Origin of the sequence: Streptomyces sp. NPDC002476 (genome assembly GCF_042889785.1) — a bacterium.
In the GTDB taxonomy this organism is placed as follows: domain Bacteria; phylum Actinomycetota; class Actinomycetes; order Streptomycetales; family Streptomycetaceae; genus Streptomyces.
In genome coordinates this window covers 1-57,671 of the sequence record NZ_JBIARH010000027.1, presented here as the reverse complement: position 1 = coordinate 57,671, position 57,671 = coordinate 1, and the positions used below count along the sequence as shown (strand labels likewise).

Annotated in this window: 46 protein-coding genes, 4 tRNA genes, 1 other RNA gene and 2 pseudogenes (1 of these 53 running past the window's edge); 21 read left to right on the top strand and 32 right to left on the bottom strand. The window is 71.6% G+C overall.

Annotated elements, in window-relative coordinates:
- The 3 genes from purL to purS all read right to left on the bottom strand — a co-directional run.
- Positions 1-2,199, bottom strand: partial view of a phosphoribosylformylglycinamidine synthase subunit PurL gene (gene purL, locus ACFYXM_RS26275; RefSeq protein WP_389292882.1) — the 5' portion only. It extends 51 nt beyond the left edge of the window; only the first 2,199 of its 2,250 coding nucleotides appear in the window; the start codon lies at positions 2,197-2,199; its stop codon lies off the left edge, out of view.
- A complete protein-coding gene (gene purQ / locus ACFYXM_RS26270) occupies positions 2,196-2,864 on the bottom strand; it encodes a phosphoribosylformylglycinamidine synthase subunit PurQ (protein ID WP_389292931.1) in 669 nt (222 codons plus the stop codon). The genes purL and purQ overlap by 4 nt, the downstream gene beginning before the upstream one ends.
- Before the next feature lie 62 nt (positions 2,865-2,926).
- Positions 2,927-3,187, bottom strand: coding sequence for a phosphoribosylformylglycinamidine synthase subunit PurS (purS, locus tag ACFYXM_RS26265; protein ID WP_037695153.1), 261 nt, complete (start codon positions 3,185-3,187; stop codon positions 2,927-2,929).
- A 431-nt stretch (positions 3,188-3,618) separates the two neighbouring features.
- On the opposite strand from purS, the gene ACFYXM_RS26260 reads away from it, so the two are divergent.
- From ACFYXM_RS26260 to ACFYXM_RS26225, 8 genes are all read left to right on the top strand, one after another.
- Positions 3,619-3,954 (top strand): Lsr2 family protein, encoded by a 336-nt coding sequence (locus tag ACFYXM_RS26260; protein ID WP_389292881.1) that lies wholly within the window; start codon positions 3,619-3,621, stop codon positions 3,952-3,954.
- A gap of 267 nt (positions 3,955-4,221) precedes the next feature.
- Positions 4,222-4,293: transfer RNA gene (locus ACFYXM_RS26255), tRNA-Gly, on the top strand.
- Between the two features lie 97 nt (positions 4,294-4,390).
- Positions 4,391-4,463 (top strand) — tRNA-Gly (locus tag ACFYXM_RS26250).
- A gap of 373 nt (positions 4,464-4,836) precedes the next feature.
- Complete coding sequence (locus ACFYXM_RS26245) at positions 4,837-5,820, top strand: ABC transporter ATP-binding protein (protein ID WP_389292930.1); 984 nt, start codon at positions 4,837-4,839, stop codon at positions 5,818-5,820.
- Positions 5,817-6,692, top strand: coding sequence for an ABC transporter permease (locus ACFYXM_RS26240; protein ID WP_389292879.1), 876 nt, complete (start codon positions 5,817-5,819; stop codon positions 6,690-6,692). Before ACFYXM_RS26245 ends, ACFYXM_RS26240 begins: the two co-directional genes overlap by 4 nt.
- Before the next feature lie 39 nt (positions 6,693-6,731).
- On the top strand, positions 6,732-8,123 hold the full coding sequence (locus tag ACFYXM_RS26235) for a sensor histidine kinase (RefSeq protein WP_389292929.1): 1,392 nt from the start codon (positions 6,732-6,734) through the stop codon (positions 8,121-8,123).
- Positions 8,120-8,731 (top strand): response regulator, encoded by a 612-nt coding sequence (locus tag ACFYXM_RS26230; protein WP_389292877.1) that lies wholly within the window; start codon positions 8,120-8,122, stop codon positions 8,729-8,731. Before ACFYXM_RS26235 ends, ACFYXM_RS26230 begins: the two co-directional genes overlap by 4 nt.
- A 22-nt stretch (positions 8,732-8,753) precedes the next feature.
- A tRNA-Gly gene (locus ACFYXM_RS26225) sits at positions 8,754-8,826 on the top strand.
- A 132-nt stretch (positions 8,827-8,958) separates the two neighbouring features.
- Here the strand turns inward: ACFYXM_RS26225 and ACFYXM_RS26220 are convergent.
- The 6 genes from ACFYXM_RS26220 to ffs form a co-directional block, all read right to left on the bottom strand.
- Complete coding sequence (locus tag ACFYXM_RS26220; protein ID WP_389292876.1) at positions 8,959-9,873, bottom strand: phosphoribosylaminoimidazolesuccinocarboxamide synthase; 915 nt, start codon at positions 9,871-9,873, stop codon at positions 8,959-8,961.
- 167 nt (positions 9,874-10,040) lie between these two features.
- Positions 10,041-11,501 (bottom strand): N,N-dimethylformamidase beta subunit family domain-containing protein, encoded by a 1,461-nt coding sequence (locus ACFYXM_RS26215; RefSeq protein WP_389292874.1) that lies wholly within the window; start codon positions 11,499-11,501, stop codon positions 10,041-10,043.
- Between the two features lie 616 nt (positions 11,502-12,117).
- The gene (locus tag ACFYXM_RS26210; protein WP_389292872.1) at positions 12,118-14,013 is read right to left on the bottom strand and encodes a hypothetical protein; all 1,896 of its coding nucleotides are present in this window, start codon (positions 14,011-14,013) and stop codon (positions 12,118-12,120) included.
- Positions 14,014-14,666: 653 nt separating this feature from the next.
- Positions 14,667-15,917, bottom strand: coding sequence for a phosphoribosylamine--glycine ligase (purD, locus tag ACFYXM_RS26205; RefSeq protein ID WP_389292871.1), 1,251 nt, complete (start codon positions 15,915-15,917; stop codon positions 14,667-14,669).
- 247 nt (positions 15,918-16,164) lie between these two features.
- Positions 16,165-18,384: a DNA polymerase III subunit gamma and tau gene (locus ACFYXM_RS26200; protein WP_389292870.1), complete on the bottom strand. Its 2,220-nt coding sequence runs from the start codon at positions 18,382-18,384 to the stop codon at positions 16,165-16,167.
- A 109-nt stretch (positions 18,385-18,493) separates the two neighbouring features.
- Positions 18,494-18,590, bottom strand: an RNA gene (ffs, locus tag ACFYXM_RS26195) — signal recognition particle sRNA small type.
- A 287-nt stretch (positions 18,591-18,877) separates the two neighbouring features.
- Between ffs and ACFYXM_RS26190 the strand changes: the two genes are divergently transcribed.
- Together ACFYXM_RS26190 and ACFYXM_RS26185 are read left to right on the top strand one after the other, a co-directional pair.
- Positions 18,878-18,965 (top strand) — tRNA-Ser (locus ACFYXM_RS26190).
- Positions 18,966-19,260: 295 nt separating this feature from the next.
- A pseudogene (locus ACFYXM_RS26185) lies at positions 19,261-20,187 on the top strand (IS110 family transposase); the annotation flags it as partial.
- Between the two features lie 50 nt (positions 20,188-20,237).
- Here the strand turns inward: ACFYXM_RS26185 and ACFYXM_RS26180 are convergent.
- The 3 genes from ACFYXM_RS26180 to ACFYXM_RS26170 all read right to left on the bottom strand — a co-directional run bounded on the left by ACFYXM_RS26180 (position 20,238) and on the right by ACFYXM_RS26170 (position 22,304).
- The gene (locus ACFYXM_RS26180) at positions 20,238-20,942 is read right to left on the bottom strand and encodes a restriction endonuclease (RefSeq protein ID WP_389292869.1); all 705 of its coding nucleotides are present in this window, start codon (positions 20,940-20,942) and stop codon (positions 20,238-20,240) included.
- A 63-nt stretch (positions 20,943-21,005) separates the two neighbouring features.
- Positions 21,006-21,203, bottom strand: a complete 198-nt coding sequence (locus ACFYXM_RS26175) for a hypothetical protein (protein WP_389292868.1) — start codon at positions 21,201-21,203, stop codon at positions 21,006-21,008.
- 378 nt (positions 21,204-21,581) lie between these two features.
- The gene (locus ACFYXM_RS26170) at positions 21,582-22,304 is read right to left on the bottom strand and encodes a hypothetical protein (RefSeq protein WP_389292866.1); all 723 of its coding nucleotides are present in this window, start codon (positions 22,302-22,304) and stop codon (positions 21,582-21,584) included.
- A gap of 332 nt (positions 22,305-22,636) precedes the next feature.
- On the opposite strand from ACFYXM_RS26170, the gene ACFYXM_RS26165 reads away from it, so the two are divergent.
- Together ACFYXM_RS26165 and ACFYXM_RS26160 are read left to right on the top strand one after the other, a co-directional pair.
- Positions 22,637-22,801: a hypothetical protein gene (locus tag ACFYXM_RS26165; protein ID WP_389292865.1), complete on the top strand. Its 165-nt coding sequence runs from the start codon at positions 22,637-22,639 to the stop codon at positions 22,799-22,801.
- Positions 22,762-23,466, top strand: a complete 705-nt coding sequence (locus ACFYXM_RS26160; protein ID WP_389292864.1) for a plasmid pRiA4b ORF-3 family protein — start codon at positions 22,762-22,764, stop codon at positions 23,464-23,466. The genes ACFYXM_RS26165 and ACFYXM_RS26160 overlap by 40 nt, the downstream gene beginning before the upstream one ends.
- On the opposite strand, the gene ACFYXM_RS26155 is transcribed toward ACFYXM_RS26160, so the two are convergent.
- From ACFYXM_RS26155 to ACFYXM_RS26145, 3 genes and pseudogenes are all read right to left on the bottom strand, one after another.
- Positions 23,379-23,792, bottom strand: coding sequence for a DNA-binding protein (locus ACFYXM_RS26155; protein WP_389292862.1), 414 nt, complete (start codon positions 23,790-23,792; stop codon positions 23,379-23,381). The two genes, ACFYXM_RS26160 and ACFYXM_RS26155, sit on opposite strands and share 88 nt — an antisense overlap.
- On the bottom strand, positions 23,774-24,058 hold the full coding sequence (locus tag ACFYXM_RS26150; protein ID WP_389292861.1) for a hypothetical protein: 285 nt from the start codon (positions 24,056-24,058) through the stop codon (positions 23,774-23,776). The genes ACFYXM_RS26155 and ACFYXM_RS26150 overlap by 19 nt, the downstream gene beginning before the upstream one ends.
- Positions 24,059-24,495: 437 nt before the next feature.
- Positions 24,496-24,740, bottom strand: a pseudogene (locus tag ACFYXM_RS26145) (calcium-binding protein); the annotation flags it as partial.
- Positions 24,741-24,814: 74 nt separating this feature from the next.
- On the opposite strand from ACFYXM_RS26145, the gene ACFYXM_RS26140 reads away from it, so the two are divergent.
- The gene (locus tag ACFYXM_RS26140; RefSeq protein WP_389292859.1) at positions 24,815-25,030 is read left to right on the top strand and encodes an antitoxin; all 216 of its coding nucleotides are present in this window, start codon (positions 24,815-24,817) and stop codon (positions 25,028-25,030) included.
- 130 nt (positions 25,031-25,160) lie between these two features.
- Here the strand turns inward: ACFYXM_RS26140 and ACFYXM_RS26135 are convergent, their stop codons facing one another.
- Genes ACFYXM_RS26135 through ACFYXM_RS26120 form a run of 4 tightly spaced genes read right to left on the bottom strand, consistent with a single transcriptional unit; the run spans position 25,161 to position 29,651 of the window.
- Positions 25,161-25,292, bottom strand: coding sequence for a hypothetical protein (locus tag ACFYXM_RS26135; protein WP_389292857.1), 132 nt, complete (start codon positions 25,290-25,292; stop codon positions 25,161-25,163).
- Positions 25,283-26,782 (bottom strand): hypothetical protein, encoded by a 1,500-nt coding sequence (locus ACFYXM_RS26130; RefSeq protein WP_389292855.1) that lies wholly within the window; start codon positions 26,780-26,782, stop codon positions 25,283-25,285. The genes ACFYXM_RS26135 and ACFYXM_RS26130 overlap by 10 nt, the downstream gene beginning before the upstream one ends.
- A complete protein-coding gene (locus ACFYXM_RS26125) occupies positions 26,779-28,842 on the bottom strand; it encodes a hypothetical protein (RefSeq protein ID WP_389292854.1) in 2,064 nt (687 codons plus the stop codon). Before ACFYXM_RS26125 ends, ACFYXM_RS26130 begins: the two co-directional genes overlap by 4 nt.
- A complete protein-coding gene (locus tag ACFYXM_RS26120) occupies positions 28,839-29,651 on the bottom strand; it encodes a toll/interleukin-1 receptor domain-containing protein (RefSeq protein ID WP_389292852.1) in 813 nt (270 codons plus the stop codon). The genes ACFYXM_RS26125 and ACFYXM_RS26120 overlap by 4 nt, the downstream gene beginning before the upstream one ends.
- A gap of 1,263 nt (positions 29,652-30,914) precedes the next feature.
- On the opposite strand from ACFYXM_RS26120, the gene ACFYXM_RS26115 reads away from it, so the two are divergent.
- The 7 genes from ACFYXM_RS26115 (at position 30,915) to ACFYXM_RS26085 (ending at position 40,642) form a co-directional block, all read left to right on the top strand.
- Complete coding sequence (locus tag ACFYXM_RS26115) at positions 30,915-31,172, top strand: ferredoxin (protein ID WP_389292850.1); 258 nt, start codon at positions 30,915-30,917, stop codon at positions 31,170-31,172.
- Position 31,173: 1 nt separating this feature from the next.
- Positions 31,174-32,556 carry an NAD(P)/FAD-dependent oxidoreductase gene (locus ACFYXM_RS26110; RefSeq protein ID WP_389292928.1) on the top strand — a complete coding sequence of 461 codons (1,383 nt, stop codon included), beginning with the start codon at positions 31,174-31,176 and terminating at the stop codon, positions 32,554-32,556.
- A gap of 155 nt (positions 32,557-32,711) precedes the next feature.
- Positions 32,712-33,956 carry a cytochrome P450 gene (locus ACFYXM_RS26105; protein ID WP_389292848.1) on the top strand — a complete coding sequence of 415 codons (1,245 nt, stop codon included), beginning with the start codon at positions 32,712-32,714 and terminating at the stop codon, positions 33,954-33,956.
- A 277-nt stretch (positions 33,957-34,233) separates the two neighbouring features.
- Positions 34,234-35,976 carry a PucR family transcriptional regulator gene (locus ACFYXM_RS26100; RefSeq protein WP_389292846.1) on the top strand — a complete coding sequence of 581 codons (1,743 nt, stop codon included), beginning with the start codon at positions 34,234-34,236 and terminating at the stop codon, positions 35,974-35,976.
- A gap of 520 nt (positions 35,977-36,496) precedes the next feature.
- Positions 36,497-37,873 carry a diaminopimelate decarboxylase gene (locus ACFYXM_RS26095; protein ID WP_389292844.1) on the top strand — a complete coding sequence of 459 codons (1,377 nt, stop codon included), beginning with the start codon at positions 36,497-36,499 and terminating at the stop codon, positions 37,871-37,873.
- Positions 37,870-38,703, top strand: a complete 834-nt coding sequence (locus tag ACFYXM_RS26090) for a M55 family metallopeptidase (protein ID WP_389292842.1) — start codon at positions 37,870-37,872, stop codon at positions 38,701-38,703. Before ACFYXM_RS26095 ends, ACFYXM_RS26090 begins: the two co-directional genes overlap by 4 nt.
- A gap of 481 nt (positions 38,704-39,184) precedes the next feature.
- Positions 39,185-40,642, top strand: coding sequence for an amino acid permease (locus ACFYXM_RS26085; RefSeq protein WP_389292841.1), 1,458 nt, complete (start codon positions 39,185-39,187; stop codon positions 40,640-40,642).
- Positions 40,643-40,769: 127 nt separating this feature from the next.
- On the opposite strand, the gene ACFYXM_RS26080 is transcribed toward ACFYXM_RS26085, so the two are convergent.
- The 13 genes from ACFYXM_RS26080 to ACFYXM_RS26020 all read right to left on the bottom strand — a co-directional run bounded on the left by ACFYXM_RS26080 (position 40,770) and on the right by ACFYXM_RS26020 (position 53,761).
- A complete protein-coding gene (locus ACFYXM_RS26080) occupies positions 40,770-41,558 on the bottom strand; it encodes a discoidin domain-containing protein (RefSeq protein WP_389292839.1) in 789 nt (262 codons plus the stop codon).
- 626 nt (positions 41,559-42,184) lie between these two features.
- On the bottom strand, positions 42,185-42,718 hold the full coding sequence (locus tag ACFYXM_RS26075; protein ID WP_389292837.1) for a phage tail protein: 534 nt from the start codon (positions 42,716-42,718) through the stop codon (positions 42,185-42,187).
- A gap of 5 nt (positions 42,719-42,723) precedes the next feature.
- On the bottom strand, positions 42,724-44,682 hold the full coding sequence (locus ACFYXM_RS26070) for a putative baseplate assembly protein (protein WP_389292835.1): 1,959 nt from the start codon (positions 44,680-44,682) through the stop codon (positions 42,724-42,726).
- Positions 44,683-44,719: 37 nt separating this feature from the next.
- Complete coding sequence (locus ACFYXM_RS26065; RefSeq protein WP_389292834.1) at positions 44,720-45,133, bottom strand: GPW/gp25 family protein; 414 nt, start codon at positions 45,131-45,133, stop codon at positions 44,720-44,722.
- A gap of 6 nt (positions 45,134-45,139) precedes the next feature.
- Entirely contained in the window at positions 45,140-45,433 is a 294-nt protein-coding gene (locus ACFYXM_RS26060) for a PAAR domain-containing protein (protein WP_073786583.1), read from the bottom strand.
- A 165-nt stretch (positions 45,434-45,598) separates the two neighbouring features.
- A complete protein-coding gene (locus tag ACFYXM_RS26055) occupies positions 45,599-47,638 on the bottom strand; it encodes a VgrG-related protein (RefSeq protein ID WP_389292832.1) in 2,040 nt (679 codons plus the stop codon).
- Positions 47,638-48,468: a peptidase M23 gene (locus ACFYXM_RS26050; protein WP_389292830.1), complete on the bottom strand. Its 831-nt coding sequence runs from the start codon at positions 48,466-48,468 to the stop codon at positions 47,638-47,640. The genes ACFYXM_RS26055 and ACFYXM_RS26050 overlap by 1 nt, the downstream gene beginning before the upstream one ends.
- Positions 48,469-48,473: 5 nt before the next feature.
- Positions 48,474-48,911 (bottom strand): phage tail protein, encoded by a 438-nt coding sequence (locus ACFYXM_RS26045; RefSeq protein WP_073786578.1) that lies wholly within the window; start codon positions 48,909-48,911, stop codon positions 48,474-48,476.
- Between the two features lie 76 nt (positions 48,912-48,987).
- Positions 48,988-50,958: a hypothetical protein gene (locus ACFYXM_RS26040; RefSeq protein WP_389292828.1), complete on the bottom strand. Its 1,971-nt coding sequence runs from the start codon at positions 50,956-50,958 to the stop codon at positions 48,988-48,990.
- Positions 50,959-51,007: 49 nt separating this feature from the next.
- Positions 51,008-51,151, bottom strand: a complete 144-nt coding sequence (locus ACFYXM_RS26035) for a DUF6760 family protein (RefSeq protein WP_093549683.1) — start codon at positions 51,149-51,151, stop codon at positions 51,008-51,010.
- Positions 51,148-51,651, bottom strand: a complete 504-nt coding sequence (locus ACFYXM_RS26030) for a hypothetical protein (protein WP_389292826.1) — start codon at positions 51,649-51,651, stop codon at positions 51,148-51,150. Before ACFYXM_RS26030 ends, ACFYXM_RS26035 begins: the two co-directional genes overlap by 4 nt.
- Positions 51,651-52,094 (bottom strand): phage tail protein, encoded by a 444-nt coding sequence (locus ACFYXM_RS26025; RefSeq protein WP_351517909.1) that lies wholly within the window; start codon positions 52,092-52,094, stop codon positions 51,651-51,653. The genes ACFYXM_RS26030 and ACFYXM_RS26025 overlap by 1 nt, the downstream gene beginning before the upstream one ends.
- A gap of 113 nt (positions 52,095-52,207) precedes the next feature.
- Entirely contained in the window at positions 52,208-53,761 is a 1,554-nt protein-coding gene (locus ACFYXM_RS26020) for a phage tail sheath family protein (protein WP_389292824.1), read from the bottom strand.
- A 263-nt stretch (positions 53,762-54,024) separates the two neighbouring features.
- Here ACFYXM_RS26020 and ACFYXM_RS26015 point away from each other — a divergent pair, with 263 nt between their 5' ends.
- Positions 54,025-57,498, top strand: coding sequence for a hypothetical protein (locus ACFYXM_RS26015; protein ID WP_389292822.1), 3,474 nt, complete (start codon positions 54,025-54,027; stop codon positions 57,496-57,498).
- Positions 57,499-57,671 lie beyond the last annotated feature (173 nt).

The following is a 57,671-nucleotide window of genomic DNA, read 5'->3' as shown; positions in this document are numbered from 1 at the left end:
CAGCGGGATGCCGAACTCGCCCTGGACCTCGATCTCGTCGCCGTCCACGACACCGATCCGGGCGACGGGCAGACCGCGCGCCCCGCACATGTCGTTGAAGCGGAGCTCCTCGCTGCGCGGCACGGAGACGATCGCGCGCCCCGCCGACTCGGAGAAGAGGAACGTGAACGCGTCCAGACCGTCCGGCACGACCAGTCGGGCGCCGTTCCCGCCGCGCAGGCAGGACTCCGTGACCGCCTGGATCAGACCGCCGTCGGAGAGGTCGTGCGCAGCGTCGATCATGCCGTCGCGGGAGGCCGAGATCAGGATCTCGGCGAGCAGCTTCTCGCGCTCCAGGTCGACCTGGGGCGGCAGGCCGCCCAGGTGGCCGTGGACGACCTCGGACCACGCCGAGCCGCCGAACTCCTCGCGCGTCTCGCCCAGCAGGTAGAGGAGCTGGCCCTCCTGCGCGAACGCGACCGGCGTGCGCCGGGAGACGTCGTCGATCACACCGAGCACCGCGACGACCGGCGTCGGGTGGATCGCCGTCTCGCCGGTCTGGTTGTACAGCGACACGTTGCCGCCGGTGACCGGCGTGCCCAGCGCCAGGCAGCCGTCCGCGAGACCGCGGGTGGCCTCGGCGAACTGCCACATGACACCCGGGTCCTCGGGCGAGCCGAAGTTCAGGCAGTCCGAGACGGCGAGCGGCTTGGCACCGGTGGCGGCGACGTTGCGGTACGCCTCCGCCAGCGCGAGCTGCGCGCCGGCGTACGGGTCGAGCTTGGCGTACCGGCCGTTGCCGTCGGTCGCCATGGCCACGCCCAGGTTCGACTTCTCGTCGATCCGGACGATGCCGGCGTCCTCGGGCATCGCGAGCACGGTGTTGCCCTGCACGAACCGGTCGTACTGGTCGGTGATCCAGGACTTCGACGCCTGGTTCGGGTGCGCGACCAGCTTGAGGACCTGCTCGCGCAGCTGGGCGCCGTCCGCCGGACGGGCCAGCTCGCCCGCGTCGTCCGCCTGGAGCGCGTCCTGCCAGGACGGGCGGGCGTACGGGCGGTGGTACGTCGGGCCCTCGTGGGCCACCGAACGCGGCGGCACGTCCACGATCTGCTCGCCGTGCCAGAAGATCTCCAGGCGCTCGCCCTCGGTCACCTCACCGATGACGGTGGCGATGACGTCCCACTTCTCGCAGATCTCCAGGAAGCGGTCGACGTGCTGCGGCTCGACGATCGCGCACATGCGCTCCTGCGACTCGCTCATGAGGATCTCCTCGGGCGAGAGCGAGGAGTCGCGCAGCGGCACGGTGTCCAGCTCGACGCGCATGCCGCCGGAACCGGCGGAGGCCAGCTCGGACGTGGCGCAGGAGAGACCGGCGCCGCCGAGGTCCTGGATGCCCGCGACGAGCTTCTCCTGGAAGACCTCCAGGGTGCACTCGATGAGGAGCTTCTCCTGGAACGGGTCGCCGACCTGGACGGCGGGGCGCTTGGCGGGCTTCGTGTCGTCGAAGGTCTCGGAGGCCAGCACCGAGACGCCGCCGATGCCGTCGCCACCGGTGCGGGCGCCGTAGAGGATCACCTTGTTGCCGGGGCCGGACGCCTTGGCCAGGTGGATGTCCTCGTGCTTCATCACGCCGATGCAGCCGGCGTTGACCAGCGGGTTGCCCTGGTAGCAGGCGTCGAAGACGACCTCGCCGCCGATGTTCGGCAGGCCGAGGCAGTTGCCGTAGCCGCCGATGCCCGCGACGACGCCCGGCAGGACGCGCCTGGTGTCGGGGTGGTCCGCGGCGCCGAAGCGCAGCGGGTCGACGACCGCGATGGGGCGGGCACCCATGGCGAGGATGTCGCGGACGATGCCGCCGACGCCGGTCGCCGCGCCCTGGTAGGGCTCGATGTACGAGGGGTGGTTGTGCGACTCGACCTTGAAGGTGACCGCGTAGCCCTGGCCGACGTCGACCACGCCGGCGTTCTCGCCGATGCCGACGAGCATCGCGTCGTTGGCGGGGGCCTTCTCGCCGAACTGCTTGAGGTGGACCTTGCTGCTCTTGTACGAGCAGTGCTCGGACCACATCACGGAGTACATGGCGAGCTCGGCGCCGGTGGGACGGCGGCCCAGGATCTCGCGGATCCGGGCGTACTCGTCCTCCTTGAGGCCGAGCTCCTTCCAGGGCTGCTCGACGTCCGGGGTCCCGGCCGCGTGCTTGACCGTATCCAGGCTCATGCGTTGACCAGCTTCTTGATGATCGAGGTGAAGAAACCGAGACCGTCGGTGCGGCCGGTTCCGATCAGCGGCTCGACGGCGTGCTCCGGGTGCGGCATCAGGCCGACGACGTTGCCCTCGGCGTTGGTGATGCCCGCGATGTCGCGCAGCGAGCCGTTCGGGTTCATGTCCAGGTAGCGGAAGGCGACCCGGCCCTCCGCCTCCAGCTCGTCGAGCACGCGCTCGTCGGCGACGTACCGACCGTCCATGTTCTTGAGCGGTACGGAGATCTCCTGGCCCGCCTCGTAGTCCGAGGTCCAGGCGGTCTCCGCGTTCTCGACGCGGAGCTTCTGGTCGCGGCAGATGAAATGCAGGTGGTTGTTCCGCAGCATCGCGCCGGGCAGCAGGTGCGCCTCGGTCAGGATCTGGAAACCGTTGCAGATGCCGAGCACCGGCATCCCCGCACGGGCCTGCTCGATGATCGTCTCCATGACGGGCGAGAAGCGCGAGATCGCACCGGCCCGCAGATAGTCGCCGTAGGAGAAACCTCCGGCCAGGATGACCGCGTCGACCTGGTGCAGGTCCTTGTCGCGGTGCCACAGCGACACGGGTTCGGCGCCCGCGACGCGTACGGCCCTCAGGCTGTCCTGGTCGTCGAGCGTGCCGGGAAAGGTGACGACTCCGATTCGGGTGTTACTGCGGCCCGAAGGGCCTCCCTCACGGGTGGTGGTGGGAGACGGGCGGGAGGTCACTTGGACTCCTCGGCCTTCTCCACCTTCACGGTGAAGTCCTCGATGACGGTGTTGGCGAGGAAAGTCTCGGCCATCTCATGAATGCGACCGAGGGCGGCGTCGTCGACCGGCCCCTCGACCTCCAGCTCGAAACGCTTTCCCTGACGTACGTCCGCGATTCCCTCGAAGCCGAGACGGGGCAGTGCGCGCTGCACCGCCTGTCCCTGCGGGTCGAGGATCTCGGGCTTGAGCATGACGTCGACTACGACGCGTGCCACTGGCACTCCCGTGTGGTGTGGTGCGACTGGTTCTCCGGGGGGCTCCCCTGACCCCCGCAGCTTCCCTCAGCGTACCCGGCCCGAAATTCTACGCGAGTAGATGCCTGAGCGCCCGATCACGACGGGATATCGGTCACGACAACACCCGAGGAAAAATCTGCGAAAAGATTCCTCACCGAAGACACACATAGAAGTGTGACACGCGGAGAGAATTAGCCCGACTTCACAATGCGACGCCGACCGCTGTACAAATGATTACCGAGGAATGCAGCATTGCCTCCCGAACAGTCGACACCGGTCGGCCGAACGGTCGATACCGGCGATACCGGTCGACGCGTATCCGTCCGAAGGGCTCACATCCGCCCGAAGGCCGGAAGGCCGACATCGGCGCACGCCAGACGCGCCGACGCCGTAGGAAAGGACCGATATCCGTGGCTCAGCGCGTAGTGGTCACGCTCTTCGACGACATCGACGGGGGCGCAGCGACGGAAACGGTCACCTTCGCCCTGGACGGGAAGTCGTACGAGATCGACCTCAATGCTTCCAACGCAAAGAAACTGCGCAAGGCCCTGGCGCCGTACGTCTCGGCGGGCCGGAAGCAGGCAAATGTCGGCAAGCGCGGCAGGAAGCCCGTGCCGTACCGGCACACCTCGCTCGAACCCGACCCGGCGGCCGTCCGCGCCTGGGCCCGCTCGCACCAGATGGAGGTGCCGGCCCGCGGCCGGATCCCCAAGAAGGTCTACGAGGCGTTCCGCGCGGCCGGTTGAGAAGCCCGGGCCGTCGGTCGAGGCGTCCGGACGACCGGCCGGCCGGGAAGCCGGGGCCCGCGGCGGCTCGGGCGCACGGCCCGGTCGGGCGTCGGGGCCCGACGGACCGATGGCCGCCGGATCCGCCCCGTGCGACCGTCGGCACGACCCCGCGGGACCGTCCCGACGAGCCCTCGCGGCCGCCGACTTGCGCTGCACCCCCGCAGGTCGGCTAAAGTCTGGAGCACGCCGAAGGGCAAGGCCGAAAAGCCAAACCCCAAGCAGCGTGCGGGTGTAGTTCAGTAGTAGAACATCCCCCTTCCAGGGGGAAGGCGCAGTGTGCAATTCCTGTCACCCGCTCTGCACCACTCTTACCGGCCATTGCAGTGGATCAGGTAGAGTAGTGCTCGCACCGCCCGGAAGTACTTCCCGCAAGGAGTATGATGGCGGAAGCAATGCGGACGTGGCTCAGTTGGTAGAGCATCACCTTGCCAAGGTGAGGGTCGCGAGTTCGAATCTCGTCGTCCGCTCTTGATGGGAATGAAGGCCCCGGTCGATTTCGACCGGGGCCTTCTTCGTGATCTCTTTCAAGAAGCACCCGGTTCCGGTTCGGGCGTCCGATCCCGGCACCGCCATGACGTTTGTCATGACCAGTGATGACAGCTCGCACTGCTCACGGCGATGGACCCGCGGAAGCCTGTAGGCATGAAGCCTGTAGGTACGAGGAGGGACCGCAAGGCCGACGCCCGCACGGGTGTCGGCGACCACGCGGGCGGCTCCGGAACAGACATCATCGCGACGGACAGCGCCGTGGCGGACAGCGCCGTGGCGGACGTCACAGGCCGCCCGGTCGCCGGGACCGCGACCGGTGGTGCGAGCGGTGCCGCGACCTGTGTCGGCGCGATGTCCGCGGCCGGTGCCGCGGCGCCCGACTCCGTGATCGAGGCGAGCGGGGTGCGGCGGCGCTACGCCGACGACTTCGAGGCCGTCGCCGGCGTCTCCTTCTCGGTCGGGCGCGGCGAGCTCTTCGCCCTGCTCGGCACGAACGGCGCCGGCAAGACGTCCACCGTCGAACTCCTGGAGGGGCTGGCGGCTCCAGACGGCGGCACCGTGCGCGTGCTCGGCCACGACCCGTACCGCGAGCGCGCCGCCGTCCGGCCGCGGGTCGGGGTGATGCTCCAGGAGGGCGGCTTCCCGTCCGAGCTGACCGTCACCGAGACCCTGCGGATGTGGGCGGGCTGCACGAGCGGCGCCCGGCCGACCGGTGAGGCGCTGGGCCTCGTCGGGCTCGCCCACCGGGCGCGCGTACGGGTCAAGCAACTCTCCGGCGGCGAGCGGCGCCGTCTGGACCTCGCGCTGGCACTGCTCGGCCGGCCCGAGGTGCTGTTCCTGGACGAGCCGACCACGGGACTCGACGCCGAGGGGCGGCGCGAGACCTGGGAGTTGATACGGGAACTGCGCGACGGCGGCACCACCGTCCTGCTCACCACGCACTATCTGGAGGAGGCGGAGAGCCTCGCCGACCGGCTGGCGATCATGCACCGGGGCCGGATCGTGACGGCCGGCACGCCCGCCGAGGTGACGGCCTCCCGCCCCGCCCGCATCCGTTTCGAACTGCCCGAGGACGTGCCGGCGGCCCGGCTCCCGCTGTCGCTGCGGGCGGCGGCCGACGGGCACAGGATCGAGATCCGCACCCACGCCTTGCAGGACTCGCTCACCGAACTGCTGCTCTGGGCGCGGGAGTCGGACATTCTGCTGCACGGGCTCGACGCCCGGTCGGCCTCGCTCGAAGAGGCGTTCCTCGACATCGCGCACAGCGTGTCGGCCTCCGGTGCGGAGGACCCCTGGACGTCGGCCCCCGAGACACGGAAGGCGGCTGCCGCATGACCGGCGCGACGACGGACGAACGACGTACGACAGCACCCGGGCGCCGCGCACCGGCTGCCGGGCGCCATTCGCCGACGGCCGAAGAGCGCACCCCGGCGGCCGGGCGGCGCACGACGACGGCGGGGCGGCTGCGGGCACTCGGGCACGCCGAGCTCGTCCTGCTGGCCCGGAACCGGACGGCGGTCTTCGTCGCACTGCTGGTGCCCCTGGCGATGGTCCTGGCGATGAAGACGACGCTGGACCAGATCGACCTGGACGGGACCGGCCTGACCGTCACCGGGCTGGCGCTCACCGGCGGCATCGGCATGGTGCTGATGCAGGTGGTGTACATGAACCTGGTCTCCGCGTACGTCGCACGGCGCGAGGACCTGGTCCTGAAGCGGCTGCGCACGGGCGAGGTCGCCGACTGGGAGATCCTCGCCGGGACGGCGCTGCCGTCGGTCGCGCTGGCTCTGGCGCAGACCGTGCTGGTGGTGCTGGCCGGTGGCGTGGCCTTCGATGCCGGAGCGCCACAGCGGCCGGACCTGTTCCTCGCGGGCCTGCTGTCGGGGTCGGTACTGCTGGCCGCCCTGGCCGCCGTCACCACCGTCGCGACCCGCACGGTGCAGACCTCGCAGATCACCACCCTGCCGCTGTTCCTCGTCTCGATGATCGGCTCGGGGCTCTTCGTACCGCTGGAGGTCCTGCCGGACCGGGTGGCGTCCGTGTGCGAGCTGCTGCCGATGACCGGCGTGATGACCCTCGTGCGGGCGGGCTGGCTGGGCGGGTCCGACGGGTCCGACCTGCTCACGGCCGGGCTCACCGCACTGGCCTGGACCGTTTTCGCCGTGTTTGCTGTGCAGCGGTGGTTCCGTTGGGAGCCCCGACGCTGACCGAGGATTCACCGGCGGAGGACGGTCGTGGGGACGGGTATGTGGGACTGGCGACGCAGCTGGCGGGAACGCAGCAAACTGGAACGGATCGACCTGTATTCGCGGGTGACCATCTCGGCGATGCCCTGGCTCTTCATCCTGACGTGGGGTGCCCTGCCCCTCGGCGCGGATCTCCGCCGCACGCCGCTGCCGATTGCCGTCGGTGCCGTTTTCCTGCTGGTGAGTCTCGTGCAGTGCCTGCTGAGCAACCGGAACGTCCGGCCCTCGTACCTGCACTATCTCGGGACCGCCCCCTTCCCCCGGCGCCGGCAGACGGTATCTCTGGCGCTGATGCTGCTGGGTCTGGGCATTCTGGCGACGCTGGTCGCTCTGGACGGACTCGGGACGGGCGGGCTGGTCATGCTGGTCGGGAACACCTCGATACCGTTCGTGATCACGCAGGTCCTGCTGGTCCCGGTCCGCACCTTCCTGCTCCAGTTGCTCGCCCTCGCCGCGCTGAACGTCGGCGTGTTCGCCGCGGTGGGGGTGCGGGGCGGCACGCTGGCCGGGGTGGCTCCGGCGACGCTCTTCGGGGCGCTGCTGGTCCTGATCTCCGTACGCCCCAGCGTCTGGAGCCTGAGCGTGATGTGGCAGGCCGAGGAGGCCCGGGACCTGCAGGCGCGGCTGGCTGTCGCCGAGGAGCGGCTGCGGTTCGGCCGGGACATGCACGACGTCCTGGGCCGGAACCTCGCCGTGATCGCGCTGAAGAGCGAGTTGGCGGTGGAACTGGCGCAGCGCGGCAAGCCGGCGGCCGTGGACCAGATGGTCGAGGTGATGCGCATCGCGCGCAGCTCCCAGCAGGAGGTGCGGGATGTCGTGCGCGGATACCGGGAGGCCGATCTGGTCACGGAACTGGCCGGCGCCCAGGGGGTGTTGAGAGCCGCCGGGATCGAGTGCGAGGTCGCGGGGGACGCGGGCGCCGAACTGCCCGCGCCCGTACGGTCGGCGCTGGGCTGGGTCGTACGGGAGGCGGCGACCAATGTGCTGCGGCACGGTGACCCTCGGCACTGCGCCATCCGGCTGCGGACGGCGGCGGACGCCGCGGTGCTGGAGGTGGAGAACGACGGGGCGCCCTCCTCGGCCGACACGGCGGGCGGCTCCACCGACGGGGCGGGCGGCTCCGGGCTGGCCGGGCTGCGGGAACGGCTCCGGGAACTCGACGGGTCGCTGGACGCGGGCCCGACGGGGAGCGGGGTGTTCCGGCTGATGGCGCGGATCCCGCTTCCGTCGCGCACCGCCACTCCTGCCTCTCCCTCCGCCCTTGCCTCTCCCACCGACTCTCTTCCCTCTCCCACCGACTCTCCGGCTTCGTCCCCCCTTCCGCCTTCCCGGGACCCGGGCACGGGCGTGGGCATGAGCGCGGCACCGGACCTTGTGAAGGAACGACGATGACGGCCGTACGGGTGCTGCTCGCGGACGACGAGCATCTGATCCGGGGCGCCCTGGCCGCGCTGCTCGCCCTGGAGGACGACCTCGTGGTGGTCGCGGAGGCGGCCACCGGTCCGGAGGCGCTGGCCATGGCGCGGGCCCATCGCCCCGACGTGGCGGTCCTCGATCTTCAGATGCCGGGCGCCGACGGTGTGAGTGTCGCCACATCCCTGCGGGCCGAACTGCCCGGCTGCCGCACGATGATCGTGACGAGTCACGGGCGGCCGGGGCACCTGAAACGAGCGCTCACGGCGGGCGTCCGGGCCTTCGTGCCGAAGACCGTCAGCGCCCGGCAGCTGGCCGGCATCATCCGCACCGTACATGCCGGAAACCGTTACGTGGACCCGGAGTTGGCGGCCGACGCCATCTCCGCTGGGGACTCGCCGCTCAGTGCGCGCGAGACCGAGGTGCTGGAGCTGGCGGCCGACGGAGCCCCGGTCGCGGAGATCGCCGAACGGGCCTCGCTGTCCCAGGGGACGGTACGGAACTACCTCTCGGCGGCCGTCTCGAAGCTCGGCGCGGAAAACCGTCATGCGGCCGTGCGTCTCGCACGCGAGCGGGGATGGGTATAGTGGTGCTCGCGCTTCGGCGCTTGCGGACGTAGCTCAGTTGGTAGAGCGCAACCTTGCCAAGGTTGAGGTCGCCAGTTCGAACCTGGTCGTCCGCTCGGTTGAACAAGAAGCCCCGGCCGGGAGGCCGGGGCTTCTTGGCGTTCGGGTGCGGGTTTCCGCCCGGCGTCCGGTGCGGGGTCCCGGTGCGCCGGTGCGGGTACCCGGCCGGTGACCGGGTACCCGGCTGCTCACTTCCAGGGCATGCCGGTGAGGAGTTCGTACGCCTCCAGGTACTTCGCCCGGGTCGCGTCCACGATCTCCTGGGGCAGCGCCGGGGGCGGCTGCTCGCTCCTGCGGTCCCAGCCGGAGGCCGGCGAGGTCAGCCAGTCACGGACGAACTGCTTGTCGTAACTGGGCTGGGGCCTGCCCGGCTGCCAGTCGGCGGCGGGCCAGAAGCGGGAGGAGTCCGGAGTCAGCACCTCGTCCGCGATGATCAGTTCCTCGCCGCCGTCGGCGGCGGGCGCGAAGCCGAACTCGAACTTCGTGTCGGCGAGGATGATGCCGCGCTCACGCGCGATGTCGCGGGCCCTGCCGTACACGTCCAGCGTGGCGCGGCGCAGCTGGGCGGCGGTCTCCGCGCCGGCCTGCCGGGCCACCTCCTCGTAGCTCACGTTCTCGTCGTGGTCGCCGACGGCCGCCTTGGTGGCGGGCGTGAAGATCGGCGCGGGGAGTTCGGAACCGTCGACGAGGCCCTCGGGGAGGGCGAGGCCGCAGACCGTACGGGACTCGTTGTACTCGACGAGACCGGAGCCGGTGAGGTAGCCGCGGGCGACGCACTCGACCGGGACCATCCGCAGCGACTTGCAGATCAGCGTGCGGCCCTCCCAGTCGGCGGGGGCCCCGGCGGGCAGCTCGGTGGACAGCACGTGGTTGGGGACGAGGTCGGCGAGCTGGTCGAACCACCAGAGGGAGAGCCGGGTGAGGACGCGGCCCTTGTCCGGGATCTCGGTGGGCAGGACCCAGTCGTACGCGGAGAGGCGGTCGCTGGCGACCATGACGAGGTCGCCCGCCTCGTTCCGGTACAGGTCGCGCACCTTGCCGGTGTGGAGGTGGGTGAGCCCCGGGACCTGCACGGGCTCGGGCTTTTCTACGAATCCGGACACGCTGCCTCCGCGTAGGTTGATCCAGGAGTCGTTCCGATTCTCCCGTATCGGGAGCGGTGGGGTGGAGCGGGGGCATGCGGGGCAGGTGGGGTAGGTGGGACACCCCTGTCCGTCCAGTCCCGTTCGCCGAGTCCCGTCCGTCCAGTCCCCTTCGCTCGATCGTTCGCTCAGTCCCGTTTGCAGATCCGGTCCAGGAGATTGGCCGTGGCGCGCTGGATACGGGGATCCACGTGACCGGGGCGGTCCAGTGCCGGGGACCAGGCGAACGTGCCGGAGGCGAAGACGAGCGCGCCGGACGGGGCCCGGTACAGGGAGGTCTCCTGGTACCGGGTGACCCCTTCGCCGTCCTGGTACGGGGAGTGGGCGAGCAGGATGCGGTTGTCGTGGTCGGGGAGCGCGGTGCGCGGGAAGTAGCGGTCGGCCTCGCCCGCGACCAGACCGTCGACCTCGTCCCCCTCCCGGGCGCCCGTCGCCTCCCACAGCCAGTGCTCGGCGTTCCGTACGACGAGGGGGTGCGGGTCGGGCACCCGGCCCGCGTACTGGATGCCGAGCAGATGCTGCTCGGGCCGGTCGATCTCGCGCCAGAGCGCGGGTCTTCCCGGCCCCTGACGCTTGCGGCAGGTGAGCAGCCGGTCCGGGACGCCGGACGGGGACGGGGAGAGGCAGACCTGCCAGTACATGGTGTTGGCGGAGAGGAAGACGAGCGAGGTCCCGCCGTCGCGGGCGTCCTCGGCGGTACGGCGCATGGGCACCGACCAGTACTCGTCGTGGCCGGGGAAGACCAGCCCCCGGTAACGGCTCGGGTCGACCCGGCCCGCGTGCAGGTCGCGGGTGTCGGCGTACGCGAGGTCGTAGCCGTACCGCTCGGCCCAGCGGATGAAGTCGTAGGCGTGACCGACGTGGAGCGGCAGGCCCGCACCCGCGTAGGGACGGTCGAAGGAGACGGTGACGGCGGCGTCCTCCTCACCCAGGAGACGACCCTGCTCGTCCCACGCGTGGTACAGGCTGGCGCCGGTGCGGCCGTCCTCCGGATAGAGGTTGTACGCCTGCCAGGTGATGTCCGGGAGGACCAGCAGCAGATCGGCGGGACGGTCGTCGCGGATCGTGAACGGGATGTGGGAACGGTGTCCGTCGGCCGTGGTGAGCACGGCGACGTACGCGCCGATCGACCAGTACGTGGGGATCTGCAGCCGCCACGACTGCCACCAGTGGTGGCAGGAGACCGTGCGGTCGGCGATGAGCGGCGCGGGCTGGACGATGCCGGAGAGCCGGGGGCTCGTGGTGATCTTGGCGGCGCCGTCGCCGCCGTAGTGGCCGATGCGGTAGACGTCCACGGAGAACTGCTGGGGTGGGTCCACGGTGATGTGGAAGTCGATCGCCTCGCCGGGGGCGGCGGCGCCCGTGGAGACGAAGCCCTTGATCTGGCGGTGCACGTCGTCGGCCGTGCGCGTGCCGCCGTCGGAGGAGCGGGCCAGGGTGGGGTCCGCGTACCAGGGGACCATGTGCCCGGTGTCGTCGAAGTAGTTCTCACCCCCGCGCAGCCAGGGCAGGGGCCCCTGACCGAAAGGATCGGAGACGGCGTGCGCCAGGGCACCCGACTCCCATCGACGAATCTGCTCCGCCCCCATACCGCTTCCCTCCCTCGGTCCCCCGCGACAACAGTGGGACTTTCGATGGCCGGCCGTCGCCGTACCGTCCGGCGGCCGCTGCCGACGCCTCCGCCGCTGGGCGCCGTCCGACGGGCGCCGACCGTCGGCCCGCGACCGTCGGCCCGCGACCGTCAGCCCGCGTGCCGTCCGCCGTTTGCCGTCCGCCGTCCGCCGTCCGCCGTCCGCCGAATGATCGTCAACCTTGATCGCTTTCGGCCGTGCGTCATCGACGCACCAACAGTGACGCGCCGACTGTCAGCGTCGATCCACAGCACATCACATAACGCATGCACTCCGTCACCGTTCGTCGCGAATTGACGTGAACGGAACGTTCCCTTCCGAATATCGAGCCATCGACACGCCCGGACACGATGCCTCCGATACCGCTGATGTCTCTGTGCCGGGTGGTGATGCGGTGAAACCGCCCAGCACAGAGGCCCGTGGATACGGGCGGGGCCCCGGTGCACGGTCCTCCCGAAGCCGCGGGTCCACCGGACTCGGGTAGCCAGAGGGCCACTCGACGTTCAAAAGTTCGGACGGCTCGGCTTCGGCAACGCATCGGCTCGGGGAGGAGTCGGCTCGGGGACGAGTCCGCTCAGACGAGACGGACAGGCTTGTCGATCCGCACGCCGACCGAGGCGAGCCAGGAACGCAGTGGTCCCGCATCCCCGTCCTCGACCAGGCTGAGGACCGGCCCGCCCAGATCCGCCCGGCGCTCGCCGTCGACCAGCAGGGCCGGGCCGTCGAGCCAGTCGAGGCCCGGGGTGGCGCCTGCCGTGTCGACGGCCGCGCAGCAGACCATCGCCGCGACGTGGTCGGCGAGCAGCTCCGTACCCGTCCGGTGCGGCAGGAGCGGGAAGATCGGGAGGGGTACGGGCCCCCAGAAACCCAGGACGTCCCCGCCCACGTCGAGGCCGCCGTGGGTGCTCTGCGCCGTCGGCGCGCCCTCGGGCGAAGTGCCGCGGCGGGCGGCTGCCGCCTCACGGGCCACCGCGGCACCGATGCCCGCCGCGAGCTCCTCCCCGTCGTCGCCCCGGCCCGCCAGATACTCGACGACACGAGCCAGCGTGGGCACCCCCGCGTCGGCGGGGAACGCGGCCCGGTCGGGAGCGGAACCGGGGACGTGGACCGCGACCGGGGCGCACCCGGGGACGGAGACGTTCTCGGGCTCGCGGGCGGGCGCGGACGCCGGACGCGTCGAGTCGAGGGCGTCGAGTACGCGGTGCAGACGGGCCGCTTCGATGCGCCACTTCCGGTCGACCACCTCTTCCGGGTACTGCTGCCAGTCGACCGGCGACCAGCCGGGGCCGGATTCCGCCGGGCCGCCGTGGAACAGCCGGGCCGCCAGCAGGGACGTGGCCTCGTCGGCCGCACCCGGCTCCTCCAGGAGGTCGCAGGCGGGGCGCTCACCGAGCCGTGAGGCGAAGTCGTCGGCGAGCCGGTCGCGCCGGGACAGCTCGGTGAGGGCGGACACCACCCCGGCGTCCAGCCCGGAGGGCCAGCGGCCCATCTCCCACGCCGGCAGCGCGACCCGCGTGAGCAACCGGTCCCAGCCCGCGTACGCGAGGCCGACCTGCTCCTGGGCGACGATCCGCAGGCCGTAGTCCACACCGTGTGCACGGACGGACGCGGCGGCGGCGACGCCCCGTTCCATCTCCGCGGCGTGGCCGCGGCAGCTGCGCAGCAGCAGCCGGGCGATCCAGCCGACGAAGACCCGGGGCGCCCTCCGCACCGCGGACAGCGGTCCGGGCACCGGTACGGCGGCGTCCGCGACCACCCCGTCGAGCCCTCTGACGAACCTGCGCGCCGCCGCTATGTCGGGGTGCGCCGAGGGGCCCGTGCCCGCGACGACCGGGGCGAGCACCGCCCGTAGTTCCGCGATCCTCATCCACCACAGGAACGGCGAGCCGATGACCAGCACGGGGGCCGTCCGGGCCCGGCGGGCCCGGGACGCGGGGCGGTCACGGCCGTCGTCGGACCGCGTCCCGGAATGCCCCCTCCGGGTCGTGGACTGCCCCTTCCCGGGCGCGGGACGCCCCTCCCGATCCGCGTCGAGGCGGGACGGCGGCTGTGCCGAGGGGTGGGTGCGGTCCTCCAGCCAGCTGTCGCAGTCGGGGGTGAGCGCTATCGCCGAGGGCGCGGGAACCCCCAGCCGGTCGGCGAGTTCCCTGACCAGGCGGTAGAGGTCGGGGGCGGCCTCCTCGGCGAGCGGCACGGTCGGGCTGACCGCCGGCCTCGCCCGTACGACCGCGACGGCGACCGCCGCGGCGACCAGCAGCACGACGACCGCGCAGGCGGTGACGGTCCAGCGCGCCACATCCCATCCGCTGCCGACGGCATGGCCCTGCGCGCCCGCGACGAGCAGCACGACGGCCACGGCGGCCGGAAGGATGGCTGCCGCGGTGGCTCTGTTGCGGATACGCAGCAGAGCGAGAGCCCGGGCCCGCGCACTCTGCGCACCCGGCTCCTCACTTGCGCCGATACCGGACACGGCCGGTCGTCACCCCCTCTGCCCCCGCAGCGGTGTTGGTCACTCCCCCACTGTGGCACCCGTCACTGACATCGCAATGTCAGTGGGCCAAGTGCCGGAACGCCTGCGCCGCACCCTAGTTGGGGTGTCGTCGGGCGTCAGCCTTATGGCTCAGCCGTCACTCGATGGAATGGCTTTGGGCAAAGGTGCTGGCGGACTGCCAGCTTTGGCAGTGATGCGCCAGTGGCCGAAAAGAGAGGGCCGCGACGCGGTCGGACCGGAGCGGCGGTCGGAGACGCCGGAACGGGACGACGGTCGGGAATGAGGGGAACGGAGACGAGGGGAACGAGGGGAACGAGGGAAACAGGGACGGGAGGCCGGAGCCGAAGGGGAGAGGGCGGGGCCGAAGGAGGAGAGAACACGGGCGGAGGCCGAGGGGCCGAGACCGGGGATCGGATGCGGGTGAGCCGGTGCGCCGATACGGGCACCGACGTACGGGCTCCGGCGCACGGGGCGCCGACGCGCAGGCGGCGACCGTACCGGCCGCGCACCGGCGACCCGTGCGCGGTCCCCGGTGGCCGTCCGAACCCCTGGTGACCGTGCCGGGCCTCCGGTGACCTGCCCGGACCCCGGCACAGCCGCCTCGGGCCTCCGTCGGCCCCGGGCGCCCCGGCTCAGGCCTCTGCGGCCTCCCGGGCAATGTCCGTACGGAACTGCGCGCCGTCGAGCCGGATCCGGGCCACCGCCGCGTAAGCGCGCTCACGGGCGGCCGCGAGGTCCTTGCCGGTCGCCGTCACGGACAGCACCCGGCCACCCGCGCTGACGATCGCGTCGCCGTCCCGCCGGGTACCGGCGTGCAGGACGTACGCGTCCGGGGCGTCCTGCGCCGCCACGTCGTCGAGCCCTTCGATCGGGTCCCCCGTGCGCGGCGTGCCCGGGTAGTTGTGCGAAGCGATGACGACGGTGACGGCGGCGTCGTCGCGCCAGTTGAGCGGCGGCAGTTCGTCGAGGGTGCCATCGGCGGCGGCCAGCAGCACGGCGGCCAGCGGAGTCTTCAGGCGGGCCAGGACCACCTGGGTCTCGGGGTCGCCGAACCGGGCGTTGAACTCGATCACGCGCACGCCGCGCGAGGTAATCGCGAGGCCCGCGTACAGCAGTCCGGAGAACGGGGTGCCACGGCGGCGAAGCTCGTCGACGGTCGGCTGGAGCACCGAGTCCACGACCTCGTCGACCAGCTTGGGGTCGGCCCAGGGGAGCGGGGAGTACGCGCCCATGCCTCCGGTGTTCGGACCCTCGTCGCCGTCCAGGGCGCGCTTGAAGTCCTGCGCGGGACGGAGCGGCAGCACGGTGGTGCCGTCCGTGATCGCGAACAGGCTGACCTCGGGGCCGTCGAGGAACTCCTCGATGACGACGCGGCCACAGGCCACGGCGTGGGCGCGGGCCGCCTCGATGTCCTCGGTGACGACGACACCCTTGCCGGCGGCGAGACCGTCGTCCTTGACGACGTACGGAGCGCCGAAGGCGTCGAGGGCTGCGTCGATCTCGGCGGGGTTGGTGCAGACGTAGCTGCGGGCCGTCGGCACGCCCGCCGAGGCCATCACGTCCTTGGCGAACGCCTTGGAGCCCTCCAGCCGGGCCGCCTCGCCGGAGGGGCCGAAGCAGGGGATGCCCGCGGCACGCACGGCGTCGGCGACACCGGCGACGAGCGGTGCCTCCGGGCCGACGACCACCAGATCGGCGCCCAGGTCGGTGGCGAGACGCGCGACGGCGTCACCGTCGAGGATGTCGACCGGGTGGAGTTCGGCCACCTCCGCGATACCGGCGTTGCCGGGAGCGCAGTACAGAGCGGTGACGTCGGAGTCGAGGGAGAGAGAGCGGCACAGGGCGTGTTCGCGGGCGCCGCCGCCGATGACGAGGACCTTCACGGAATGCAGCCTAGCCGCCGGGGCACGGCGGCCTTGACGGGCGCCGCTCCGTGGACACACCGGGGGACGCGGCGCGAAGCGGGCCGCCCGCGCACTCCCCTGCTCGCCCGCGCGAACTTCCTCTGCGCGCTCGTGGGCTGTCCGTGCGCTCACCCGTGAACTGTCCGGGCGCTCGCTCGCGAGTTGTCCGTGTACTCGCTCGCGAGCTTCTCCGGTTCGTCTCCTACGAGCTTCTCCGGTTCGTCTCCTACTCGTTCGTGAACTCCTCCAGAACCGTGGCGCCCAGCTCACGGACGATCAACTCGTGCCCGGAAAGCGCCGAGTCGACCAGGTCGGGATCGTCGGCCTCGGGGGTGTCGTCCTCGGGAGCGACCGACTGCGGCGGCTCGGGCGCGGCGGAGGTCTGCTGCGAGGAGTAGGACGCCGGAGCGGGTGCCGCCGCCGGGGGCGCGCTCGGCTGCGGGGCCGGGGCGGAGGCGGGAGCGGGCCGGGACTCGTACTGCTGCTGGGGCGGGGGCGGTGAGGCGGGGCGCTGGGACGCGGGCGGTGCGGCGTAGGACCGGCCGCCGCCGGACTGCGGCGGTGCGCCCGCGCCGCCCGAGGGGTCGACGATCGCCTCGATCTTCCACTGCGCGTTGAACCGCTCGGCGAGGGCCTGCTTCAGCACGTCCTCGCTGCCGCTGCTCGCGAAGTTGTCGCGTGCGCCCGCGTTCAGGAAGCCGAGTTGCAAAGTGGCGCCGTCGAAGCCTGTGACCTGGGCGTTCTGGCTGAGCAGGATCCAGGTGAACCGGCGGCGGTTCTTCACCGCTTCCAGGATGTCCGGCCACATGTTCCGCACCTGGCCCGCGCCCTGCGCCATTCCCGGGCTCGGCTCGGCGGCGGGGGCGGCCGGGGCGGGCGCGACCGGGTCGGGCGCGGCCTGCGGCGTCTGCGACCGGCCAGGGGCCGCGGCGGTCGGCCAGCCGCCAGGACGGCGGCCGGATTCCGGCGCGGCGGCGGTGGGCCAGGCCCCGGGACGCTGACCACCCGCAGGCGCCCCGGCCCCGGTCGGCGGGGCGGCGGGAGGCTGCTGCGGGGCGGCGGGCTGCACGGGCGCCGGAGGCGTCTCGGCGGGTACGGACGGCACCACGGGCGCGGCAGCGGGCACGGGTGCAGCGGGCGGGTGCGCTTCCCCCCGTACGGCGGCACGGGCAGCGGCGGGACCGCCGCCCGGCTGGACGGCCGGCGCGACGGGAGCGGGGGCATGGGCCAGGGCTTCCGGTCCCGGCACGTACCCCATGGCGGGCCCCGGCCCGGCGGTCGCGAAGGACGCGCCGCGCTCCAGCCGGTCCAGGCGGGCCTGCAGCGAACGCTCGTCGTCGAAGGCGGCGGGCAGCAGCACCCGGGCACAGATCAGCTCGACCTGGAGGCGCGGCGAGGTCGCCCCCCGCATCTCCGTCAGCCCCTCGTTGACCAGGTCGGCGGCGCGGCTCAGCTCGGCCGCGCCGAAGACGGACGCCTGGGCCTGCATCCGCTCGACGACATCGGCGGGCGCGTCGATCAGCCCTTTCTCCCCCGCGTCCGGCACGGCGGCGAGGATCACCAGGTCGCGCAGCCGCTCCAGGAGGTCGGCGACGAAGCGGCGCGGATCGTTGCCGCCCTCGATCACCCGGTCCACGGCCTCGAACGCCGCGGCCCCGTCGCCCGCCGCGAAGGCGTCCACGATGGAGTCGAGCAGCGAGCCGTCCGTGTAACCGAGCAGCGACGTCGCCATGGCGTACGTCACACCGTCCTCGGCCGCACCGGCCAGCAACTGGTCCATCACCGACATCGAGTCACGCACCGACCCGGCCCCGGCCCGCACGACGAGCGGCAGCACGCCGTCCTCGACGGGGATGTCCTCCCTGCCGCAGACCTCCGCGAGGTAGTCGCGCAGGGTGCCCGGCGGAACCAGCCGGAACGGGTAGTGGTGCGTACGCGACCGGATGGTGCCGATGACCTTTTCGGGCTCGGTGGTCGCGAAGATGAACTTGAGGTGCTCCGGCGGCTCCTCGACCACCTTCAGCAGGGCGTTGAACCCCGCCGAGGTGACCATGTGCGCCTCGTCGATGATGTAGATCTTGTAACGACTCGACGCGGGCCCGAAGAACGCCTTCTCCCGCAGATCACGGGCGTCGTCCACGCCACCGTGCGACGCGGCGTCGATCTCGATCACGTCGATCGACCCCGGCCCGTTGCGCGCGAGGTCCCGGCAGGACCGGCACTCCCCGCACGGCGTGGGCGTCGGCCCCTGCTCGCAGTTCAGACAGCGGGCCAGGATGCGCGCACTGGTCGTCTTCCCGCAGCCGCGCGGACCGCTGAACAGGTACGCGTGATTGACCCGGTTGTTCCGCAGGGCCTGCTGCAGCGGGTCGGTGACATGCTCCTGCCCGATGACCTCGGCGAACGACTCGGGGCGATAGCGGCGGTACAGCGCAAGGGACGACACACATACGAGGTTATCCGGGCGCACCGACAACCGGCCCCGCCCCGGCATCCCGCACCCTCACGAGGCCCTCACGAGGCCCCAGAGGGTCGGCGCCGGCCTCCGGGGGAAACGCAAGGGCCCCCCACGCACCCGCCAGAGCCGACCTACCCTTGCTGCCTTCCGGCCCTGGGGGAGTTCAGTCAGATAGCGCCACGTGAGGGGCTGACGCCCACTTTAGCCGATCCCCACCCCTCCCGGTCCACCTCCCCACCCGCTCCCCTGTTCCGCCTCCCCCGCGCGTTCCGCTGTTCCGTCTCCCTCGCCCATTCCCCGTTCCGCTCACCCTCGCCCGTCCCACTCACCCTCGCCCCCGGTCCGCTTCGGTCCGCTCCGGTCCTCCCCGGGCCGTTCGAAGCCTTTTCGGTCCGCTCCGAACGGCCCCGAACGGCCCCGAGCGGGTCTCGAGGAGGAAGGGGTTCGCGAGCACTCCTCAACGTCTTGTATTGTTTGCGGCGGAGGATTCGCCTAGTGGCCTAGGGCGCACGCTTGGAAAGCGTGTTGGGGGCAACCCCTCACGAGTTCGAATCTCGTATCCTCCGCCATTGCTCTCACCGGGCAATACGTCGAAGGGCCCCGCCGTTTCGGTAGGGCCCTTCTTCGCGTCCTCGGGCCCCGTTGCCCTGGTTTTTGTCCACAGGCCCGGGTTCGGAATGCCGAGGCACGTGAGCGCGGTCGCGCCGGTGTGGTGGGCGTCGTGGAGCGACGACAAGCCTGCCGAGGCCCAGATCGGCGGAGTCTCCCGCCGCATTGTCGGCTTCTTCACCATCGACTGGTCCTCGGCGGACTCCCCGCTTCGACTTCGTGCAGTTCGTCTTCCGTGACCAGGGCGACGACCCCGCATCCCGCTACCCGGGCGAGGCGAAGACCGACGCTGAGGACGCAGCGGTGATCGCGGACGCCGCCCGCACAATGCCGCACACCCTGCGCTCCCTGGAGCTGACCGACGAGGTCACCGCCGAGCTGACCGTCCTGGTCGGCTTCGACCAGGACCTCGCCGCCGAGGCCACCCGCACCTCCAACCGGATACGGGGCCTGCTCACTCAGTTCCACCCCAGCCTGGAGCGCGTCCTCGGTCCCCGCCTCGACCACCAGGCCGTCACCTGGCTGCTGGAACGCTACGGGTCCCGGCCGCCCTGCGGAGAGCCGGCCGCCGCAGCCTCCTCAAGCTGACCCGCCCCAAGGCCCCGCGCATGGCCACCCGGCTGATCGACGACATCTTCGACGCGCTCGACGAACAGACCGTCGTCGTTCCGGGCACCGGCACCCTCGACGTGGTCATCCCATCCCTGGCCCGCTCGCTCGCGGCCGTGCACGAACAACGCCGGGCCCTGGAAGCCCAGATCAACGAACTGCTGGAGGCCCACCCTCTTTCCCAGGTCCTGACGTCGCTGCCCGGCGTCGGCGCCAGGACTGCCGCAGTTCTCCTGGTCACCGTCGGCGACGGCACCAGCTTCCCCACCGCCGCCCACCTCGCCTCCTACGCCCGGCCTCGCTCCGGCCACGAAACAGTCGGGCACATCGATCCACGGCGAACACGCGCCCAGAGGCGGCAACCGGCAACTCAAACGCGCGATGTTCCTGTCCGCGTTCGCCGCCCTGCACGACCCCGCCTCCCGCACCTACTACGACCGCTGCCGGGCCCGGGGCAAGACCCACACCCAGGCCCTACTTCGCCTGGCCCGCCACCGCATCAGCGTCCTGTTCGCCATGCTCCGCGACGGAACCTTCTACGAATCACGCCTCCCCAAAGCGGTCGCCGTATGACCAGCTCGGCCTTGACGAAGGACATAGAGGCCCCCCCGAGAGAGACGCTCCTATCCGTACGTCTCCTTCCAGCGCTCCCGGTGTCTGCGGTCACCCTGCCCCATACCGTTCATCGCACCGAGCGACAGCAACGAGGCGCCGTTGTTCCACAGCCCGAGGTGATCACGATGGACGGCGAGGATGCCGTTCTCCGTGGCGAACTTCTCTGCCGGCCCGCTGAAGTACGTCGTGGCCGCGAAGATCGCCACGTCGACCTTGAAGTGCACCTTCGCACCGAGCAGGTCGCGCATCTCCCGACTGGGGATCTTGCTCTTGGGTGTGTACCGCTTGCACTGGACCACCATGCTCCGCCCATCGGGAAGACATCCCAGCACGTCGGCCCCGTTGTCATGAGAGCCGCCGACCCTCCGCACGCCGGTGCATCCATCGCGCCGACACAGTTCCACGACGAAGTCCTCGAACTCCGTCCCCGTCATCGCGTCGACCTCGGCAAGTGTCCGGTGCCCGGCCTTCACAGCCTCGTCATGCCGCCACTGTCGATCCCCGCCTCTGATGAACCGATCGGTGCGCCACAGCCACCACCCGCCGCCGACGACGCCACCGAGAACGAGCGCACCCACGAGATAGGGCCAGATCACGCTCCAGAAGACCACCAGCAGGACGACGCTCGCACCTCCCGCGATGGCCCCGATCTTCAATCGCCGCTGGTGACGCTTGCGCGCCGCTGATACCCGCCGCTTCCGTGCTGCCTCCATGGTCCTCCCTATGGTCCGGCACAGCAGGATCAAGGAGCTGGCATTGCCCTGTAAGAGCGCCGATCAGCCAATGGCTGACAAGCGGCGCTCCGCATCCCAGCCTGTGAAGGGCAGCTTGTTCACCGAGCAACGGTGCTGACGACGCGACCGTGTACACCGCTTGTCCGGGGCCACGAGATCGATCGTGCCGAGCGCTCCCCGGTCGAGGTCGAGCTCGGCCACCTGATGGGCGAAGAACAGCCGCCGCAGGGTGACGGTCATCTCTCCTGAGCCGTCTAGGGCCTGTCTGGAGTTGCGCATCGCGCTCCGCTTGTCGGCGCCGAGCGGAGTTACCGAGCGCGGAGCCCACCGAACTGCCGACCCCGTCAGGACGGCCGAGACGGGGACCTGGGCAGGGACGTAGTCGCTCGTGAGGCCGACGGCGTGGACGCCCAGGGGATTGAGGCGGAGAGCGGACAGGCCGTCGTAGCGGCTGAGCCGGGTCGAGGCAGTCGCCGGCCCAGTTGTCCCAGTAGCCGTCGCGGGCGCCCGCCGGGCCGGACCCGTGGAGCGCCGGTGGACTCCTGTTGCCGTTCGACTGGTATCACCGCTCGGTATCACCGCTCGTGCTTCCCGCATCGTGCCGCTCGTGTCCCGTTCCTACAGATGGGCAAAGTAGTCGTAATTACCCGGACCACAGGTGCGCTGAAGTGTCTGGACCACCTCGCGCGGGTTGTCGTAGGGGCCGGAGAAGTAGAACGGTTTGCCGGCCTGGCCGAAGCCGATGACGGGACGGTCGCCGGGCGGGACACCCAGGTGCACCGCGGCGTCGGCGAAGCCGCCTGCGGGCTCGAAGCCGAGACCGCGGGCGTAGGCGACCGCGTCGTGCACGATCGACTGCGCCTGCTCCACGCCGATCGGCAGCGGCCGCTGATCGAACGCCGAGTAGTACATCGGTACGTACGTGGTCAGGGATCCGGCCCCCATCACCTCGGGGTCGGTGATGCTCTTGACTCCCAGGCAGTACACGTCCACCAGGAAGCCCGTGACGGTCACCCTGCTGGCACGTTCCTGGCGGGCCAGGAGAATCTGGGCGAAGCCGCCCGTGCCCGGGTCCGGCTCCCGGCCAAAGGGGTCGGCCGCCGCCCAGTCGGCGGCTTGGGCCATGTCCAGTCCCGCGCTCCAGCCCGCGTTGACCCAGCAGCCCACCACTGGTCGCTCATCCGGTGCGGTATTCGCCTGTGCCGCCTCGGCGACCCGTCTGACCAGCGCGGTGGCCTGGGCCGGGCGCAGCCCCAGCGCCTTCGCGATCTGCTTCGGCGCGCTGCCGCGCTCCCTCATCTCCCGGACCCGGGCCAGTAGTTCCTCGTCGCGTGTTGTCACCGTCACAGTCTGCCCTTTCCGTGCCGCCCCGTGCGAAGCACAGGATTCGCCAGCAGTGCTGCCATCCCGGGTTCGGGCGATGCAGGACACCCGGAACGAGCGGGGCAGCATGGGTGAAACAGCGGGCAGGGCCGTCGAGCAGGTACGAGCGCTGGCCGCTTGGGTCGGCACGGGCCGCAAGCTGACCCAGACCGACCGTGTGACACTTGCCGACTCGCGAGCACTGGTGGAGGTTCTGGATACCGGCGACCGGATGGACCCGGTGATCGGGGACCGTACGTTCAAGACGAAGTCCAGCGAGGAGTGTCCATCTCACGGAGGACACTGCCGAGTTGACGGCGGACGGCCGCATCGAGACGGCCCGGATGCGCGGCGAGCCCGCGTCCGGCGACGCGGTGTTGCGGATCCTCGTCGAGCTCGCCGCCATGGACGCCCCCGGGTTTGGCGGCAGCTGCTGGTGCCCGCCTCGATCCGCCTGGACCGGCTTCACTACGTGATCCAGGACGCGATGGGCCAGCAGAACTGCCACATGCACGCGTTCGCCGTCGACGGCGTCCAGTACGGCCGTCCCGACGGCGAACTCGGATTCCGCGACGAGCGCACCGCCGCACTGGGCGCCCTGCTCAAGCCGGGTGCCCACTTCGTGTACACGTACGACTTCGGAGACTTCTGGGAGCACCTCATCACCGTGGAGCAGTTCCAGCCGGCCGCAGCCGGGCTTCACTATCCGCACTGCGTGGACGGCGCCGGGGCATGCCCGCCAGAGGACTGCGGCGGCGCTCCCGGCTACAGCGACCTCAAAGTGATCCTCGCCGACCCGGCGCATGAGGAACACCACACCATGCTGACGTGGCTCGGACTCCGGTCCGCCACGGAATTCGCCCCTGACCGTTTCGCGACGGACGAGGCCGACGCGCGGCTGCTGCACCTCACGGCACCATGGACGACGAGGCGTTCGGCCACGCAGCCGTTCACGGCCCTGGGTGCTACCGACTGGTCCACCGGCCCCGCCGCGCTCGGACAAGGACGTACGGGTCGACCTTCCGTCCCCGGCGTTCGAGTCCTGGGCGTCGACTACACGGCCACGAGGCGCACTCTGTCGCCGCAGAGCTTCGTCATGTCGTCGATGTCCGAGGTGAGCATGGCGACCGGGCGCCGCTGACGCAGCGCCGCCTCGGCCACGGCAGCGTCGATGGCGTATTTGTGTCCGTGCAGCCCAGCGTTGATCAGCATGGCTGAAGCGGCCTTGGCCTCCTCCTCGCCGATGTGTACAACCCGTACGCCGGACAGAACCCAGGCGAGCCGCGCCTTGTCGGTCCGGCGATGCACCGCTTCGATGATGGTGAGTGCGCTGATGACCACCTCCATGCCCCGCTTGCGGGCTTCGGCGATGAGGGCGACGACGGGCTCGTGATCACTGACGAACTTCGACAGGCCCTCGCAGTCGAGAACGAGGGTGCCTTCGTGGCTCAGCTTGCGGCGGGCCACTGCCCCTCCTCGGCGAACACCTCGTCGAAGACCCGGCGTGCCCGCTCCTGCTCGTGCTCGGAGATCGGCCCCTGACGGCGTTCGTAGTCGGCCAGGTACTCATCCAAGATCTGACCGCGCAGCTCGCGCTCCACCGCTTCGGTGATGAACGCGGAGAACTCACGCTTGCCGACCCGTTGGCGGATTGCCTCCGCCGTCCCCTCGGGGAGGGAGAGGCTGACCCTGGTGGCCGGCCCCTCGCCGACGCTGTAAGGAATCTCGCTCACGGAACCGACATTATCAAACAAGTAGGAATCCGACCTGGGTGCAATAGCCCCGAACGACACGCGCCGCCCACCCGTCACCTCGTGGTGGCAGTTCTGGTCTCGTTCACCTACGTTCAGCCGTGTCCGGACGCCGCTGAACAGTCTGCTCCACGACTGGTCGGTACGCCCACGACCGCTTCCGAACCTCCAGGCGAACACGTGGAAAGCGTTTTGGGGGCAACCCCTCACGAGTTCGAATCTCGTATCCTCCGCCGGCCCTCTGGCGTTTCTTCGCGGGGCCAGGGTTTCGGGTGGGTGGTGGTCGCGCGGTGAGCGCACCACGGTGATGTCCGTGCCGTACGGCACGGCGAACCGGTCGATGACCCGCTCGAAGACGGCTGCCAGCTCCGGGCCCGTGCCCCGGCCGACGGCCAGGCCGACGACGTGTTCCGCCGTTCTCACGCCGCCCCCGGCCCCTGTCGGACCGCGGTCCCGGCGACCAGGTGGTCCCCGGGGATGCCCGCCTTGTCGGGGCGCAGTAGTCCTTGATCCCCTCGGCCCAGGTCCTCGCCCCGATGCGGTCGTCCGCGGTGGGGCCGAAGGCGTCGAAGAGCGTTTGGATGTCGCCCGGTCCCAAGCCGATCGCCGTCATCAGGGCGAGGAACGCGGGACGCTCCACGAAGCCGTCGCCGTCCGGGCCACCGTGCCGCGCCCTCCGTGGAATCACGGTTCCGATGTCCCTGACCAGGCGCTTCACCAAAGGAACCGGTATTCCGCATGTTTGACGCTCTGAAGAATCTCAAGGAGGAGGCCGAGGAGATCGCCGAGGAGCACGGCGACAGGATCTCCGACGGGCTCGAGAAGGCAGGTGACTTCATCGAAGACAGGACCGGCGGCAAGCACAGCAACAAGATCGACACCGCCGTCGACAAGGCGCAGGACCTCGTCGAAAAGCTGGGCGAGAAGGGCGAGCACGGCGAGAAGAAGGCCTGACCGGGGATACGGGAGGAGGGCGGGCGGGCCTCGCGTCCTGCCGGTGTGTCCTTCCGGCGACCAGCCCTCTCCTCCTCACGCCGAGCCCGTGTGCCGTGCGCGGCGGTGAGGAGGAGGCCCAGGCGGTACGTCAGGGACCCCAGGCGCTCGCCGTGGGCGCGTTGGAGGTGCGCCTGGGACGGCGTTCGTCCGCGCATCGGCCCTCGGCCCAGCGGCCGGTGCGGGTGAAGACGTCACCGGTCGGCGTGACGGTCAGTGCCATGTTCCTTCGTCGTCGCGTTCTTCTTCGTCGAGGCCGTTCCGGTGAGCGGTGTCCGGGCCGGTGTACGTGGGCGGCTGCGGGGCGGTGGTGGGAGGCGCGGGCGGTTGCGCGCCGGGGGCCGGGGGCGCAAACGGCTCCGCACCGGGGGCCGTGCGTGCCTGCGGGCCGTCCCACCAGCCGGACTCCACTCGTTCCGCTCGTTCCGCCTCGGGACCGGCTCCGTCGAACCCGTTCGCGTGTGCCGTCGGGACGTCCTCGGCACGTGCCCGCGGTACCGGCCCGGGCGTCGGCACCCCGGTGGCCGACGCGCCCTCCGCGGCTCCCGCATGCGAACTGTCGCCCTCGGTGTCGCCCCGGGTGTCGTACCTGGTGCCATCGCCCGTACGGAGCAGGTCCTGGCGGATCCGGTCGGCGGCGTCCTTCCCGCCCGCCTTCTCGCACATGCTGGCCAGCCGCAGCAGGAACGCGGTCCTTTCGGCCCCGTTCGGCTCCAGGCCCACCTCGTCCAGGATGGCGGACACGAGGTCGCCGAACGTCGCCTGCTGGGGTCGAGTGGTCTCGAACGCCCCCTCTTCCGGCGCCGCTTCGTCCCCCACCGGCTCGGGGTGGTCGAATCCGCCCGTCGACGGTTCGTGGACCGGGTCCTCGGACATGACGGGGTCCTCGGCCGTGGTGAACAGGTGGCGGAACTCCTTCGGGATCTCCCTGTCGTTGGCCGCTGCGGACAGGCATGTCAGGGGAGCGATCATCTCCACCGCGCGTTCGATCTGGTCCTCGTGGCGTGTCATCCACCAGACGACCGCGCTCCCGGGGCTCCGCAGTACGTCGCGCCCGAGATAGGCGCGGCGGTTGCGTTCGTGCTCGCGCCGGCTCTCCCAGGTGCTCTCGGACTTTCGCTGCTCCTCGAGCGCGTCCAGGTGCTGCTGGTCCGTATGGTTCAGCGTGAGCCGTACGTCGGTGGCGAAGGCCGAGACGAGCCCCGCGTCATCGGTGACGGGAGAGCCGAGCGCGCCCTCCAGCCAGTGCTGGAGGTATCCGCAGCGGCTCGGCTGCTCGGTCGCCACGACGCCCCGTACGCGCTGCAGGACGGCCGCCACCGCAAGGCCGGCGGGGTTGCCGTGCGACGCGGGAACGTACTCCGGGGTCGTCCGCCACCGGACCATGGCCGAGAACAGGAACGGGTAGTCCGCCTTCGCGCTCTCCACCGGGACCGACAGCACTTCGGCCGTCAGATGGGGAGGCTCGACAGGAGGCAGCGGAGTGGTGTCGTCGTCCGGCTCCGGGCCCATGGAGAAGGTTCGCTCAGCAGAGCCTGGAGTGCTCGGCGCGTCCGGCGTGCTCGGCGTCATCGTGCCGAGCAGCAGGACACCGGCCACGAGCGCCGGCAGGAGGAACCAGATCCAGACCGGCCAGGCGAGTGCGGCACCCACCCCCAGGACGCCGGCCACGACGGCCGCGAGCAACAGAAAAAGCAGGTGGCGGGGGTTCATTCCCTCTCCCTTGTCCCCTGCGTGCCGGGCTCCGAGCACATGTCCTCGATGCCCTGCACCAGGTCGATGGTCCGGCAGAATCGTTCGGAGATCCGTTGACGGACGTCGTGTCGTGCCTGTATCTCCGGTGGTGCGTCGGCGTCGGGTCGCTCCGCCCAGTCGCACGCGGTCGTGTAGAGGTGGCTCAGCCACAAGGAACTCCCCGCCGCCGCGTCGACCACCGCCTTCAGTGCCCGATCGCCGACGCGACGTGAGGCGTGCTCGGTGAGCCAGCGCCGTACGGTCGGCTCCCAGGCCGCCGCGGGCCTCGTGGACATGACCGCGCGCCAGGCCCGGGTGACCTCCTGCCAGGGCGGGGTGATGCGCAGGGGTACGGGATCCAGCAGTTCCAGGAGAATGTCCGGACCGGAGCCGGATCCGAGGCCCTGGCCGAGGCCGGGGCCGGGGGCAGGACCGGGACCGGGGGCAGGACCGGAGCGGGAGCCCGGCGACGACGCGGATCTCACGAGGCGTTCGGACAGCCGTCTGAACAGCCTCCTGCTGCCCCGGGCCAGCTCCAGCAGTGCCGCACGGGCGGCCTCGGACTCCGGCCCCGTCTGCCGCTGCGCCAGGTGACGCAGCCTGACCACCGCCTGCTCGGGGTGGGTCACCGCGATCACCTGCCGGCAGACGTCCGTCAGCGCGGCGACGAGATCGGGGGCCAGCGAGGACTTCCTGGCCCAGGCCCACTCGTACACGCGGCTGCGGAAGTACGAGCCGTGCCGTTCGTGGATGAGGCCCAGTTCCAGGGCGGTCGTGGCCTCGGCGCGGAACGGCCCGGGGGCGGACGGCCGCGTCCACCTCTCGACGAGTTCGCACAGGTCGTCGGGGCGGTCGGCGGCGAGTGCCCGCTCCGAGAACCTGGCGACCATGCGCGTGCGGTCCTCGGCCCCGAGTTCGGGGAGCTCCACGCACCGCCCCACCCAGTCGCGGAAATCCGGCCGGACGTCGGGGAAGTTCTCCCAGAAGTGCCGTCGGACCGCGCCGCCGTAGGCGAGCCTGGCGAACCCGGCCCTTCCGTCGTCCCCGCGCTCGACGGACAACGCCTTCAGCCGTTCACCGAGGTCCGCCTGTCCCAGTCCGGGCGTGTCCTCCCGCTGGTACCTCAGCACGTCCAGCAGCCGTTCGGCGGCGCGGTGCACGGCGTCCGCCGACGCGCCTTCGGCCATGGCCGCGGCGAGCAGCAGGGAGCGTTCCGGGACGCTCCGGTGCTCCGTCAACTGCTTGGCCACCTCGGCGGACCACTTGGTCGCGGCCTCCAGGGCCTTGTCTCGCCATTCCGCGAAGCTCGTGCCGTTGCGGTGGCTGTCCCGTGCCTGTGCGATCAGCCGGGCCAGGCGGGCGAGTTTGCTCATGGGCGCGGTGGCGAACATGCGCACGAGCCCGTCGGTCGTCAGCTCGTCCGGGCCGAAGACCAGGCCCTGTGCCCGCAGGTGCCGACTGAACACGTAGCGCGCGGGCGGCCGTTCGAGCTGAACGACCAGCGGGTCCAGGTCCGGGTCGCGCATCCACTCCAGGCCGGCCGGGAGTACGGCGACCATACGGGCGCCGCTTCGCTCGACGCTCGACCTGTAGTGCATGAGGGTGCGTTCCGCGGCCGGATAGTTCTTGTCCGCCACATTGGACAGGTCCAGGAGATAGTGGTCGTCCGGCAGCGTTTCGGGCGTCTCCTCGTCCAGGGACAGGGAGAGAGGCAGTTCCTCGATCGAGTTGCCGTCGACCGACACGTCCCTCAGGAGCATCGTCGCGGCCGTCCGCCTACCGATCCCGGCAGAGCCGTCGAGGAGGACCACCGCCCCGGCCCTCCCCAGCGCGTCGGCGGCGCGGCCGTAGTGGCGCGGGGGGACGAAGCATCGGGTCAGGTAGCGCTGGTGCTCCTGCGAGATCCGTAACTGTGGGTTCCCTGCTCCGAGCCGCCTCTCGCCCGTGCGGCTCGCCCAGGTGATGTATTGGTCTCCACTGCCGCTGTGTACCGGCCCTCGCGGCGCGCTGACGCGTATGTGGCCGTCGGCAGCCGTCACTCCGTACCTGCCGACCGGCGGCCCCGGATCGATCGCCGTCGGCTCGTTCCACGGTTGTCGACCCCGTAGGCGATGTCGCGTCCGGCTCGGGAGAACCTCGGGTCCGGGTGGAGCTCGGGGGCCTGGAAGATGTGTCCGTTCCCGGTATGGACAGGCCCTCGTGGCTCGCTGACGAACGTCCCGGAAAGGTCACCGCCGAGGTTGCCGATGCCACCGCGCTGACGGTGGTTGATCACATCCACACGCACCCGGGCGGCCCCGTTCTCCTGGTCGTCATCCACTCGTTCGCCGTCTGCTCTCGCCAAAGCCGTCGGCGCGTATCCATTCCTCCGTGCCGCTTCGGCGAGTTCGGGAAGCAGGCCGATGAGGTCGCCGGCCAGCCGCGAGAGATCGGCGTCGGCATTGCGATGGTCGAAGCGGCGGTACTGGCAATCCGCGAGAACCCCGAGTTCCGGCGGGAGATCTGCGGCCCGGAGACGTTCCGTGCGGGCGACGAGGACGGGGATGACAACGGCTCCGGACATGAACGCCTCCAGAATCTCCCGGCGCGTCCAGTCGTCGGGGTTCTCCAGCGCGGCAGCGCCGTCGGCCGACCGCGCCTCCAGCCAGCGGGGGCCGACAACGGCCAGCAGCACGCGGCAGCGGCGGACAGCGGTGAGGATCTCCTGCGGGTAACGACTGCCCGGGCCAATGGACTTGCTCGCCCGGAAGACGTTCTCGTCGCCGAAGATCCGGGAGAGTTCCCGCTCGACGAGAGTGGCGGTGGCCTCCTCATCGTCGGTGCGGTAGTTCACGAAGATCAGATGCATGGCGGAACCTCCTTCAGTGCGTTCACGCGGCGACGACGAGTCCGGCGAAGTCGCACGCCGCTGCACACGCTCGGTGATGGTCCGGGCACCAGTACCGGCACGCGGACTTCCGTATGCATGCTGTCTTCCCGTGCGCGTAGCGCTTCCGCGCGTGTGCTTCCTGGCAGCGCGCGGCGCCGGTCCGGCCGTTGCGGCACTCATGGTCGAAGAGTGAACGTCAGCGCCCGTACGCGCTTCGGTACGTGGCCTACGACGTGGTGGAAGGGAAGCTCGCGCGGCGGGGGCCATTCGGCGAAGCCGGACGGCACCCTGCTTTCGTCGGCCCCGAAGCCCCGACCGGGCTCGCACGGGACGGAATGGCGTGGGCCCGGGAAGCTCCCCGGTCGAGCCCGCACGCATGCTCGCGCCTTGTGGTGGGCGGGACCGTACACATGAATGCCAGCGGTTCGCAGGTGGCCTCGCGGGAGCCCTCGGACTCGTCCGAGGCATGCGGGAGACAATGCCGCGGAACCCGCGGCAGGTGCAGGTACGGCGCAGAGCACGGAACGGACGGAACGGGATGCGTCGGCATTCCCGGTCCGGGACCGCGGCTTCCGGTCGGAGCCGCGCCAACCTGGCGTGGTTGGGCGAGGTCGTGGACGCATGCTCTCGGCGAATTGACCTCGGGACGGATGCGGCCTCGGGAGCGGGCCCGGGAACAGCCTCGGCCTCGGGCCGGGAAACGGGGCCGGGCATAAGCAGTCCCCGGTAGTCCTTCTCGATCTCGCGGGTTTCAACCGTCGTTGAGAACTCCGGGATCGGGTGGATCCGCCGGGGGCCTGGCCAGAGCCAACGAGTGGGTCACGCGGACCGGCGAACGTCTTCGCCGACGGTGCGGCTCGCTCTGGTTTTCTGGTGTATTGATTATTTTCCTCCCGTTTTCGTCCGCGTCAAGGGCTCGCCCTCGTCTTCTTTCCGCCTCTTTCGGTATTTCCCGGGGACATGGGCTCGTCGGATCCGGTGCGCTCACGCGTGACTGCGCAGCGCGGCCGGGCGGAGCATTGCAAGGCGTGGCGAGGCCGTGGGAAGGCATGGCGAGGCCGTGGGAAGGCATGGCGAGGCCGTGGGAAGGCGTGTGGCGAGGCCGTGGGGGCACGGGGCCTGGAGTCGTGGGGCCGTGGGGGCGTGGGGGCGTTGACTCCATCGGGCCGCCATTGCTCGCGGAACCACGGCCGCCCTCTCAGGCTGAGGCGCGAGGGTACTACTCGGAAAGGCGGCCCCTTGATGAGGCTTGTCGTCGATCTCAACCGGTGCCAGGGCTACGCGCAGTGCGCCTTCCTCGCACCCGATGTCTTCGCCATGCACGGCGACGAGGCGCTGCTGTACAACCCGCATGCCGACGAGGCGCAGCGGGACCAGGTGCTGCGTGCCGCCACCGCGTGCCCGGTGCAGGCGATCCTGGTCGAGGACGACCTCGGCGACACGGCGCTCGTACAGGGCGGCGCGTCGGACGTGGGAGAGGGGAGGTCCGGTGTCCGGTGACATGTCGCTGGAATGGCTGAGGCGCGAGGGACGCATCGTGATCGTCGGCGCCTCGCTGGCCGGGCTCCGGGCCGCGGAGACGCTGCGCGAGGAGGGCTTCGCCGGATCGCTCACGCTGATCGGTGACGAGCCCCACGAGCCGTACGACCGGCCGCCGCTCTCCAAGCAGGTGCTGCTGGGCCGGGCGGCCCCCGAGCGCACCGCGCTGCCCCGGCGCGTGGCGCTCGACGCGCACTGGCGGCTCGGGGTCGCCGCAACCGGCCTCGACATGGCAGCCAAACGGGTGCGCCTGGCCGACGGGGACGAGGTGCCGTACGACCGGTTGCTGATCGCCACCGGGGTGCACGCCCGCCCCTGGCCGCACGAGGCGGAGGCCCGGCTCGACGGGGTCTTCGTCCTGCGCACCCGCGAGGACGCGGCCCGGCTGCGGCGGCGACTGGCCGCTGCGCCCCGCCGGGTGCTCGTCATCGGCGCCGGGTTCACCGGTTCGGAGATCGCGTCGGCCTGTCGCGAACGCGGGCTGCCGGTGACCGTGGCCGAGCGAGGTGCCGCCCCGCTCGTGGGCGCGCTCGGCGGAGTGGTGGGCCGGGTGGCCGCGGAGTTGCAGCGCGCGCACGGGGTGGACCTGCGCTGCGGGATCACGGTCACGGCCCTGGAGGGCGACGCGGCGGGGCGCCTGCGGCGGGCCCATCTGTCCGACGGCACCGCTCTCGACGCCGATGTCGCGGTGGTCTCGCTCGGCGCGTCCCGCAACACCGAATGGCTGGCCGGTTCCGGGCTGGGCGCCGGTCCGCGCGGGATCGCCTGCGACGCCGGGTGCCGGGCGTTCGACGTACGCGGCATCGTCACCGACGACGTGTTCGTGGCCGGGGACGTCGCCCGGTCCCCGCACGCGCTGTTCGGGTACCAGTTCCTGTCCCTCGAACACTGGGGCAATGCCGTCGCGCAGGCCGAGACCGCGGCGCACAACATGATCAGCAGCAGTTCGCAGCGCCGCCCGCACCTGTGGGTCCCGGCGTTCTGGTCCGCCCAGTTCGGTGTCAACATCAAGTCGGTCGGCGTCCCGTCCCTGGGCGAGGAGGTCGTCGTCGCGCAGGGCTCGCTCGCCGATCGCCGTTTCACCTGCGTGTACGGGTACCAGGACCGGGTCATCGCCGCCGTCACGTTCGACCAGACGAAGTGGCTGGAGTTCTATCAGCGGCAGATCGAGTCGGCCGCGCCGTTCCCGCCGCCGTACGCCTCCGTGGACCACCGTCCCGAGGGTCCGCGACCGGTCCCGGCCGAATTCCCGGACCCCTCCCTGCCCACGCACGGACCGTCCGCGACCGTGAGCGGCTACTCACCGACCGACCAGCAGATCACGTTCACCCCCGCCCGGGCCTGAATCCGGGCACCCGGCCCCGGAACGGGCCCGTCGCCCCGGACTCGGATCAGCCCGGGGCCCGGTTTCCCGGACGGGGCGCGTCCCCCCACACGACCGGACGGACACGTTCCCCGGGCCCGGGGACGGCCCGCAGCCCCCTCCCAAGGACCGCCACCATGACGCACGAAGAACTCCTGCGGCAGATCCTCTCCTACGACAACCGTGCCGACCCCTACCCGCTGTACTCCGAACTCCGCAGAACACCGGTCGTCCAGGGCGGCGACGGTCTGTTCGTCGTCAGCACGTACCGGGAGATCAAGGGCCTGCTGCACGACCCCCGAGTCAGCTCGGACGCCCGCAATCTCTCCCCCGGCGTCGCCGGGGTCCTGCTCCCGGACGAGGACACGTCCGTGCTGCCGCCCTCCTTCGTCCGGCTCGACCCTCCCGAGCACGACCGGCTGCGCCGTATGACCATGCGCCCGTTCGGGCCGCCTCAGACGCCCCGGCGCATCAACGACATGCGGGGCGAACTGGCCGGCATCGTCTCCGGGCTCATCGACGCGTTCGGGGACCGGAAGCAGGTCGACCTCGTCGACGACTTCTCGTACCCGTTCCCCGTCACCGTGATCTGCCGGCTGCTCGGCGTTCCGCGCGAGGACGAGGCGCGCTTCCACACCTGGGCCGACACCATCGTCGCCGGGCTCGACCCGATGCCGGGCCAGGACCCCGAGGAGCGACGCCGCGTCACCCAGCGGGCCCGTACCGAGCTGGGCGCGTACCTGTCGCAGCTCATCGACGAACGCGGCGACGCGCCCGGCGACGACCTGCTCTCCGCACTGGTCGACCAGCAGGGCCCGGACGGGCGGATGAGCCGCATGGAGGTGCTCAGCACCGCCTCCCTGCTGCTGATCGCCGGTCACGAGACCACGGTCAACCTGATCACCAACGGGATGCTCACCCTGCTGCGCAATCCCGAGGTGCTGGAACGGCTGCGCGCCGACCCCCGGCTCGCCGGCCCGGTCGTGGAGGAACTCCTGCGCTTCGAACCGCCCGTGCAACTACTGCCGCAGCGCACCGTGCTCGCGGACATCGACCTGTGCGGCACCACCATCACCAAGGGCTCCGCCCTCTGGCTCATGCTGGCCTCCGGCAACCGCGACCCTCGACGGTTCGCCGACCCGGACCTTTTCGACCCCGGCCGCGAGGACAACCAGCACCTCGGTTTCGGCAGTGGTATCCACGCCTGTTTCGGCGCGCCCCTCGCCCGTCTGGAGACCCAGATCGCCCTCACCGAGCTGGTCCGCAGGCTCGACGACCCGCGCCTGGTGGAGGACCCGCCGCCCTACCGGCGCAACGCCGTGCTGCGCGGGCCCCGGCATCTGAACATCGCCTTCGACGGGGTGCGGGGCCGGACCGGGTGAGAAGCGGCGCGGGACCGGCGGGGAGCGGCGCGGGCCCAGGCGCACGGGGGCCGGCGGCTCCGGGGCCGGGCGGCTCAGGGGCCCAGGTGGGGAGCGGCGTACGCCGGGGCAGAAAGCGGCGTGCGCTCGGGCGCACAAAACCGGGCGGCTTCGGAACCGGGCGGCTTCGGAACCGGGCGGCTCCGCGCCGGACCCGGCCGGACGGAACGGCACCCGGCCGGGCGGGAAGGCTTGCGGGCCCCGGCCCGTGCCCGGGGCGGCCGACCATGATGGATGCATGGCACCACACACGCATGAAACGGACGGGCTCGCCGGCGGGCCGTCGCTGGGGCAGATCCTCGGGCTGATCGCTCCCGGCATGCTCGACGTCGTCGTGGCGCCGCGCGGCCTGGGCGTTCCGGTGGCCGACGTGGTGCTGCACGATCCCGCCGAGGAACGGGACGACGGCACCTGGGCGGCGTCCGGGCTGATCCTGCTCGTGGTCGGCGTGGAGGTCTCCTCGCCGGAGGCGGTCGACGTACTGCGCGGCGCCGACCGGGCCGGGGCCGCTGCCGTGGTGTTGCGCAGAGGGCCCCGCGGGCCGCGGACGGCACTGCTGGAGGTGGCGGACGCCGGACGCACCGCGTTGCTGGCCCGGCGGCCGGAGCAGGGCTGGACGGAGGTGCTCGGTCGGCTGCGTACCGCGCTGGCGCACAGCGCGCCTGCCGGACCGGCCGGCACGGGCGGGACGGACGCGGTCGGCGGGCTGCGGCTCGGCGATCTGCCGGGGCTGGCCAACACGGTGGCGGACCTGGTCGGGGGCGCCATCACGATCGAGGATCCGCAGTCCCGGGTGCTCGCGTACTCGCGCATGGACCACGAACCCGATCCGATGCGTCGACTGACCATCCTCGGTCAGCAGGTGCCCCGCTGGCGCGTCCACGAACTCCGGGCCAGCGGCTTCTTCCAGGCTCTGTGGAGCACCGACGACGTGGTGCGCCTGCCCGCCGACGACCGTTACGCCGAGCGGCTGGCCATCGCGGTCCGCCACGGCTCGGAGGTACTCGGCTCGCTCTGGGCGGCCGCGGACGGCAGGCCGCTCGCCGAGGGCGCGGTGGCGGCGCTGCGCACGGCGGCACGGGCGGCCGTGCCGCATCTGTCCCACCATCAGACCTGGGGCCGGGCCGCGACCCGGGCACGGGAGGAGGCGGTGCACGCCCTGCTGGAGGGGCGCGGAGACGCGGCGCGGACCGCGCACGACGCCGGGATCGTGCCGGGACGGCCCTACGCGGTGCTGGTCGCGGAGGCCGAGGCGGCGGAGGCGGCGGGGGCGTACCCGGCACGCCCCGGGAAGGAGGCGTACGAGACGTGGGGAGCCGGGGCCACCGCCGTCGGCGTCCCGGGAAGCGCGGCCGAGCAGCGGGTGCTGGACGTGCTCGCGTTGCAGGCGGCGGCCTACCGGGACGGGTGCGTGGCCGCCCGGTCGGGGCGACGGCTGTACGTCCTGGTCCCGGCGGCCGACGGCGAGGCCGACCCGGCGCGGGCCCTGCTGGTGACGGCGCGCTCGGTCCCGCGCAGTGTGGTGTTCGCGGGCGCCGGTCCGGTGGCCGGAGACCTGTCGGAGCTGCCCGCGTCGTGCGAGGCGGCGGAGTCGGTGGTGCGAGTGCTGCGGAAACGGGCCGGGCGGCTTCCGGCCTCGGAGGCGGTGTCGGCCGCTGCGGCTTTCGACGAGGTGCTGTCCGAGACGGCGTTGCTCCGGGTCCTCGACCGGGTCGGGCCACTCTGGGAGACCCTGTCGGGGCCCGTGCACGAGATGACCGCGCACGACCGGACGCACGGTTCCGCATACGGTGCGTCGGTGGCCGCCTATCTGGACGCGTTCGGGGACACGGGCGAGGCCGCCCGGCGCCTGAATGTGCACGCGAACACCCTGCGGTACCGGCTGCGCCGGGCCCGCGAACTGTTCGGCGTCGACCTCGACGACCCCACCGTGCGGCTCCTGGCGGACATCGGGCTGCGGCTCGCCCGGCACGCGCGGTGAGACCTCGCTCCCGGCATGCACCGTGAGAGCCCCGCCCCTCCCCGTACACGCCACGAGAGCCTCGCTCCCCCGCCCGGCGCCGTCCCGCGCACTCCTGCTCTCCTCCCCCGCACCGCCCCGCGCCGTCCCGCACCGCCCCGCGCACTCCCGTTCTCCTCCGCCGCACCGCCCCCGCACCGCCCCGCGCCGTCCCGCACCGCCCCGCGCACTCCCGTTCTCCTCCGCCGCACCGCCCCCGCACCGCCCCGCGCACTCCCGTTCTCCTCCGCCGCACCGCCCCCGCACCGTCGTGCTTCCGCGCCGCCCTGAGGGCTGTCCCGTAATCCCTGGCGGGCGCGCGGGATTACGGGATAGCCCTTGGGACGAGGTGATCGTTTTCCTGTCGTACCGGACATGAATCCGGCCCATCCATGGTCGAGCGGGACGAAGACGTGACGGGTGCCGCACGCCGAAGCTGTGCACACACGGCCGACGGCTCGACGAGTCGCCGCGCACGCCCGACGTCTGGAGTGTGGTTCATGTGACTTCCGGTTCTCCCCCCCGGCGCACCGCCGCCCGTGAGGCCGCGCTGGCGCACGCCGTCGAGGACGGCCTGCTCGGCCCGCGGTCCCCGCTCGTCGGGCTGCTCGACGTCGACGGCGTGCTCGCCGCGGTCGAGTCGCTGAACGAGGCGTTCGAAGGACCGGCCGCGGTGCACCACACGTTCGCGGCGAAGGCATGCGGCCTGGTGCCGGTGCTGCGGCTGCTCGCGGACGCGGGGATGGGATGCGAGGTGGCCTCGCCCGGGGAACTGGAGCAGGCCCTGGCCGCCGGGTTCACGTACGACCGGCTGGTCTTCGACAGCCCGGCGAAGACGGTCGAGGAGCTGGAGTTCGCCCTGGCCCATGGGATCGCGATCAACCTGGACAACTTCCAGGAGCTGGCCCGGGTCGACCGCCTGCTGGCCGGCCGGGAAGCCTCCGGGCCCATCGGACTGCGGGTGAACCCCCAGGTGGGCGCGGGCGCCATCGGTGCGATGAGCACCGCCACCGCGACCTCGAAGTTCGGCGTCGCCCTGCGCGACCCGGGGGCCGTCGACGCGGTGGTCGACGCCTTCGCGCAGCGGCCGTGGCTCAACCGGCTGCACGCCCACGTCGGTTCCCAGGGCTGCCCGCTGCCGCTCATCGCCCAGGGCGTGCGGGCCGCGTACGAACTGGCCGAGCGCGTCAACGCGGAACTGGGCCACGCCCGGATCACGGGCATCGACATCGGCGGCGGCCTGCCCGTCAACTTCGACGACGAGGACGACCGGCCGACGTACGCGGACTACGTCGCCGAGCTCCGGAGCGCCGCCCCAGGGCTGTTCGACGGCCGCTACGCTCTGGTCACCGAGTTCGGTCGGTCACTGCTCGCCAAGAGCGGCACCATCGCCACGGTCGTCGAGTACACCAAGTCGGCCGGGGGGCGGCGGATCGCGGTCACGCACGCCGGGGCCCAGGTGGCGACCCGCACGGTCTTCATGCCCGAGGCCTGGCCGCTGCGCGTCGGGGTGTTCGACGCCGCGGGGCGTCCCAAGCAGGGCCTGCCCGAGGCCGTCGACATCGCCGGCCCGTGCTGCTTCGCCGGCGACCTGACCGCGACCGGGCGCGAACTTCCGGCTGTGGAGCCGGGGGACGTGGTGGCGTTGTACGACACCGGGGCGTACTACTTCTCTTCGCACTTCTCCTACAATTCCCTGCCTCGCCCCGCTGTGTACGGCTATCAGGCCGATTCCGACGGACAGGTGCGGTTCGCACTCGTGCGCGAGGCACAGAGCGTGCGCGGCGTGGTCGAGGAGAGCGGGCTCTCCCAGGCGGACTCCCTGGTCGCGCTGCGTTCGGGCGGCCCCGCGGAACGGCCGAAGGAGGTGACGGAGTGACACGCGTCCTGATATCCGCCGACATGGAAGGGGCGACCGGCACGGTCTCCCCGGGGGACGTCGAGGCGGGAACGCCGCGCTACGAGCGCTTCCGGCGACTGCTCACCCAGGACGTCAACGCCGCCGTCGCGGGATTCGCCGACGGCGGCGCGGACGAGATCATCGTGAACGACGCACACTGCGGCATGGACAACGTGCTCATCGAGGAGCTCGACCCCCGCGCGGTCCTGATCGTCGGCCGGCACAAGCCGCTGGGCATGATGCAGGGGCTGGAGACCGGGGTCGACGCGGTGGCGTTCGTCGGCTATCACGCCGGCGCGGGTGAGCAGGGCGTCCTCGCCCACACCTACCTCTCGCACAGCATCCTCGGCGTGCGCATCGACGGCGTACCCGTCGACGAGGGGCGGTTCAACGCCCTGGTCGCCGCAGAGGCCGGAACCCCCGTGGTCCTGGTCACCGGCGACGACCTGACCTGCCGCGACGCCGCCCGGTACGCGCCCGGCTGCCGGACCGTCACCGTGAAGACGGCGATCTCCCGGCACGCCGCGATCTGCCGCACCCCGGCCGTCACGTCCGCCGACATCCGCCGGGAGGCCGCCGCGGCGCTCTCCTCACCCCCGCCGCGCCCCACCGTGCGGGCGGCACCCCACGTGGTCGAAGTCGAGGTCGACAGCCCGCACCTGGCCCAGCGCGCCTGTGCCCTGGCCGGTGTCGAGCCGGCCGGACACCGGACCGTACGCATGGAGGCCCCCGACGCCCGGGAGGCGCTGCGCCGCTTCCGCGCGCTGACCTGGGTGATCGGCGGCGGTCGCGAGGGCGACTGGACCTGACCGCCCGCGACGCGCCCGACCCGACGACACACAGACGTCCCCGACCGGACTCCGACACCCCACGGATCGACCTGCCCGGACGTCGCACCAGATGTACCCGCCCGGACATCACGGACGCACCCGGCCGGACGTCACGACAGACGTCCCCGACCGGACGCCACGGACCTACCGGATCCGCTGGCGCACGGAAGCACCGGACCGGTGAGGCGACCGGCGGCCCCGACCGGGGCGTCGGACCTGCCCGACCCCCGTGACCGCCCGACATCCCCGTGACCGCCCGACATCCCCGTGACCGTTCGACGGCCGGCTTCACACGGCACGGGCCGGGCGCTCCCCCGGGAGCGGGCCTGGCCGCTTCTCCCGGGGGCGCACACCCGAACGACGCCCACGCCCCCGAGGGACCGCTTTCCCGCCGGACACCCCCGCTACGGGAGGGAACCCTCCCCGCCCCATACCCCCGTTGCCCAGGACTGGAGCTGCCATGACTTCCCCTCCATCGCGAAGAGCACCGCAGAGCCCGCAACAACCGGAGCTCAGCCGCTCCTTGCGCAACCGCCACATGTCGATGATCGCGATCGGCGGCGCGATCGGCGCCGGCCTGTTCGTCGGCAGCGGCTCCGTGATCAAGACCGCCGGACCCGCCGCGATCGTGTCGTACTGCCTGGCGGGCGCGCTCGTCCTGTGCACGATGCGCATGCTCGGCGAGATGGTCGTGGCGAAGCCCTCGTCGGGCTCGTTCGCCGACTACGCGCGCACCGCCATCGGGCCGTGGGCGGGCTTCACCATCGGCTGGCTGTACTGGTACTACTACGTCATCATCGTGGCCGTGGAGGCCGTCGCCGGAGCGGCGATCCTGCACGCCTGGATCGGGCTGCCGCTCTGGGTGCTGGCCATGGGCCTGATGATCGTGATGACCGCGACCAACCTGCTGTCGGTGAAGTCGTTCGGCGAGTTCGAGTTCTGGTTCTCCTCGGTCAAGGTCGCCGCGATCGTCGCCTTCCTGATCGTCGGCGGACTGTACGTCTTCGGCGCCTGGCCCGGTGCCTCGTTCGACTTCTCGAACCTGACCTCGCACGGCGGTTTCACCCCGAACGGCTTCACCTCGATCTTCTCCGCGATCGTCGTGGTCATCTTCGCCTTCGGCGGGGCCGAGATCGTCACCATCGCCGCCGCCGAGAGCAAGGAGCCGGAACGCTCCGTCGCCCGGGCCACCACCGGCATCATCTGGCGGATCATCCTCTTCTACGTCGGCTCGATCGTGCTGGTCGTCACGATCGTGCCGTGGAACAGCGCCAAGGTCCTGGCCAGCCCCTACGTCGCGGCCTGGAACATCATCGGGCTGCCCGGCGCGGGCGTCGTGATGGACGTCGTGATCCTCACCGCGGTGCTGAGCGTGCTGAACTCCTCGGTCTACGTGTCCTCGCGCATGCTCCGGTCCCTCGCCACGCACGGCGACGCGCCGGCCTGGCTCGTGGCGACGAACAAGCGCAACGTGCCGTCCCGCGCGATCCTCGCCGGAACCGTGGTGGGCTGGATCTCGGTGCTGTTCGCCTACCTGTCCCCGGACACCGTGTTCAGCTACCTGGTCAACTCCTCGGGCGCCATCGCCATCTTCATGTACCTCATGATCGGCGCGTCCCAGCTGCGGATGCGGCGCCGGATGGAGCGCGAGGCGCCCGAGCGGCTGACCCTGCGCATGTGGCTCTTCCCCTACCTGACCTGGGCGGTGATGGCGGGCTTCGCCGCCGTGCTGGTGGCCATGGCCGTCATCGGCGACCAGCGCACCCAGCTGTTCACCAGCCTCGGCAGCCTGGTCGTGGTGCTGCTCGCCTACGCGGTCCGCAGGGCCCGCGGCACCCGCCGACCGGAGCCGGGCGACTCCGGCACTGCCGCCGCGCCCTCGGACGGTGCCGGGGCCGCCCCCCTGACCGCCCGCTGACGGCCCGGTCCGCGTACAAAGGCCCCGACCGGGTGTGCTCGCCCCGGTCGGGGCCTCACCGTGCACGGGTGCCCGCCCCGCATCGGGCGGGCCGCCGGGACGCACCGGGCCGGGCCGGGGCGGGCCCTCAGGACCGCCGTCCGAAGAACTCGACCTCGGCGACGGCCAGGTGCTTGCCGGCGCCCGCTCCGTACGCGTCGTCCATCGTGAGCCGGGCCCGTACGACCTTCGAACCCCGCAGGTCGAAGGTCTGCTGACCGGGCTGGTCCTTGACCCTGATCACCTTGTCGGCCCGGTCGCCGTCGGCGGAGGTGAGCCGGACGGTGATCCTGGCCGGACGTGCCTGGGTGAGGAATTCGTCCAGTTTCGTCGACGTGCCGGAGAAGACGACCAGCTTCAGCACCCGGACCGGCTGCTCGAAGTCGCACTCCAGGTACTCCCCCACGCCGGTGTCGGGTCCCGCCGCCGCGGGCGCCCAGTAGCGGTTGTTGAAACCGTCGAACGCGGCGCCCGCCGGATGCCCGGCCGCCCGGCTGGAGGACCGGAACCGGGTGGGCGGCACCGCCTCCGGCGTCCCCGTCTCGTCCTTGGCGAGGCCGAACCAGCCCGGCACGTGCGGAAGGGCGAACCATATCCCGCACGCCACCAGGACCAGCACGACCGGGAGCGCCAGGCCCGGACGGCGCCACAGCCGACGCTTCGGCCGGGTACCGGCGACGGGGGCCTGGGGCGGTCGCCTCCGCAGGATCCGACGCCACCAGGGCAGGCGGACCCCGGGCGGCGGACCCGGGTCCAGGAGCAGGGCGCAGCGGACGCACAGGGTGCGGTCCGGGGCGTTCTCCGTATGGCAGTTGGGGCAGCGGATCGGAGCCCCGGGCGGCCGGCTCGAAGACGCGGGCGCGGGTGTCGGCGGCACGTCGGGGAACGCCTCGGGCCCCGGCTCGTGCGCGTCCCTCTCGTCGCCGGGGCGACGCGGGGCGGCCGTGGCGGCGGGGGGCGAGGACGGTGGCCGTGGGGCTGGTGGGTCCACTGGGGCCGATGGGGCCGATGGGGCCATTGGGGCCGGTGAGGCCGGTGAGGCCGGTGAGGCCGGTGAGGCCGGTGAGGCCGGTGAGGCCGGTGGGTTCACTGGGGCCGGTGACAGTCGTGGCGGCGTCAGAGACGGCTGGGGTGTGGATTGCGGCTGAGGCCGAGGATCCGGCTGCGGCTGAGGATTCGGCTGTGTCTGCGGCTGTACCTGCGAATCGGGTCGAGGCTGTGGTTGCGTTCGAGGCCGCGGCTGCGGCTGCGGAGCAGCCCCCGTCCCGGCAGCGGAAGGCCCCGCACCGCCCGTACCAACGGCATCGCTCGAACCACCCGGCCCCTCGGAACCACCCGAACCACCCGCGCCACCCACACGGCCCGAACCACCCGCGCCACCCGAACCACCCGCGCCGCCCGCGCCGCCCGTACTCCTCGTATCCCCCTCCCACTCCAGGAACGCCTGGCACGACGTGCAGAACTGCGTGCCCGGTGCGTTGTTCTGGCCGCACGTCTCGCAGATCACGACACCTCCAGGTCGAAGCCCACATGCGCCGGGATCTCCGTACGGATCAGCTCCTCCAGCCGCACCCGGTCGACCGGTTCGAGCCGCTCGGCCCGGATCCGTACCGTCACCCACGGCCGGGGCCCGCCGGGGAACCGGGTGTGCGGGGTCTGCGACCACGCCGTGCCGCCGCTCTCGACGATGTCCGGTTCGATCCCGGTCTCCAGGAACACCGCCTCCGCCAGCCCGCGCCGGGTGCCGCGCCTGCTGTGGCGTTCGACCGCGCCACGCACCGCCGCGCGGCGCCGCTCGACCGGGTGGTCCTCGTGCGGGTCGACGGCCACCCACTGGGCCAGCCAGGACAGGAAGTCCTCCGGCGCGCTGCGCGGGTCGAGGTGGGCGGGCAGGTTGTCGATGGCGAGCAGGACCGGGGCGAGCACGTCGTCGAGCGCGGCGAGGAACCGTCGCAGGAAGTCCTCGTCCAGGTAGACCGCGGGGAGTTGCTCGATCAGAGGGTGCGGGGTCTGCAGCCCGGTCACACCTGTGCGCATGGCGGTCAGCCCTCCCGTACCCGGAGCTGGTGCTCGTAGCTGAAGACCAGCGCGTGCCGGTCGAGCACGATCCTGGTGGTGGGTTCGCCGCGTTGTCCGGTCACGGGGTCGGCGGGGAAGAGGCGTACGTCCTCCACCAGGTCCACCCCCGCCACCTGCTGCAGTACGGCGAACGCCTCGCCCGACTGGATCGGCCGCCCGAACGGCCAGCCGTCGCCGCCCGGCCCGCCGGCGAGCGGGTTGAAGTAGCGGTAGAGGGCCGCCATTGCCTCCTCCCGTACCCGTTCCGGCACCGCGCCCCTGCGGGCCTGGACCGAGGCGACCACGGTGACCCCCTGGTAGTAGGGCGGTTCGACCACCAGCCGGGCGCCGATGGGCCGCCGTTCGTCCAGATGGCCCGCGATCAGGGCGAGGGTGTGCTGCGGCGGGATCAGCTCGTCGAACTGGATGCGGCCCTGCTCGTCACTGCGCCCGGCCGGGACGACGAGCAGCCGCACCCCGCCCGCCTCCACGTCCGTGTCGCCGCCGGCCGGGACGCACTGCACCCGGGACGCGTCCGGGGCGACCTCGCGGGCCAGGAGCTCGTAGTCGTGCGGGACGACGGCCCGGTGCAGGGTCCGCAGCGTCATCGGGCCGCGCACCCGGGCGCTGTCCACCGTCTCGCCGTCGACCCCGCCGAGCGCGGGCCGCCGGTTCTCCGCCCGGGCCACGTACGGGATGGCGCTGCGCAGCACCCGGAGCGTGCCGCGGGCGACGTTGCCGCGCAGGCCACCGCCGGTGCGGTACGCGCGCACGCGCACGGTGGCGCCCTTCGGCGGGACCGCCCCGTAGTAGCGGATGGACCCGTCCCGTTCCCGTACCGCCGGGCCGAACTCCACCCGGCCCGAGTTGGGGTCGAGGGTGATGTGCCGGTCGCCGGGACCGGAGTGCGCGAAGTCGTCGACGCGGGTCCACTCCGTGCCGTGCGGGCCACTCGCCGGATCGGCCACCTCGACGACGAAGTCGCCGGGGACGACGGGCGGGCGGCTCACCGTGAAGCTCTGCCCCGGTACGCCCTCGGCCTGGCCCAGCACCTCGTCGGTCACGGTCTCGGCGTGCACCGCCCCGACGGTGGCGCCGATCGTGAACGCGGTGACGCCGCGCACCACCGGGGGCGCCATGTAGGTGGGCTGCCCCGGCTCGGCCTCCACCAGCCGACAGCGCAGCCAGCCGCCGGTCCGGCGCACGACGACGGCCGGGGCGTGCCCCTGCGGGAGGTGCAGGATCAGCTCCCCGGACCTGTTGAAGCCGCCGGTGTCGTCCTTCTCGACCTCGCAGACCGTCCAGGCACTGCCGTCCCATGCCTCCCAGAGCAGCGGCGGACGCAGCGGGTCGACGCCGACGCCCTCGACCGCGCAGTCCAGCCGCAGCACGACGACGCCCGACGGGACGGCCACCGACAGACCCACGTACAGGGCATCGCCGGGCGCGGGCGTGGTCCCGAAGCACGGGACGGTACGGCCGAGCGCGAGCTCCTCGGTGCGGTCGACGGCGTCGCCCGCTGTCGGCCAGGTCGCGAGGTGCGCGAACTCGCAGGGGACGATGGACAGTTCGTCGCCGGTCGTGAAGACGACCGCTTCCTCGGTCTCGGTGCGGACGGTCGCCACCTCCGTACCGGCCCGTACCCGCACCGGTTCGGGGCGGGGCGCGGAGAGCCGGAACGTCACGTCGGTGCGGGCGGCGGTGGGTGGGTGCAGCCGGACCCCGATCAGGTCGAGGAAGGTCAGGTAGCTCTTCTCCGGCACCCGGTTCACCCGGTAGACCAGCTGGTCGACCATGGTCGCGAACGCCTCGATGAGGGTCACGCCGGGATCGGACACATTGTGGTCGGTCCACTCGGGGCAGCGTTGCTGGACGAGCCGTTTCGCCTCGTCGACCAGGCCCTGGAAGCGGCGGTCGTCCAGATGCGGACTGGGCAGCGTCACGCGCCGTCCACCTCCTCCAGATGCGGACCGGACAGCGTCACCGGCCGTCCACCTCCTCGTGCTCCGGGATCACATAGAACGGGAAGACCAGGTTCCGGGGGTCGTTGGCACCGCGCACGGTGTAGCCGATGTCGATGTACAGCACTCCTTCATCGGCCTCGTCGAAGCGCACGACGACCTCCGTGACCTCGATCCGGGGCTCCCACCGGTCCAGCGCGAGGCGCACCTCGTACGCGAGCTGCCCGGCCGTACCCGCGTCCGCCGGAGCGAACACGTAGTCGTTGATGGCGCAGCCGAACTCCGGCCGCATGGGCCGTTCGCCCGGCGAGGTCGCCAGGATCAGCCGGATCGACTCCTCCAACTCGTGCTCTCCGCACACCAGGGCGATGGACCCGGTGGCGTCCGTGCGCGGCGGGAACGCCCAGCCCGCGCCGATGAACTGCTGGCCCATGTCCGCTCAGCCCCCGATCAGCACGGTCGGGCAGCCGGACACGACGGGCGAGCCGCAGCCCGCCAGGTCCCCGACCCGGGCGGCGGGCTGCCCGCCGATCAGCACCGTGGTGCTGCCGGGCGGCATGATCGCGGACGGCGGGTGCACGGCGGGCGGGGGTGCGGCGCACTGGTGCGGGGTGCCGACCGTGGCGGCGGGCAGCCCGCCGATCAGCACGGACGGGACACCGGGCGGTCCGACGATGCCCGGGTGTCCGGTGGGGTCGCCGACCCGTGCGGCTGCCGCCGCGCTTGCTGACATGGAACTCCGCTCCTCTCGCTCGGCTTGTTCGCCGTATCCGATGTGCTCGCCGTGTCCGCTTGTTCGCCGTACTCGTCCGCTCGCCGTCCCTGTTTGCTCAGCCCGCCCCGCCCGTCCGGTCGGCGCCTCCGCCCGTTCGGCGGGCGCGCTCTGCCGAACGTGCCGTCAATTGATCTTCACCAGGGGCGCGTTGATGGCCAGGGAGCCGCCGCCCTTGATGTCGGTGCGCTGTGTTCCGTCGACGGCGACCTGCGCGCCCCGGACCTTCACCGTGCCGCCGGTGGAGAGCTCGACCTCTCCATTGCCGCCGTCCACCCGCACCCCGCCACGGGACGTCAACGTGACGCTGTCGCCACTGAGTTCGAGCGCCCCCTGCCCGCCGTCCAGCGCGACGCCGCGGGCCGCCCTGATGGACACCTGCTGCTTGGCCTCGATGGTCACGCTGCCGTCGCTGTTGATGACGATGGCGGTTCCTCTGCGGTCGAGGTCGATCTTCAGCTTGCCGTCGCCGGTGAGCAGGCGTACGCCCTGCGGTCCGTCCGCGCCGTCCAGGATCTCCAGCTGGTTGCCGCTCTTGGAGGCGATCGAGCGGCGGTTGACCGCTCCACTGGTCGGGTCCACCAGCGGGGTGCCGCCGGAGGATCCGGAGGACCCCGCCCCGGCTCCGGAGGTGTCCGGCGGGCCGGACACCGAGCCGGCCGCGCCCCCCGGCCCTCCTCCCGCAGCGCCCCCCTCGCCACCTCCTCCGCCGGCTGCTCCGCTTCCGCCGGCGCCGTCTCCCCCGCTCCCGGCTCCGCCGCCCTGCGAGGGCCGGTCCTTCCCGTTGTACAGACCGGCGAGGACGTACGGACGGTCCAGATGCCCGTGCTCGAACCCGACCAGGACCTCGTCCCCCACCTCCGGGATGAACGCCTCGCCGCCGCTCGTCCCGCCCGACTGCGCCGTACGCGCCCAGTCGCTCGCGTACTCGTCCGACAGCCAGGGGAACCGCACCTTCACGCGGCCCGAGCCGTCCGGGTCCTGGGTGTCCGTGACCGTCCCGTTGACCAGCCCCGCACAGCGTGCCCCGCCCCCGGCCGCCGCACCGGACGTGCCGGAGCCCGGACCTCCGCCGGTCAGCCCGAACAGCGAACGCTCCTGCTGCCCGGAGACCGTGAGCCATGTCTCGTAGCCGCGCACCGGGTCGAACACGTGCCGCGACGTGGTGACCGTGTACCGGCCCTCGAACGGCGCGCCCACCGCGTTGAGCGCCACCGCGCTGCCCGCCCGCACCTCCGGATTTCCCCGGATCACCGCCTCCAGCTCCGCGAACGATCCGGCGATCCGTTCCGCCAGCGCCTTCGCCGCCTGGTCCACCTGCGCCTGCGCCCCGTACGCCGTGTCCGTCACCACGAAGCGCGCCTCGCCGAACGGCGCGGTCACATCGGCGGCACTCACCCCGAGCTCCAGCGTCGCCGACTTCCCGGCCGGTGCCCGCCCCACGAGCGGCTGCTTCGTCCTCACGTCCCAGCCGCGCACCTCGACCTCGGAGACCTGCTCGGCGGACGACACCCCGGCCCGGCAGCGCAGCAGGTTGCTGCCCATCTCCAGGACCAGCGGGTCGCGGTCGGCCCGGGCGGATCCGTCGGGCGCGCCGCTCGCCTCCACCGGGCGGGTGATGTGCAGCCGCCCGTCCCGTACGTACGCCTGGGCGCCCGCCTCCTCGGCGAGCGCGCTGACGAACTCCCAGTCGGTGACGTTGGGTTGGGCGACGTGTTCGAGTACCGGCCCGGCCACGTCCACGTTCCCCGGTCTCAGTCCGGCGCGCTGGGCGACCTGGGAGCAAATGTCGGCGAGCGTCATGTTCTGGTAGCTGGCCACCCGGCGCCCGCGGAGCAACCGGTGCGATTCGTCGAGCCCGCGTACGACGGTGAAGGTGCCGGTCTCGTCGAGTTCCACCTCCAGGGCGGTGACCACCCCCTTCAGCAGGGGCTTCGGGGCCGTGTCGCCGCCCGCGCGGGCCAGCAGCCGGGCCTCGGTGCCGATCTTCAGCCCGGCCTGTTCCAGCAGCACCCGGTCCGGGTCGCGGAAGCGCAACAGGAACAGGTCGGGAAGCGTGCGGCTGTCGTCGACGTACCCCTCGACCAGCGTGTTCATGAACTTCGGCGGCAGCGGACGGCCCCCGAACTCCACCACCAGCGCGCTCGCGACACCCGGCGGCGCCATCAGGACCGACCCCCGTTACGGGCCCGGTCCCGGAACCTGGACCGGTCCTCCTCCAGTCGCTTCAGCTCGTCCAGCGCGGGGAGCAGCAGTTGCCGCCCCGGGGCCAGCCGCATCGGGTCGTCGATCCCGTTCGCCTCCGCGATCACCCGCCAGGCGGCCGGGTCCCCGTACTCGCGCTGGGCCAGCGACGGCAGCGAGTCGCCCGCGTCCAGCCGGTGGACCCGGCGGGCCGCGAGGGCGCCCGAGGTCGGGTTCTGTCCCGGCGTCTCGCCGCTGATCTCCTCCATCGTCACCTGGCAGACGGCCCGGATCGGCACGCCCGACGTGGTGAACAGGGTGTATTTCGCCTGCACTTGGCTGACGTATCCGGGGAACCCGGTCAGTCCGCCCCAGTGGAACACCACCCAGGGCGGCGACGAACGCTGCTGCTGGCGGGTCTCGTTCGTCGGCACGCAGCACGCGAACAGCTGCTCCACCGCCGTCACCACCCGGGTGTCGTGGGTGTCGCCCGCGTCGAAGAACATCTCGACCGTGAGCTTGCTGGGCTGCGAGCCCTGGTACTCGGGCGGACCCGAGCTCTTGGCGCCCTTGGCAGGGCTCCGCTTCCAGGACGCGGCCTTGGTCAGGCTCAGCTCCTTCGGGTTGAACTGGAAGTCGATCCGCCCGCAGGGCGCACCGGGGGTGAGCCCGCCTCCGGTCGGCGGCGTCCGCAGCTCCAGGTAGGCGTGTTCCAGCTTGGGCCGGGCGGAACCACCCCCGCCGGCCTTCGCGGCGGCCGACGCCCCGGACGTACCGGCGGCGCTGAACGCGATGGGACCCGCACCGCTCACGACGATCAGCCCTCCATCACGTAGCCGTGGTGGGCGATCTCGATGGTCTCCATCGCGACCTTGGGCGACTCGGGGTTGAAGGAGGGTCCGGTCCAGCGGACCGGCACCACCTCCAGCAGCCCCCACTGGGCCACCTTCTGCCCGTCCCCGGTCCGTGCCTCGATGTGCGCGGTCTTGCGGCTGAACCCGGTCGTCATGGTGGCGAACCAGCGAGCGACTTTCTCGGTCTCCTTGGTCAGCGGCCGGGAGAGCTTCACGTTGGAGTACTTCAGGCGGGTCGGCAGCTGCCACACGTGCCCGTTGTTGCCGCCCTCCTCGCGTGTTTCGAGCACCACCTCACAGCCCAGCCCGTCGCAGGTGTTGAACGACCCGAGCTCGATGTCGTCGATCGTCACGACGAAGCAGACGCTGACGGCGGGGTCCTCGTTCGGGGCGGTGGCCATGGCACGTACCTCTCAATTCCCTGTGGTGCGGGTGCTGTTCGTCCCTGCTCATAGCTTTTCGTCGCTGCCGGGTGTTTCAGTGCCTGGTGTTGATGAGGAAGCCGGCCCGTTCGCGCTCCAGTCGCAGATCGGCCTTGAGGAGGCGGCTGAGCGGCGGGTACAGGGCGCGGACCAGTTCGTCGGTGACGACGGGCGGAGCGCCGCCGGGGGCCGGGGGGTGGGGCCCCGGCGGGGCGGGGCCCCCGGCGGTGGTGCCGGCGGGCTCGGGCCCCGGTTCCGGTTCCGGTTCCGGTTCCGGATCCGGCGCGGGCCCTGGCTCCGGTTCCGGCTCCGGAGGGGGCGGTTCCTCGCTCTCCGTCTCGCGCTGGACGACCGGCGCCGAGTACGCCGGCGGGGTGTACGCCGAGGACGTGTACGTCGACGCCGGTGCCCCGAACACCACGCTGCCGTCCGCCATCCGCTGGGCCACCCCCGCGGCGACGGCGACGGACCCCGCAGTCGTGAACCCGTCGGCGGGCATCGAGGAGGCGGAGGCGGCACGGCTTCCGGCGGTACCCGCCGAACGCGGCACCGGCGGCCCGCCGACCGGCTGCCGCTGCGCACCGGGCAGCGGCCGGGAGCGGGCGCCCGAAGCACTCCCCGGAGCACTCGTCGACGGCGTGCTGCCGCGCTGCACCGGCACCGCGTCCGACAAGGACACCGTCGCCGCCCACGGGGATCCCGTCCCCTCGGACGTCCAGCGCACCGGCACGGCATCGGGGTCGCCCCCGGTCCCGGATCCGGGCATGGTTCCGGATCCGGTTGCGGATGCCGGTCCGTGGCCGGTGCCCGCGAGGCCGTCCACCGGGCCGGCGCGCTGTACGGCGGCAGGAGGCGCACCACCGCCGATGGAGCCCCCGTGGACGGACGGCGGTGTCAGCGGCCGGTCGGCCAGCAGCGGTGCGACCGGCCCGGCGGCCGGGAGCGGCGACAGCGGTGCGGGAACGAGCGGGTCGGTGCGACGCTGCACCGCCGCACCGGTCGCGGGAGCGGACTCCGCCGGGACTGCCAGGAGGGGATCGTCGCCGAGCAGCGGCGCGGTGGGCGCCTCGGGGCCGGACGTCTCCCGGTGCACGGAGGCGTCGGGCGGGGCGGGCGCCCCCGCGGTCGCACCGGAACCGTCGCCGTTCTCCGCACTCCGCGCCACAGGCACGACAGGCCCGGTGGGCACCACCGGCAGAGCAGGCCCGGCATCCGCGCCCGTCCCTGTCCTCGTCCCCTGCTCCGTCCCCGTGTCGGTCGCGGCGGCCCGGCGCTGCGCGGTGGGCGGCAGGGCCTGCAGCGGGGCCCCGAGGCCGGGCGCGCGCCGGGACCGCTCACCGGCCGGAGGCGTCGCCGCACGCTGAACGGGCGGCGGCCCCGGTACGCCGTCGGGCGCGGACACGGGCGCGGCGCCGGGGCCGTCCGGCATCGCGGCGACGGCCCGTTCGCCCACCAGATGACGTACGGGCAGCTCCGCCGCGGCCGAGCCCCCGGCCGACGTCATCGCCGCCGACCCGGCGCCCGTGGCCCGCTGCACGCCGACGAAGCCGGGCGTCGCGGCGCCGACGGAAGCGGACGGAGCAGCCGGCAGGGACCTGCCCCGGACCGGCAGCCCTCCCCGCGCCTCCTGCGACGCGTGCGCCGACCGCTGCACAGAGTCGCCACCGTGTTCCGCCGGTGCCGGGGCGGTGACCCCGTGCACGAGCCCCGTGGGCGCGTCCGGACTGACCAGATGGCCGAGCGGCGTACCGAGCGCGACGTCGCGCCGGGTGGAGAGCGTCTCCTGGAACCCGGACGGATTCGTGATCAGACCCTGACCGGCCAACGTTCGCTGGATCGGCGGGAGTTCGGAAAGGTCGGCCCGCTCGCGCGGTGCGCCGTGGCCCGCCCGTACGTCGTGGCCGTGGTCCGCCCGTACGTCGTGGTCCGTACCCGCCCCGCCCTTCTCCGTACGCCCGTCGTCCTCCGCACGCGCGCCGCCGCGCAGCCGGGAGCCGCCGTCGCGCAGCCAGGACATCAGCCCCATGAACTCCTCCGCCCTCCCCGCGCTCCCGCGTTCTCGCTCCTGCGCGTCGCTACTGCCCGTTGAGGCGGGCGACCTGTGCGACGAACCTCAGACGTTCCGGATGCTCCAGATCCAGCAGCTCGTCGAGCGGCCAGTGGAAGTGGTAGGCGAGGTACGCGACCTCCTCGTAGAGCAGGTCGGCCGCGTACGTCACGATTCCCCCAGGCGGCCACCGGCGAGGTTCACCGCGAACTCCTCCTGGCAGGCCGGACAGGTGACGGCCGCGCGGGTGTGTCCCTCGGCGTTGATCCGCCGGTAGAAGTCCTGGAGAAAGGCCAGGTCGGAGGCGAAGAGGTCCTCGATGATGCCGGGGTGGACGTCGTCGATCGTGCCGATCCGGGTGACGACCCGGGCGATGAGCACGACCGAGAGGTACGCGGAGTTCTCGCGCACCCGGTCGTCCCGCAGCGGCACGAGTTCGTCGCGCGCCGTGGCGAGCCGCATGACCCCGGTGCGGTGCACGACGCCCGCCTCGTCGACGTACCCGCGCGGCAGCTGGAAGGAGAACTCCGTGCGCAGCGTGTCCCGTTGGCCGGCCGCCCCGCCCCGGTCGGCCGGGTCCCGCCCCTCCGCCCGCCGAGGGGCTCCCTCGCCCGCGTCCGGCGCGGAGGCGTGCGGGTGAACGTGTGCGGGAGCCGGTGCCGTACGCCGCATCAGTCGACTTCCATGCTCTCGTACGTGATGGCGAGCTTCTCCGTCAGCACCGAGGTGTCACCGGCCTTCAGGGTGCCGATTTCGAGGGACTTCGGCCAGGCGTTGATGAGCTTGTAGCGCTTGATGGGGATGCCCTCGTGGTCGTACACGATGACCGCTCCGTTCCGCCGGGCCATCGGCATCCGCCCGAACCGCGAGTCCTTGATCCAGCGCTCGAAACTGTTGTCCTCGGTGAGGCCCCGGGTCACGGTCACCTCACCGGCCTTGGGCCGGCCGGGGAGCTTCTTGATGGCGTAGCGGCCGTCGGCGGTGTTCTGCTTCAGCTCGATGACGTCCTGCTCCATCTTCAGACCACTGACCTCGGTGATCTGCTTGATGACGACGCTGTCGAATTCGAGGCCGAAGGACGCGCCGACGGTGCTGTCGAGATCGGGAAGTGGCACAACAGGCTCCTTTTCCGCTCTTGCCGTTTCAACCGCTCAGTCCGCCTGTACCGCGCATGTCGTCGGCTGTACCGCGCATGTCGTCGGCGGGGCAGGACATCCATCACGCCCCGTCACTCGTCGACGCCGCCGCTGCCCTCGCTCAGCTGGGACAGGCGGAAGACGACGAACTCGGCGGGCTTGACCGGCGCCACCCCGATCTCGCAGACGACCTGGCCCGCGTCGATGCTCTCCGGCGGATTGGTCTCGCGGTCGCACTTGACGTAGAACGCCTCTTCCGGGGTGAGCCCGAACAGCGCCCCCTTGCGCCACTCGTTGACCAGGAACGCCGAGACCGTGCGCCGGATACGGGCCCACAGGGCGTCGTCGTTCGGCTCGAAGACGACCCACTGGGTACCGGCGAGGATCGACTCCTCCAGGTAGTTGAAGAGGCGCCGGACGTTCAGGTAGCGCCAGGCCGGATCGGAGGCCAGCGTGCGCGCGCCCCAGATGCGGATGCCACGGCCCGGGAAGGACCGGATGCAGTTCAGCCCGATGGGGTTGAGCTGGTCGTGCTCGCCCTTGGTCAGCTGCGTCTGGAGCGCGACCGCCCCGCGCACCACCTCGTTGGCCGGGGCCTTGTGCACCCCGCGCGACTCGTCGTTGCGCGCCCACACCCCGGCGATGTGGCCGCTCGGCGGTACGAGTCGCGCACGCCCCGAGGAGGCGTCGGCGACCCGGATCCACGGGTAGTAGAGCGTGGCGTACTTGGAGTCGAAGTTGGCCCGGTCGGTGCGCCAGGCGCGGATCTGCTGCGGGGAGAGTCCGGGAGGCGGGTCGAGGATGGCGACGCGGTCGCCCATCAGCTCGCAGTGGGTGATGATCCCCTGCTGTACGGCGATGACGGACTCCAGGTCCAGCAGTCCGCGCTCGTACGCGCTCATCAGGTCCGGCACGGCGACCGTGGTGATCTCTTCCACCGCCTCCAGGCCCCCCAGCCCGGTGCGACGGTCGGGATCACCGACGTACACCTCGGGGGTCAGCGCCCCGGCGTCGGCCGGCGCGGGCGCGGCGGGGGCCAGGACGACGGACTGCGGTTCGGGCCGGGCGGGCGCGGCGCCGCGCCCCGTCTCCCGTATCTCGATCAGTTCCGAGGCGGCGTTGACGCGGGTGGCGACGTTCTCCTTGCTGCGTTTGGTCGTGACGCCGGGGTACGTCTCGACCACCTGCCCGTCCCGCTTCACGACGAGCTGGAACACGTCGGAGGGCGGATCGTCCCCCTCCGCCGCGGCCACCTCCACGGTGATCTCACCGACCGCGCCGGGCCGCGGCTTCACCGCGTACGGCCCGAGCCGCGTCTCCGACCCCGGCGGCAGCTTCCCGGCGGCCGACCCGTCGTCCACGTCCTCCGCCGGAGGTTCGGTGCCGTCGCCGACGCGCACCACGTAGCAGACGCCGCCGCCGTTGGAGAAGAACCCATGGACGGCGGAGGCGAGATACGTACCGTCGACGAAGTCGCCGAACGTGGCCACGAACTGGCTCCAGTTCGTGATCAGTGTCGGCTCGTCGAACGGGCCCTTGCGCGCGAAGCCGACGAAGGCGGCGACCGAGGTGCCCACCCCTTCGATCGGCCGGGACCCGGACTCGATCTCCTCGACGTAGACGCCCGGGGACAGGTACGACGGCATATGAGCTTCTCCTTGGCCGGGGAACGCCCGCAATTCTCGTGACAGCCGCGATCACCGGGAACGGACGCACGGCCGCCCGCCCGTGCACCGGCCGCTGCCCGATCAGGCAACGTCCCCGCCCGTACACGCCGCCGCGCTCTGCCCGGTGACCGGCCCCCGCGCCCTCCGTCCGCGTATTCACGCCCCCACACCCTGGGACGGCGGCAGGGTCCCCGTGCCCGTGGAGTGCCGACTGTCCGGGAAGCGGTGGGCCGGGAGGGCGGATGAAGGCGGTTCCGGAGAGGGACCCCGGCGCTGCCCGCGCCCAGCCCGTTCCCGCGCGTACGGCGGTGTCCCGTACGACGGCTGCCGCACCGCAGCGCCCGGCGGGCGACCGTCCGCCCCCGTCCCCCGCTCCCGCCCCTGACCCGCGCGGTCTGCAACGCCTGCAGCGCATGGCCGGGAACGCGGCCGTCTCGCGCCTGGTGGCCCAGCGCTACACGGCCCCGGTCAAACCGTCTCCGGCACAGGCTCCTGGTTTCCGCCGGGTGCAGTCGGACGTCGCGGCGAAGAAGACCCGTCTGGCCGCCCATGCCCCGGCCGCCGCGGAGTCGAAGTCCGCGCAGGACGCGGCGGTCGCGCCGCCGGACGACAAGGAGGCCCAGGGCAAGGCGGCGAACGCGGAGAAGATGAACGCCGCGAAGCCGGGCGAGTTCAACAAGCAGGCGTTCGTCGACGCGGTGAACAAGGCGATCGACGCCCAGGCACCGAAGAACCTCGACGAGGCGGACAAGTTCTCCAAGTCGGGCAGGGCCGACACGATCAAGTCGGAGGTCGACGGAAAGGTCTCGGACGGCAAGGAGTCCTCCGCCAAGGACATCGAAACGGCGACCAAGGCCCCGCCGGACACCGCGGCGGCCAAGGACAAACCGGTCACCCCGATGACCCCGGACCAGCCGCCCGCCAACCCCGGCGCACCCTCCGCCGCGGACGCCACCCCCGACAGACAGCCCCCGGCCGTCACGGACTTCTCCCAGGGCCCCGCCGCCAACGACAAGGCCCTCGCGGACGCCGACGTCACCGAGGAACAGCTGGCCAAGGGCAACGAGCCGGCGTTCGACGAGGCCCTGTCCGCGAAGAAGACGGCCGAGGCGGACTCCGCGAAGGCCCCCTCACAGGCCCGCACCGCCGAGACCCGGCAACTGTCCACGACCAAGGCGGGCGCGGCGGCAGCCGGGGCACAGGCCATGACCACCCTGACCGCGACCCGGAGCGCCGCCGGGAAGCAGGTCGACGGGGGCAAGGGCGAGACGAAGTCGAAGGACGAGAAGCGGCGGGCCGAGGCCACCGCGAAGCTCCAGAAGGTCTACGACACGACCAAGAAGGACGTCGAGGAGACCCTGTCCGGTCTGGACAAGAAGGTCGACACGGCGTTCACGGCCGGCGAGAAGGCCGCCCGGGACGCGTTCACCGCCGACCACAAGCGTCGCATGACGGCGTACAAGGACAAGCGCTACTCGGGCCTGAGGGGCAAGGCCCGCTGGGTCAAGGACAAGTTCGCGGGCCTCCCGAAGGAGGCCAACGACCTCTACCAGGAGGCCCGCAAGCTCTACGTCTCGAAGATGCAGGCGGTCATCTCGTCGGTCGCCGACCTCATCGGCACCGAACTCGGCCGCGCGAAGGCCCGCATCGCCAAGGGCCGCGCCGAGCTCAAGGCCGAGGTCGACAAACTCCCCGCCGATCTGCGCCAGTTCGGCCAGGAAGCGGCCAAGGACTTCGCGGGCAGGTTCGACGATCTCGAAGCAACCGTCGACGAGAAGTCCGAACAGCTCGTCCAGGATCTCGCGAACAAGTACACCGCTGCCCTGAACAAGATCGACGAGGAGATCAAGAAGCTCCAGGAGGCCAACAAGGGCCTGATCGACAAGGCGAAGGACGCCATCGTCGGCGCCCTGAAGACGATCAACGAGCTGAAGAACCTCCTCCTCGGCATCCTGGCCAAGGCCGCCTCCGCGATCATGAAGATCATCAAGGACCCCATCGGGTTCCTCGGCAATCTCGTACGCGCGGTCGGTGCCGGTCTTCAGCTCTTCATCACCAACATCGCCGACCACCTCAAGACCGGCCTCGTCTCCTGGCTCCTGGGCACCGCCGTCAAGGCCGGCCTCGAACTCCCCGCCCGTTTCGACCTCAGGGGCATCATCCAGCTCATCGGCTCGCTCCTGGGCCTGACCTGGGCCAACATCCGCGCCCGCATCATCCGCAAGGGCGTCCCCGACCAGGCCCTCACCGCCGTCGAGTCCTCCGTCCCCGTCGCGAAGAAACTCGCCACCGAGGGCCCCGCGGGCGCCGTCGAGGAAATCCAGGCCGAGGCCGGCGACCTCAAGACCACTATTCTCCAGAAACTCACCAGCTACCTGATCCCCACCGTCATCGTCGCCGGGATCACCTGGATCATCTCCCTCCTCAACCCCGCCTCCGCCTTCGTCCGCGCGGTCAAGGGAATCATCGACATCGTCACGTTCGTCGTGAACCAGGGCGCCCAGATCGTCGAATTCGTCAACGCCGTCCTCGATGCCGTCATCGCCATAGCCAACGGCGGTTCGGCAGGCGTCCCCAAGATGGTCGAGGCCGCCCTGGCCGCCAGCGTCCCGGTGCTGATCGGCTTCCTCGCCTCGCTACTGGGCATCGGCGGCCTCGCCAACAAGGTGAAGAGCGTCTTCCACGCCGTCTCCCGGCCGGTCAACCGCGCCATCGACAAAATCGTCGACTTCATCGCAAAAGCCGGAAAGAAACTATCGAAAAAACCCAGAAAAGAAAATGGCGAGAGAAAGGAAAAAGATAAAGGCGAAGAGAAGGGAAAGACGGGTCGAAGCGAAACCGGATCCGACCGCAGAACGCCCCCCACAGAGGAAGTCAGGCACCAGGAGATCGTCCGATCGGTCATACGGCAGATGGAGAGACCCACCTCCAATTCCGAGTATCAGCCGGTCCGCCGCGAAAAAGAAACCCTGGCTCGACAACTCGAAGCCACGTACCAGCCACAGCTGAAACGCGGGATCAAGCTCTCCGTTTCGTTCCCGGACGACGCCAGGACCGCATCCACGAAGAAGAAGCTCGATTTCCACGTAAAAGTGGCGCCCAACGACTCCGTCGGCGACGGATCGGTGCCAATCGGACCGTCCGGACCGATACCTCCCGTGGAAGGACTCCCCGAGAAGGAGGACTTCTACCACGGGTCGAGCGAGGACGTTGCGGACAATTTCGCAAGGGGAACACCGGTCGAGCCGCGAGGGCACGGGGAATTCGGAACGGGCTTCTACACCTTCAAGGAAGAAGCAGCTGCCGCCGAGGTAGCGGAAACGTACAGCCGCAGCAGGGACGATGACCGGTGGGGCGTGACGGAGTTCACCGTCCCCACGGACACCATCAACCGATTCGGGCTATTCGACACAGTATTTGATCTTGAGTCCAGCTACTACACACTCGTCTTCAAGGACAAGAACACACCGGTTCCGGTACGGCACCCGCAGAACTACGGCGGCATTGAAACCGAAATGACCTGGAACGAATTCCGAAAAAAGGAGAAGGAACTCGGGGGCGAAGTCAGCTGGCCATACGATCTGATCATCGGGCCACTCAGCGGAAAGATCAGGTCCGTCAAGGACGTCAAGCAATTCCTCTTCAATGAAGAAGGAATTAGAATGCTGAATGACGGCTCAGTGCTTCGTAGAGTGACAAGGCGAGGTGACGCATGAGCAAGTCGTTCGGTCACCGCACGACACTCGACCTTCTGCGTTCCATGGCTGCGGAACCCGGGCCCGACTTCCGGGACGTACTTGAACAGACCGGGGCAAGACCCGATCTTCTCGCATCGGTGCGGCACCTGCTGCACAACGGCTCACGCAACGAGAAAAGAATCGCTCTCCTC

Excerpts from the sequence above, each read along its gene's own strand:
- ACFYXM_RS26240 (WP_389292879.1), top strand. The coding sequence starts at position 5,817 with ATGACCGGCGCGACGACGGACGAACGACGTACGACAGCACCCGGGCGC.
- ACFYXM_RS26130 (WP_389292855.1), bottom strand. The coding sequence starts at position 26,782 with ATGAACCCCCGCCACCTGCTTTTTCTGTTGCTCGCGGCCGTCGTGGCC.
- ACFYXM_RS26055 (WP_389292832.1), bottom strand. The coding sequence starts at position 47,638 with ATGGCGCCGCCGGGTGTCGCGAGCGCGCTGGTGGTGGAGTTCGGGGGC.
- ACFYXM_RS26105 (WP_389292848.1), top strand. The coding sequence starts at position 32,712 with ATGACGCACGAAGAACTCCTGCGGCAGATCCTCTCCTACGACAACCGT.
- ACFYXM_RS26020 (WP_389292824.1), bottom strand. The coding sequence starts at position 53,761 with ATGCCGTCGTACCTGTCCCCGGGCGTCTACGTCGAGGAGATCGAGTCC.
- ACFYXM_RS26065 (WP_389292834.1), bottom strand. The coding sequence starts at position 45,133 with ATGGGCCAGCAGTTCATCGGCGCGGGCTGGGCGTTCCCGCCGCGCACG.
- ACFYXM_RS26115 (WP_389292850.1), top strand. The coding sequence starts at position 30,915 with ATGAGGCTTGTCGTCGATCTCAACCGGTGCCAGGGCTACGCGCAGTGC.
- ACFYXM_RS26085 (WP_389292841.1), top strand. The coding sequence starts at position 39,185 with ATGACTTCCCCTCCATCGCGAAGAGCACCGCAGAGCCCGCAACAACCG.
- ACFYXM_RS26175 (WP_389292868.1), bottom strand. The coding sequence starts at position 21,203 with ATGACCGTCACCCTGCGGCGGCTGTTCTTCGCCCATCAGGTGGCCGAG.
- ACFYXM_RS26040 (WP_389292828.1), bottom strand. The coding sequence starts at position 50,958 with ATGGGGCTGATGTCCTGGCTGCGCGACGGCGGCTCCCGGCTGCGCGGC.
- ACFYXM_RS26030 (WP_389292826.1), bottom strand. The coding sequence starts at position 51,651 with ATGCGGCGTACGGCACCGGCTCCCGCACACGTTCACCCGCACGCCTCC.
- ACFYXM_RS26135 (WP_389292857.1), bottom strand. The coding sequence starts at position 25,292 with ATGGCACTGACCGTCACGCCGACCGGTGACGTCTTCACCCGCACCGGC.
- ACFYXM_RS26245 (WP_389292930.1), top strand. The coding sequence starts at position 4,837 with ATGTCCGCGGCCGGTGCCGCGGCGCCCGACTCCGTGATCGAGGCGAGC.
- ACFYXM_RS26075 (WP_389292837.1), bottom strand. The coding sequence starts at position 42,718 with ATGCGCACAGGTGTGACCGGGCTGCAGACCCCGCACCCTCTGATCGAG.
- ACFYXM_RS26120 (WP_389292852.1), bottom strand. The coding sequence starts at position 29,651 with ATGCATCTGATCTTCGTGAACTACCGCACCGACGATGAGGAGGCCACC.
- ACFYXM_RS26060 (WP_073786583.1), bottom strand. The coding sequence starts at position 45,433 with ATGTCAGCAAGCGCGGCGGCAGCCGCACGGGTCGGCGACCCCACCGGA.
- ACFYXM_RS26235 (WP_389292929.1), top strand. The coding sequence starts at position 6,732 with ATGTGGGACTGGCGACGCAGCTGGCGGGAACGCAGCAAACTGGAACGG.
- ACFYXM_RS26100 (WP_389292846.1), top strand. The coding sequence starts at position 34,234 with ATGGCACCACACACGCATGAAACGGACGGGCTCGCCGGCGGGCCGTCG.
- ACFYXM_RS26110 (WP_389292928.1), top strand. The coding sequence starts at position 31,174 with ATGTCGCTGGAATGGCTGAGGCGCGAGGGACGCATCGTGATCGTCGGC.
- ACFYXM_RS26045 (WP_073786578.1), bottom strand. The coding sequence starts at position 48,911 with ATGGCCACCGCCCCGAACGAGGACCCCGCCGTCAGCGTCTGCTTCGTC.
- ACFYXM_RS26180 (WP_389292869.1), bottom strand. The coding sequence starts at position 20,942 with ATGGAGGCAGCACGGAAGCGGCGGGTATCAGCGGCGCGCAAGCGTCAC.
- ACFYXM_RS26015 (WP_389292822.1), top strand. The coding sequence starts at position 54,025 with ATGAAGGCGGTTCCGGAGAGGGACCCCGGCGCTGCCCGCGCCCAGCCC.
- ACFYXM_RS26230 (WP_389292877.1), top strand. The coding sequence starts at position 8,120 with ATGACGGCCGTACGGGTGCTGCTCGCGGACGACGAGCATCTGATCCGG.
- ACFYXM_RS26215 (WP_389292874.1), bottom strand. The coding sequence starts at position 11,501 with ATGGGGGCGGAGCAGATTCGTCGATGGGAGTCGGGTGCCCTGGCGCAC.
- ACFYXM_RS26140 (WP_389292859.1), top strand. The coding sequence starts at position 24,815 with ATGTTTGACGCTCTGAAGAATCTCAAGGAGGAGGCCGAGGAGATCGCC.